Annotated in this window: 51 protein-coding genes and 1 pseudogene (1 of these 52 running past the window's edge); 10 read left to right on the top strand and 42 right to left on the bottom strand. The window is 64.1% G+C overall.

The window, feature by feature from the left end; genetic code table 11:
• The 16 genes from VGO12_RS12530 to VGO12_RS12455 form a co-directional block, all read right to left on the bottom strand.
• Nucleotides 1–1557 carry the 5' portion of a hydantoinase B/oxoprolinase family protein gene (locus VGO12_RS12530; RefSeq protein ID WP_327513083.1) on the bottom strand. It extends 399 nt beyond the left edge of the window, so only the first 1557 of its 1956 coding nucleotides appear in the window; its start codon is at nucleotides 1555–1557; its stop codon lies beyond the left edge, outside the window.
• A complete protein-coding gene (locus tag VGO12_RS12525; RefSeq protein WP_327513082.1) occupies nucleotides 1550–3589 on the bottom strand; it encodes a hydantoinase/oxoprolinase family protein in 2040 nt (679 codons plus the stop codon). The genes VGO12_RS12530 and VGO12_RS12525 overlap by 8 nt, the downstream gene beginning before the upstream one ends.
• A 98-nt stretch (nucleotides 3590–3687) precedes the next feature.
• Complete coding sequence (locus VGO12_RS12520; RefSeq protein WP_327513081.1) at nucleotides 3688–3867, bottom strand: helix-turn-helix domain-containing protein; 180 nt, start codon at nucleotides 3865–3867, stop codon at nucleotides 3688–3690.
• A 6-nt stretch (nucleotides 3868–3873) separates the two neighbouring features.
• On the bottom strand, nucleotides 3874–4659 hold the full coding sequence (locus VGO12_RS12515) for an AraC family transcriptional regulator (protein ID WP_327513080.1): 786 nt from the start codon (nucleotides 4657–4659) through the stop codon (nucleotides 3874–3876).
• Between the two features lie 216 nt (nucleotides 4660–4875).
• The gene (locus VGO12_RS12510; protein ID WP_327513079.1) at nucleotides 4876–6255 is read right to left on the bottom strand and encodes an amidase; all 1380 of its coding nucleotides are present in this window, start codon (nucleotides 6253–6255) and stop codon (nucleotides 4876–4878) included.
• 74 nt (nucleotides 6256–6329) lie between these two features.
• A complete protein-coding gene (locus tag VGO12_RS12505; RefSeq protein ID WP_327513078.1) occupies nucleotides 6330–7550 on the bottom strand; it encodes an ABC transporter substrate-binding protein in 1221 nt (406 codons plus the stop codon).
• Complete coding sequence (locus VGO12_RS12500; RefSeq protein ID WP_327513077.1) at nucleotides 7547–8626, bottom strand: GTP-binding protein; 1080 nt, start codon at nucleotides 8624–8626, stop codon at nucleotides 7547–7549. The genes VGO12_RS12505 and VGO12_RS12500 overlap by 4 nt, the downstream gene beginning before the upstream one ends.
• The gene (locus VGO12_RS12495; RefSeq protein WP_327513076.1) at nucleotides 8626–8949 is read right to left on the bottom strand and encodes a hypothetical protein; all 324 of its coding nucleotides are present in this window, start codon (nucleotides 8947–8949) and stop codon (nucleotides 8626–8628) included. The genes VGO12_RS12500 and VGO12_RS12495 overlap by 1 nt, the downstream gene beginning before the upstream one ends.
• A 57-nt stretch (nucleotides 8950–9006) precedes the next feature.
• On the bottom strand, nucleotides 9007–9888 hold the full coding sequence (locus tag VGO12_RS12490; RefSeq protein WP_327513075.1) for a polysaccharide deacetylase: 882 nt from the start codon (nucleotides 9886–9888) through the stop codon (nucleotides 9007–9009).
• 49 nt (nucleotides 9889–9937) lie between these two features.
• The gene (locus VGO12_RS12485; RefSeq protein WP_327513074.1) at nucleotides 9938–11044 is read right to left on the bottom strand and encodes an ABC transporter ATP-binding protein; all 1107 of its coding nucleotides are present in this window, start codon (nucleotides 11042–11044) and stop codon (nucleotides 9938–9940) included.
• A gap of 73 nt (nucleotides 11045–11117) precedes the next feature.
• Nucleotides 11118–12350: an ABC transporter substrate-binding protein gene (locus VGO12_RS12480; protein WP_327513073.1), complete on the bottom strand. Its 1233-nt coding sequence runs from the start codon at nucleotides 12348–12350 to the stop codon at nucleotides 11118–11120.
• A 121-nt stretch (nucleotides 12351–12471) separates the two neighbouring features.
• Nucleotides 12472–13245: an SDR family NAD(P)-dependent oxidoreductase gene (locus tag VGO12_RS12475; protein WP_327513071.1), complete on the bottom strand. Its 774-nt coding sequence runs from the start codon at nucleotides 13243–13245 to the stop codon at nucleotides 12472–12474.
• Between the two features lie 13 nt (nucleotides 13246–13258).
• On the bottom strand, nucleotides 13259–14005 hold the full coding sequence (locus VGO12_RS12470) for a 3-oxoacyl-ACP reductase family protein (RefSeq protein WP_327513070.1): 747 nt from the start codon (nucleotides 14003–14005) through the stop codon (nucleotides 13259–13261).
• Nucleotides 14005–14850 carry an ABC transporter permease gene (locus VGO12_RS12465; RefSeq protein ID WP_327513069.1) on the bottom strand — a complete coding sequence of 282 codons (846 nt, stop codon included), beginning with the start codon at nucleotides 14848–14850 and terminating at the stop codon, nucleotides 14005–14007. Before VGO12_RS12465 ends, VGO12_RS12470 begins: the two co-directional genes overlap by 1 nt.
• Nucleotides 14851–14852: 2 nt before the next feature.
• Nucleotides 14853–15743, bottom strand: a complete 891-nt coding sequence (locus tag VGO12_RS12460) for an ABC transporter permease (protein WP_414650712.1) — start codon at nucleotides 15741–15743, stop codon at nucleotides 14853–14855.
• A gap of 90 nt (nucleotides 15744–15833) precedes the next feature.
• Nucleotides 15834–16910, bottom strand: coding sequence for an ABC transporter ATP-binding protein (locus tag VGO12_RS12455; RefSeq protein ID WP_327513067.1), 1077 nt, complete (start codon nucleotides 16908–16910; stop codon nucleotides 15834–15836).
• Between the two features lie 572 nt (nucleotides 16911–17482).
• Here VGO12_RS12455 and VGO12_RS12450 point away from each other — a divergent pair.
• Nucleotides 17483–18493 (top strand): GntR family transcriptional regulator, encoded by a 1011-nt coding sequence (locus tag VGO12_RS12450; protein ID WP_327513066.1) that lies wholly within the window; start codon nucleotides 17483–17485, stop codon nucleotides 18491–18493.
• Nucleotides 18494–18667: 174 nt separating this feature from the next.
• Here the strand turns inward: VGO12_RS12450 and VGO12_RS12445 are convergent, their stop codons facing one another.
• From VGO12_RS12445 to VGO12_RS12425, 5 genes are read right to left on the bottom strand one after another with little or no spacing between them, the layout of a single operon-like run.
• Nucleotides 18668–19648 (bottom strand): biotin-dependent carboxyltransferase family protein, encoded by a 981-nt coding sequence (locus VGO12_RS12445; RefSeq protein WP_327513065.1) that lies wholly within the window; start codon nucleotides 19646–19648, stop codon nucleotides 18668–18670.
• Nucleotides 19638–20513, bottom strand: coding sequence for a 5-oxoprolinase subunit B family protein (locus tag VGO12_RS12440; protein ID WP_327513064.1), 876 nt, complete (start codon nucleotides 20511–20513; stop codon nucleotides 19638–19640). Before VGO12_RS12440 ends, VGO12_RS12445 begins: the two co-directional genes overlap by 11 nt.
• Complete coding sequence (locus tag VGO12_RS12435; RefSeq protein ID WP_327513063.1) at nucleotides 20513–21898, bottom strand: acetyl-CoA carboxylase biotin carboxylase subunit; 1386 nt, start codon at nucleotides 21896–21898, stop codon at nucleotides 20513–20515. The genes VGO12_RS12440 and VGO12_RS12435 overlap by 1 nt, the downstream gene beginning before the upstream one ends.
• On the bottom strand, nucleotides 21895–22137 hold the full coding sequence (locus VGO12_RS12430; protein ID WP_327513062.1) for an acetyl-CoA carboxylase: 243 nt from the start codon (nucleotides 22135–22137) through the stop codon (nucleotides 21895–21897). Before VGO12_RS12430 ends, VGO12_RS12435 begins: the two co-directional genes overlap by 4 nt.
• A 16-nt stretch (nucleotides 22138–22153) precedes the next feature.
• Nucleotides 22154–22930, bottom strand: coding sequence for a 5-oxoprolinase subunit PxpA (locus VGO12_RS12425; protein WP_327513061.1), 777 nt, complete (start codon nucleotides 22928–22930; stop codon nucleotides 22154–22156).
• A 272-nt stretch (nucleotides 22931–23202) separates the two neighbouring features.
• Between VGO12_RS12425 and VGO12_RS12420 the strand changes: the two genes are divergently transcribed.
• The 4 genes from VGO12_RS12420 to VGO12_RS12405 all read left to right on the top strand — a co-directional run bounded on the left by VGO12_RS12420 (nucleotide 23203) and on the right by VGO12_RS12405 (nucleotide 28168).
• Nucleotides 23203–24129 (top strand): LysR family transcriptional regulator, encoded by a 927-nt coding sequence (locus VGO12_RS12420; protein ID WP_327513060.1) that lies wholly within the window; start codon nucleotides 23203–23205, stop codon nucleotides 24127–24129.
• Between the two features lie 410 nt (nucleotides 24130–24539).
• Nucleotides 24540–25541 (top strand): iron ABC transporter substrate-binding protein, encoded by a 1002-nt coding sequence (locus VGO12_RS12415; RefSeq protein ID WP_414650710.1) that lies wholly within the window; start codon nucleotides 24540–24542, stop codon nucleotides 25539–25541.
• A 12-nt stretch (nucleotides 25542–25553) separates the two neighbouring features.
• Entirely contained in the window at nucleotides 25554–27137 is a 1584-nt protein-coding gene (locus tag VGO12_RS12410; RefSeq protein WP_327513058.1) for an iron ABC transporter permease, read from the top strand.
• Entirely contained in the window at nucleotides 27134–28168 is a 1035-nt protein-coding gene (locus VGO12_RS12405; RefSeq protein WP_327513057.1) for an ABC transporter ATP-binding protein, read from the top strand. The genes VGO12_RS12410 and VGO12_RS12405 overlap by 4 nt, the downstream gene beginning before the upstream one ends.
• A 127-nt stretch (nucleotides 28169–28295) precedes the next feature.
• On the opposite strand, the gene VGO12_RS12400 is transcribed toward VGO12_RS12405, so the two are convergent.
• From VGO12_RS12400 to paaN, 10 genes are all read right to left on the bottom strand, one after another.
• Nucleotides 28296–30275: a tyramine oxidase gene (locus tag VGO12_RS12400; protein ID WP_327513056.1), complete on the bottom strand. Its 1980-nt coding sequence runs from the start codon at nucleotides 30273–30275 to the stop codon at nucleotides 28296–28298.
• 26 nt (nucleotides 30276–30301) lie between these two features.
• Entirely contained in the window at nucleotides 30302–31708 is a 1407-nt protein-coding gene (locus tag VGO12_RS12395) for an aldehyde dehydrogenase family protein (RefSeq protein ID WP_327513055.1), read from the bottom strand.
• Between the two features lie 116 nt (nucleotides 31709–31824).
• The gene (locus VGO12_RS12390; RefSeq protein WP_327513054.1) at nucleotides 31825–32745 is read right to left on the bottom strand and encodes a helix-turn-helix domain-containing protein; all 921 of its coding nucleotides are present in this window, start codon (nucleotides 32743–32745) and stop codon (nucleotides 31825–31827) included.
• A 78-nt stretch (nucleotides 32746–32823) separates the two neighbouring features.
• A complete protein-coding gene (locus VGO12_RS12385; RefSeq protein ID WP_327513053.1) occupies nucleotides 32824–34884 on the bottom strand; it encodes a 3-hydroxyacyl-CoA dehydrogenase NAD-binding domain-containing protein in 2061 nt (686 codons plus the stop codon).
• Nucleotides 34885–34887: 3 nt separating this feature from the next.
• The gene (locus VGO12_RS12380; RefSeq protein WP_327513052.1) at nucleotides 34888–35589 is read right to left on the bottom strand and encodes an ABC transporter ATP-binding protein; all 702 of its coding nucleotides are present in this window, start codon (nucleotides 35587–35589) and stop codon (nucleotides 34888–34890) included.
• Nucleotides 35576–36361, bottom strand: a complete 786-nt coding sequence (locus tag VGO12_RS12375; RefSeq protein WP_327513051.1) for an ABC transporter ATP-binding protein — start codon at nucleotides 36359–36361, stop codon at nucleotides 35576–35578. Before VGO12_RS12375 ends, VGO12_RS12380 begins: the two co-directional genes overlap by 14 nt.
• Nucleotides 36358–37314: a branched-chain amino acid ABC transporter permease gene (locus VGO12_RS12370; protein WP_327513114.1), complete on the bottom strand. Its 957-nt coding sequence runs from the start codon at nucleotides 37312–37314 to the stop codon at nucleotides 36358–36360. Before VGO12_RS12370 ends, VGO12_RS12375 begins: the two co-directional genes overlap by 4 nt.
• A gap of 2 nt (nucleotides 37315–37316) precedes the next feature.
• Complete coding sequence (locus VGO12_RS12365; RefSeq protein ID WP_327513050.1) at nucleotides 37317–38189, bottom strand: branched-chain amino acid ABC transporter permease; 873 nt, start codon at nucleotides 38187–38189, stop codon at nucleotides 37317–37319.
• A gap of 71 nt (nucleotides 38190–38260) precedes the next feature.
• On the bottom strand, nucleotides 38261–39400 hold the full coding sequence (locus VGO12_RS12360; protein WP_327513049.1) for an ABC transporter substrate-binding protein: 1140 nt from the start codon (nucleotides 39398–39400) through the stop codon (nucleotides 38261–38263).
• 48 nt (nucleotides 39401–39448) lie between these two features.
• Nucleotides 39449–41110: a phenylacetic acid degradation protein PaaN gene (gene paaN, locus VGO12_RS12355; protein ID WP_327513048.1), complete on the bottom strand. Its 1662-nt coding sequence runs from the start codon at nucleotides 41108–41110 to the stop codon at nucleotides 39449–39451.
• A gap of 104 nt (nucleotides 41111–41214) precedes the next feature.
• On the opposite strand from paaN, the gene paaG reads away from it, so the two are divergent.
• From paaG to VGO12_RS12335, 4 genes are all read left to right on the top strand, one after another.
• A complete protein-coding gene (gene paaG, locus VGO12_RS12350) occupies nucleotides 41215–42003 on the top strand; it encodes a 2-(1,2-epoxy-1,2-dihydrophenyl)acetyl-CoA isomerase PaaG (protein WP_327513047.1) in 789 nt (262 codons plus the stop codon).
• Nucleotides 42000–42440, top strand: coding sequence for a hydroxyphenylacetyl-CoA thioesterase PaaI (gene paaI / locus VGO12_RS12345; RefSeq protein WP_327513046.1), 441 nt, complete (start codon nucleotides 42000–42002; stop codon nucleotides 42438–42440). Before paaG ends, paaI begins: the two co-directional genes overlap by 4 nt.
• 35 nt (nucleotides 42441–42475) lie before the next feature.
• On the top strand, nucleotides 42476–43786 hold the full coding sequence (gene paaK, locus VGO12_RS12340) for a phenylacetate--CoA ligase PaaK (RefSeq protein ID WP_327513045.1): 1311 nt from the start codon (nucleotides 42476–42478) through the stop codon (nucleotides 43784–43786).
• A gap of 131 nt (nucleotides 43787–43917) precedes the next feature.
• Nucleotides 43918–44514 carry a TetR/AcrR family transcriptional regulator gene (locus tag VGO12_RS12335; RefSeq protein ID WP_327513044.1) on the top strand — a complete coding sequence of 199 codons (597 nt, stop codon included), beginning with the start codon at nucleotides 43918–43920 and terminating at the stop codon, nucleotides 44512–44514.
• Nucleotides 44515–44523: 9 nt separating this feature from the next.
• On the opposite strand, the gene VGO12_RS12330 is transcribed toward VGO12_RS12335, so the two are convergent.
• The 11 genes from VGO12_RS12330 to VGO12_RS12280 form a co-directional block, all read right to left on the bottom strand.
• Nucleotides 44524–45138, bottom strand: coding sequence for a phenylacetic acid degradation protein PaaY (locus VGO12_RS12330; RefSeq protein ID WP_327513043.1), 615 nt, complete (start codon nucleotides 45136–45138; stop codon nucleotides 44524–44526).
• Between the two features lie 13 nt (nucleotides 45139–45151).
• The gene (gene paaZ / locus VGO12_RS12325) at nucleotides 45152–47209 is read right to left on the bottom strand and encodes a phenylacetic acid degradation bifunctional protein PaaZ (protein ID WP_327513042.1); all 2058 of its coding nucleotides are present in this window, start codon (nucleotides 47207–47209) and stop codon (nucleotides 45152–45154) included.
• Between the two features lie 12 nt (nucleotides 47210–47221).
• Nucleotides 47222–47983: a Phenylacetic acid catabolic protein gene (locus tag VGO12_RS12320; protein WP_327513041.1), complete on the bottom strand. Its 762-nt coding sequence runs from the start codon at nucleotides 47981–47983 to the stop codon at nucleotides 47222–47224.
• Between the two features lie 121 nt (nucleotides 47984–48104).
• Nucleotides 48105–49181, bottom strand: a complete 1077-nt coding sequence (gene paaE, locus VGO12_RS12315) for a 1,2-phenylacetyl-CoA epoxidase subunit PaaE (RefSeq protein ID WP_327513039.1) — start codon at nucleotides 49179–49181, stop codon at nucleotides 48105–48107.
• Between the two features lie 40 nt (nucleotides 49182–49221).
• Nucleotides 49222–49746 carry a 1,2-phenylacetyl-CoA epoxidase subunit PaaD gene (gene paaD / locus VGO12_RS12310; RefSeq protein ID WP_327513038.1) on the bottom strand — a complete coding sequence of 175 codons (525 nt, stop codon included), beginning with the start codon at nucleotides 49744–49746 and terminating at the stop codon, nucleotides 49222–49224.
• 9 nt (nucleotides 49747–49755) lie between these two features.
• On the bottom strand, nucleotides 49756–50538 hold the full coding sequence (paaC, locus tag VGO12_RS12305; RefSeq protein ID WP_327513037.1) for a 1,2-phenylacetyl-CoA epoxidase subunit PaaC: 783 nt from the start codon (nucleotides 50536–50538) through the stop codon (nucleotides 49756–49758).
• On the bottom strand, nucleotides 50538–50822 hold the full coding sequence (gene paaB, locus VGO12_RS12300) for a 1,2-phenylacetyl-CoA epoxidase subunit PaaB (protein ID WP_327513036.1): 285 nt from the start codon (nucleotides 50820–50822) through the stop codon (nucleotides 50538–50540). The genes paaC and paaB overlap by 1 nt, the downstream gene beginning before the upstream one ends.
• Before the next feature lie 58 nt (nucleotides 50823–50880).
• The gene (gene paaA, locus VGO12_RS12295) at nucleotides 50881–51882 is read right to left on the bottom strand and encodes a 1,2-phenylacetyl-CoA epoxidase subunit PaaA (protein ID WP_327513035.1); all 1002 of its coding nucleotides are present in this window, start codon (nucleotides 51880–51882) and stop codon (nucleotides 50881–50883) included.
• A 23-nt stretch (nucleotides 51883–51905) separates the two neighbouring features.
• Nucleotides 51906–53111 (bottom strand): 3-oxoadipyl-CoA thiolase, encoded by a 1206-nt coding sequence (pcaF, locus tag VGO12_RS12290; protein ID WP_327513034.1) that lies wholly within the window; start codon nucleotides 53109–53111, stop codon nucleotides 51906–51908.
• 184 nt (nucleotides 53112–53295) lie between these two features.
• Nucleotides 53296–54186, bottom strand: coding sequence for a phenylacetic acid degradation operon negative regulatory protein PaaX (gene paaX / locus VGO12_RS12285; protein ID WP_327513033.1), 891 nt, complete (start codon nucleotides 54184–54186; stop codon nucleotides 53296–53298).
• Between the two features lie 186 nt (nucleotides 54187–54372).
• Nucleotides 54373–56748 (bottom strand): penicillin acylase family protein, encoded by a 2376-nt coding sequence (locus tag VGO12_RS12280; RefSeq protein ID WP_327513032.1) that lies wholly within the window; start codon nucleotides 56746–56748, stop codon nucleotides 54373–54375.
• Nucleotides 56749–57056: 308 nt separating this feature from the next.
• Between VGO12_RS12280 and VGO12_RS12275 the strand changes: the two are divergent.
• Nucleotides 57057–57239, top strand: a pseudogene (locus tag VGO12_RS12275) (GlxA family transcriptional regulator); the annotation flags it as partial.

Raw genomic sequence — 57239 nt, 5'->3', positions numbered from 1 at the left:
AAAGACGTCGCCTCGTTCGATCGCCACATCCGAGAAGGTCGCACCCAGCCATTCCTTTTCGCCAGTCGCCGCCCGCGTCAGCGTCAGACCGTGCGGGATCGACGGCAGCCCGCCTTCGATGCCCCAGACGATCGCCCGTTCGCGGTCGCAGATATAGGAAATCACGGTGCTTTCCGCCTCGAGCATGCGCGACGTCTTCAGCACACCGGCGCCGCCGCGCCATTTGCCCGGGCCGGCAGAGTCCTTGAGCACCTCGAATTCGGTGGTCAGGATCGGGTTCGCCCGCTCCTGGCCCTCGACGGGCTGGGCCATCAGGCCCGTGCCGAAGCAGGCGGTCGTGACGTTGCAGCCATCCTTGCCGTTGCGCCCGCCCCAGCCGCCCGGCAGCCAGTCGTAGAACATGAAGATCGGCTTTTCCTTCGCCCGGGCATCGCGCCCGCCGGTCAGGAGATATTCGAGGTTAAAGGCACAGGCGATCGCCCGCTCCGGGATGACCTTCGACCAGATCTCGTAGATCGCATTCATGATCTTCTCGAAGGGCATCAGGAAGCCGGTGACCGCCACCGGCCACTTCGCGTCGACGATCGAGCCTTCCGGCGCGATGATGTCGAAGACACGGTAGAAGCCGCTGTTGAGCGGCAGGTCCGGGAAGAAGGTCTTCATGCCGGCGGCAACGGCCGAGAAGGTGGCGTCGAAGGCCGAGTTGTAGATCGACCCGATCGTCGGGTGGCTGCCGGTGAAATCATAGGTCACACGGTCGCCCTTGATCGTCAGCCTGACCTTGATCGGGATCAGCCCCTCGTTGCCGGCGGGGTCGCGATCGATGAAGTCCTGCGTCTCCCATGTGCCGTCGGGCAAAGCGGCAATGCGCTGGCGCATGGCGCGCTCGACATAATCCTGAACCGCGCAGAGGCCCTGGCGAACCGTGCCTTCGCCGTATTTGCCGACGAGCCGGAGGATTTCGCGTTCGCAGACTTGGGTTGCCTGCGCCTGGGCGTGGATGTCACCGATGATCGAGGCCGGGTCGCGCGTGTTCGAGGCGATCAGATTGGCGACGTCCTTGCAGAAGCGACCGCGATCAAAGAGCCGGATCGGCGTGATGCGCATCCCCTCCTTGAACATCTCCTTCGCCGCCACATCGAATGAGCCCGGCACGCTGCCGCCAAGGTCAGACCAGTGGCCGTTGGACTGGCTGAAGGCGATGATGCGGCCATCGACGAAGATCGGACGGATCAGCCGGACGTCGTTGAAATGGGTGCCGCCGGCATAGGGGTCGTTGATCGCATAGACGTCGCCTGGATGCATGTCTCCCTCGAAGGCGCGGATGACGTCCTTGCAGGTGAAATGCAGCGTGCCGACATGGACGGCGATATCCTGGTTTCCCTGCGCCGCCGAGTTGCCCTCGGCATCGTGCAGGGCGCTCGAGAAATCGCGGTTGTAGATGACGAAGGAATAGCAGGTCCGCAAGATCTGCTCGGCCATCTGATCGACGCTGGTGATGAAGGAGTTCTTCAGCACCTCGAAGGTTACGGGGTCAAGGCTCTGCTGTTCAGACATTCTTTTCACCTTCGATGCGGATGATGATGTTGAGGTACTGGTCGACTTCGGCGCGTGTCTCCGGCGGAATGACGACCGTGGAATCGAGCTGCTCGACGATCGCGGGTCCGGCGAGAACAAACCCGGCCGGCAGGGTCTCGCGTTCGTAGATCGGCGTATCCAGCCCGCGTTCGCCATCGAACCAGACCGTGCGCCGGGTCTTCGGCTCGGGGGTGATGCCTGTCGGCTCATGGCGTGCGAGCGTCGCCTTCGGCACCACGCCGATCGCCTTCAGATTGATGCGGAAGAGGCTCACCGGCGTTTCGTCGCGGCGAAAGTTGTATTCGCGCTCATGCTCGCGGTGGAACGCTTCGACGAGCGATGCGATCTCCGTCATGCCCGAAGGGGCCGAAACGGCGAGCGAGCGCCATTGACCGAGATACATCATGTCGATGCTGCGCTGGAGCACGACGTCCTTTTCGGCGACCCCCTCATGGGCAAGGCGATCAAGCGCTTCCTTTTCGAGGCGGAGAAAGGCCGCCTCGATCGCTGCCGGATCGGCATCGGCTGCCGTCTTCAGGTAGCTTTCGGAGAAGTCGTGCTGCATGTCGACGAGCAGGCAGCCGAGCGCCGAGGTCACGCCCGGATTGGGCGGCACGATGACGGCTGGGATCGAAAGCTCGCGCGCAATCGCCGCACCGTGAAGCGCGCCGGCACCGCCGAAGGCGACGAGCGCAAAGTCACGCGGGTCATAGCCGCGGCTGATGGAGATCAGCCGGACGGCATCGGACATGTTGGCATTGGCGACACGGATGATTGCGTCCGCAGCCTCGTGCAGGCCGAGATCGAAGGGCCCCGCCACGCCGTCCCTGACCGCTGTCTCGGCGAGGCCCGCATCGAGCGTGATCTTACCGCCGGCGAGACTGATGCCGAGGCGACCGAGGACCACATTGGCGTCGGTATTGGTCGGCTGCCGGTTGCCCTTGCCGTAACAGGCCGGACCCGGATTGGCGCCGGCCGACTGCGGGCCGTTGCGCAACGAGCCCGCCTCGTCGGTCCAGGCGAGCGATCCGCCACCGGCGCCGATCGTCAGCACCTCGATCGAAGAGAAGCGGATCGGGTAGCCGAATTCGATGAACCAGTCCTTCGTCACCCGCGACTGGCCGTCATAGGCGAGCGAGACGTCGGTCGACGTGCCGCCCATGTCGAGGCCGATGGAGTTCTTGAAGCCGCAGAGTTCGGCGATGTATTTGCTGGCGATCGCGCCGGCGGCGATGCCCGAGCCGGCGAGCCGGGCGGCAAAATCCTCGACGCTCTTCGGTGTCATCACCCCGCCGCCGGTATGAAGCAGCAAGAGGTCGCGCTGGTAACCGTCCGCGGCAAGGTGCTTGCCGAGCCTCGACGTATAGTCGACGACAACAGGGCTCAGCGCGGCATTGGCAACCGTTGTCGAGAAGCGCTCGTGCTCGAAGATCTCCGGCAGCACCTCCGAGGAGGTCGAGACCGGCACGCCGGGCATCACCTCCATCAGGATCTCCTTCATCCGTCGCTCGTTCTCGCCATTCATGAAGGCGTTCATGAAGCAGACGGCGACCGCCGCGACCTTGCGACGCTTGAGGATACGGGCGACCTCTCGGGCTTCGTCCTCGTCGAGAGGCGTCACGATCTCGCCCTTCGCATCGACACGCTCGGCAACGACGAGCCGGTCGCGCCTCGGCACATAGGGCGGAACGACGTCCTTATAGGTGTCCCAGAGGTCCTCTTTGTTGGCGCGCCGGATCTCGATGACGTCGCGGAAGCCCTTCGTCGAAACCATCGCCGTGCGCGGCAGGCGCCGCGTGATCAGGGCGTTGGTGGCAACGGTGGTGCCGTGCGAGAACAGCGCCACTTTCTCAAGGTCGATGCCCGCCTTTTCGACGCCCGACATAATCCCGTCGATCGGATCGACCGAGGACGAGGTCTTCTCGACGCGGATGAGGCCTGTCGTCTCGTCCATGATGCAGATGTCGGTGAAAGTACCGCCGACATCGACCGCTACGCGAAGGTTCTGCAAGTTCCGTCTCCTGTGTCGATAAGTTGAAATCGGGCAAGGCTTCGCCGTCGGCCGAAGCGGCCGCTGGCAAGCGTCAAGTGTTGATGGTTACGGAGGGATCAGCCGGCCGCGGCTGTCCGCTCTATCAGGTATCGCTCCCGCGCCTCGGTCGGGCTGAGACCGAAATGCGCCTTGTAGTGTCGGCTGAGCTGGGCGTGATCACCAAAACCCAAGGCGTAGGCGATCTCGGAGACCAGCTTGCGACAGGCCGGGTCCCGAAGCATCTCGTCGCAGCGCAACAGTCGCTACAGGCGGATCCAGTGGCAGACGGACGTCCCTTGCTGTTTCATCAACTGGTGCAGGTAGCGTACCGAGATGCCGCAGGCATCGGCGATCGTCTGCGGCCCGAGATCGCATCTTGCGAGATTGGCGCGCACGAAGCTCTCGACGCGATGCAGGTGACCGGTCTGCACGGATGTGGCGTCCGACATCAGCATGCGCTCGTCGGAGGTCAGCGACATGGCGAGAATGTCGACGAGATGTTTGCCGGTCATGTCGCGCGCCGACGCGTCCATCTCCACGAGCCGCGAGGCGACGAGGCGGATCATGTCGACGAACAGGGCGCCGGTGCCGCGCGTCGAATCAAAGCTCAGCGAGGCGATCCGCTCGGGCAGGCCGACACGGGCGCGCAGGGCGACGATCGGCACCTTGAGCACCCAGAGCGTGTTCTTCTCGCTATAGCTGAATTCATAGGGCAGATGGCTGCGCTCGACGAGAAAGGCACCCGGCTTGCAGGTCACCGTCTTGCCGCTCTGTTCGAAGCTGATTTCGGCCTTCTCCGGCACGGTGATCAGGTAGCTCTCCTCGCGCTCGTGCAGGAGATGGCGTTTTTGGCGGCGATAGAGAAGCCCGTCCGATTCAAGCCGCGACAGCGAGACGGCGCCAAGATCCCAGACGTTGAGTTCGCCGGAAAACGCCTGCGCATTCTGGAAGCGCAGATCGAGCGGGAAGTAGGTGCTCGACACGGCCTCATCCCAATAGCGCTTGCGCTCGAACGCAGCGGTGCCTTCCGTGGAATAACTCACGTCCATGCGAAGCTCCCATCAAGTCCGACGGCCCGTCGCCCGGCGGTTCCCTTTGTGCCGAGCGCGGCCGATCTCGGCCATTTTCCGATCCCCCGGCCTTGGTTCGCGACATCTTTCGTGTCTTGCGCGCAAGGCTTTCGCGGAGGATCGAGGGTCAGTTAACTACGGCTTTGACGCCCCGGCTAGTCTGAGAGCGCGCTCACTCTTGTCGTTGGGCGTAGTTCAAACCTCTCCATGCCCCGCACGCACCACGGCTTCGGCGGCCAGCGCCACGGACAGCAGATGCGTGTCATGATGCGGCAGCGCCGAAAGCAGAAGGCCGACCGGCATGTCCGCATCTCCCGTTCCGCATGGCAACGACACCCCGCACCAGTCGAGGAAGTTGCCGATCAGCGTGTTGCGCAGCGTCCTGGCATTGGTTTCCACGAACAGGGCATCGTCCGCCTCGAGTGGCGCTGTCGCCGGCGCCACATGGGCGACCGTCGGGTAGGCGACAACCTCGCTCGCGCCAATCGACGCCGAAACCTCGGCCATCAGTCGGTCACGCGCTTCCAGGGTCGCGATGTAGTCGGAAAGCGTGATCTTCTCGCCAAGCCGCGCCCGCGCAACAACGCTCCTGTCCATCGACGCGGCGTCCACGCCTTGAAGCCTTGAGCGATGCAGGGCGAATGCCTCGGCCGTCACCAGCGGGCCGTGCGCGGCCATGAGTTCGAAGATGCGCGTGAGGGCCGGGAAGGCCTGGCGCCGGATCCGGGCACCCGCCCGTTCGAGCCGCGACAGCGCCTGTTCGAAAGCCGCGACCACCCCGTCTTCTGCACGGTCGAAGACGACATTGGTGGGCACGACGATCGAGATACCCTCGAGGCTCCCCCGGCGCACCTCCGATGCCGAAAGACCGCGCATGGCGGCGTCGATCCACACGGCATCCTGCACCGTGCGGCAAAGCGGACCGAGGGAATCGAGGCTCTTGGCGAGAGGGAAGACGCCCTGCATCGCATAGCGGCCGCGCGTCGCTTTATAGCCCACGATGCCGTTCAGCGCGGCGGGAATGCGGATCGAGCCGCCCGTGTCGGTGCCGATCGAGACCGGAACGAGCTCGGCGGCCACCGCAACGCCCGACCCCGAGGACGAGCCGCCAGGTATGCGGGCGACGTCCTGCGAGCGCGGATTGCGTGGCGTTCCATAGTGCGGATTGAGGCCAAGGCCGGAGAAGGCGAATTCGCTCATGTTGACGCGCCCGACACTGACCATGCCGGCCCTGGCGAGAGCGGCAACGACGGCAGCGTCGTCGGCGGCCGGCGGATCGTCCTTAAGGACGATCGAGCCGGCTGTGGTCGGCAGCCCCTTGAGAGCGAAGAGGTCCTTCCAGGCGACAGGAATGCCGTCGAGGAGCCCGAGCGAACGGCCAGACGAAATCCGTTCGCGTGACGCCTCTGCTTCGCGCAGCGCCCGCTCCGGCGTGACCGTGGTAAAGATCGCCTGATCCGCATGATCGCCGATACGGGCGAGCGTCCACTCGGCAAGATCGCGCGGATCGAGCGTGCCCGATTGCAGCAAAACGGACAGCTGCGCGATCGAGCGCCCGCCAAGATCCTGCATCATAGAGACTCCCTCCAGAGCAACTCCAGGAAAAGCGTGGAACGACTTTCCACCCGGAATTGCGTGATATCAATGACCTAGCGTTCCACGAGCTGCATCCACCGGCGGACCAGATAGTTGTGCTCGTCCATCGTGGTGTTCCAGACGGCAATGCAATTGGCGCGCTGCCAGTAGGAGCCGCCGCTGCGAACCGAGCCTGCCTTGACGCGGATCTTGCCATCGGGCCCAGGCAGGTCCTCCACCGCCGGCAGCCCGCCATACCAATAATCCCACTCCGCAGCGGACATGAATGCGCGTGAGCGATCGGGAGTGGAGATGTAATAGCCCTGCCGGGCAACGACCGCACCCGGCCACCCGGAGATCCACCAGTTGAGGTATTCGTAGGCGACGTCGAGCATGCGGCCGGAGAGATGGCGCGCGAGGCAAAGCCCCCCGTGCCAGGCGCGATAGCCTTCGGCCGGCACCGCCTGCTCGACGGGCACGCCCTGGCCATTGAGGATGCTGATGCCGGTCGACCACATGCTCTGGATGTCAGTCTCGCCCCTCAGCATCAGCCGGGCAGCATCCTCGGCGGTGCGCCAGAAGGCGCGGAAATAGCCATCCTTCTTGCGCTCCTCGAGCAGGCCGATCAGACGATCGATCTCATCGACGCTCATGCTGCCGATGTTGTTGAAGTTCATCAGGCCCGCCGCTTGCGCGGCGAGTGCTGCATCGAAGATGCCGATCGCCGGCTCGTCGACCAGTGCCGCACGTCCGGCCCAGCGCTCGTCCAGCAGGGCCGCCCAGCTGTTCATCGCAACAGAGTTCGGCGCCACGTCGGTGCGATAGGCGAAACTGTCGAAGTTGTGCGTGGTCGGCAACATGGAGATCGACGTGGACGGGGTATCGCCGAGTTCGAGATTGGGCTGCACGAACAGCTTCTTGACCGGTGCGTCGCCCTGCCCCAACCGGGCATTCGGGCCGATATGCCCTGTCTTCGTCAGATCGTTGATCTCGTCCCAGAGCGCGATGCGGCCGATGCTGATCGGCTGGATTGCGCGCCAGTACCAGACGATGTCCAGGTTGTGGAAGCACTGGTCGTAGATGTCGTAGCTATCGGGCTCCTGCGCCGCCTTGTGCTGGGTGGTCAGGAAGTCGTTGTTGTCGAAAACGACGTCGATGCCGAGATCCTCTTGCGCACGCAGCCGCAGTTCCTCGAGCAGGGAAATCGCCGTGCCGAGCACCCGAAGCTTTGGCCGGCCGACCAGATGCAGGGCGGGCGTGGCAACGGTCGATTGATCCGATTTGTGCTTGCTCATGGGGACGAAAGGCGTTCCTGTAAGACGGGTTCCTCGGCAAGACCCGCGGCGTTCGCGGCTGTCCGATCGAGAGCGAAGGCCTCGAATGACCGTTTGAGCAGTCCGACATCAAGACCGTCAACGATAAAGACGATGCGTGAGCGGCGATCGTCGTCCGGCCAGCGCTCCATGTGGACTGGCGTGTGCACCAGATGCTGTACGCCGTGGATCGCGACGGGGCGGTCCTCCCCGGCAATGTTGAGGATGCCCTTGACCCTTAAGACCCGCTCGCCATGGCGATTGAGCAGCATGGTGAGCCAGAGGCCGAAGGCGGTCCAGTCCACCGGCCTTTCGACGGTCATCACGAACGAGGTGACGGCGGCAGCATGTGCCGTTCCGTCCACTGTCGCCAGCACTGTCGGCGCATCGCAGTAAAAGCCGCTCGCTGACTGCAGGCCGCTCGCCCGCAACGCCGGCCGCTCGTCGATCAGAGCGGCAGGGTCGATGTCCGGATCTGTCGCCGATAGCAGTGGGGCATCGGGATTGAGGATCCGCAGCTTGTCCGACAGCGCCGCCACGGCACCGGCATCGGCGATATCCGACTTGGTGACCACCAGGCGGTCGGCGACGGCTGCCTGACGGTTGGATTCGACATAGGTTTCAAGCTGCGCCAGCCCGTTCACCGCATCGACCGTGGTGATGACGTTTCCCGGTCGGAAATGATGGCGCAGCACCGGGTCCGCCTTGATCGTCGAGAGCACCGGGAACGGATCGGCAAGGCCCGTGCTTTCGACGACAATGCGCCGAAAGGGCGGAACCAGTCCGCGCTCGCGCTTGGAATGCAGCTCCTTGATGGCGTCGGCGAGCTCACCGCGCACGGTGCAACAGAGACAGCCGGACTGCAGCAGCACCATGGTGTCGTCGATGCGCTCGACGAGATGGTGGTCGAGCCCGACCTCGCCGAATTCGTTGATCAGCACCGCAGCGTCGCTCAGCGCCGGGTCGGCGAGCAACCGCGACAAAAGCGTCGTCTTGCCCGACCCCAAGAAGCCGGTCAGAAGATTGATGGGTGTCAAAAGCGGTATCTCGTCCGCCATCACTGGTCCTCCGCCACGGCAATGAAATCCGGGTCGAGCGGATCGCAAGTCCGGCCGGAAAGCCGTTCGGCCGCCGGCCACAAATGGCCGAGATCCTCGATGATCTCGCTCTTACCCGTGCGGGTCGACAGCACGAAGGAAGCCCCCTGCCAATCGGAAAGGGTCAGGCCGAAGCGGGAAAGCATCGTGTTGGCGATGCGCACGCGATTGGCACGCTCGCGCCGGCGGTCGATCCGCTCGACATTGCGGGTGTAGACGCCGGGTCTCGCCACTGCGTCAGCCCAGTGTTCGTTGCCGCCAAGGATGCCACAAAGGGAGCACATGATACCGTCCGTCCGAAGGTGTCGGACGGGGTGGCCTTGGTGCCACCCCGTCGCTCGTCATTTCTTGCGCGGAAACCGCTTGGCGAAATCGTCGGCGATTTCGTTCATGGTCACGAACTTCACACCCGGATGCTTGATCATATGGGCATAAAGCCGCTCCAGCATCATCAGCACCTGCGGGCGGCCGGCAACGTCGGGATGGATGGTGATCGGGAACACCGCATAATCCATCTCGCGATAGACCCAGTCGAACTGGTCGCGCCACATCTGCTCGATATCGTGCGGATTGACGAAGCCGTGGCTGTTCGGCGCCTTCTTGATGAACATCATCGGCGGCAGATCGTCGAGATACCAGGAGGCCGGGATTTCAATGAGGGCGGTTTCCTTGCCGCGCGTGAGCGGCACCATCCAGTCAGATGGCTTCTTCGAATAGTCGATCTTCGTCCACTTGTCGCCGACGCGCACATAGTAGGGCGTGAAGTCGTTGTGCATCAGCGAGTGGTCGTACTTGATGCCGCGTTCGAGCAGCAGCTCGTTGGTGACGTTGGAGAATTCCCACCAGGGCGCAACATAGCCGGTCGGCCGCTTGCCCGAGAGCTTGGTGACGAGCTCGATGCACTTGTCGAGCACTTCGGTTTCCTGCTCGCGGGTCATGGCGATCGGGTTTTCGTGGGTGTAGCCGTGAATACCGATCTCATGGCCGGCATCGGCAACCGCCTGCATCTGATCCGGGAACGTCTCGATCGAGTGGCCGGGGATGAACCAGGTGGTCTTGATTCCGAAACGCTCGAACAGCTTCAGAAGGCGCGGACTGCCGACCTCGCCGGCGAAAAGGCCGCGCGAGATATCGTCAGGCGAATCCTCGCCCCCATAGGATCCGAGCCAGCCGGCGACCGCATCGACATCGATGCCGAAGCTGCAGAGGATTTCCTTGGCCATGGTATGTCTCCTTCGTGTTTATCGTCCAAAAGGTGAGGCTGGCGAGAGCTCAGGCCGGGATGACGGTGGCTTCGCCCGGCCGCCAGCTCAAAAGAACGTCCGCGCCAACGGGGAAGGCGTCGGGCTGGTACTTGTCGACATGGGCCTCGAGCGAGACGGTGCGCCCGTCCCCAAGCGTTGCCGTCAGATGGGATACGTGGCCGACGACATCGAACCGGCTGACGCTGGCGCCGACGACATTGCCGCCGGCCGCGTGGGCAATCTGCTCGCGAGAAACCCGGGCTGCCGGGTGTACCTCGATCGCTTCGGCCGGAATGACGACATTGACCCGCGAGCGCCTGGAAAGCGTGCCGTTCGCCAGGCCGGTGAGCTGCCCGAGCGGCGTCGAAACGAGCGTCCGGTCGTCGGAGACGCCGTCGACTTCACCCTGGAAGATCGTGTTGTTGCCGATGAACTGGGCAACGAAGGCCGTGTTCGGCCGCGTGTAAAGTTGATGTGGCGGGCTGATCTGCTCGACCCGTCCCTGGTTCATGACGACGATGCGATCCGAGAGCGCCAGCGCTTCCGACTGGGCGTGGGTGACGAAGATGAAGGTGACGCCCAGCGTCTTCTGTAACAGCTTCAGTTCGTTCTGGATCGCCTTGCGCAGGTTCGCGTCGAGCGCGCCGAGCGGCTCGTCGAGCAGCAGAATGTCGGGCTCGACCACGAGACCGCGCGCCAGCGCAATGCGCTGCCGCTGGCCGCCGGAGAGCCGGTCCGGCTTCTTGTCGGCAATATCCTCCAGGCCGAGCGCCGCCAGGATGCGGTCGACCTTGGCGTCGCGTTCCGATTTTGCCATGCCCTTCACGTCGAGCCCGTAGCCGACATTGCGACGCACGGTCATGTGCGGAAAGAGCGCGTAGCTCTGGAAGATCATCGAGGTCGGCCGATGCTCGGGCCTGACGTCGTTCATCTGCTTGCCCTTGATCAGCATGTCGCCGGAGGAGATCGCCTCGAATCCGGCGATCATCCGGAGCGTCGTCGTCTTGCCGCAGCCGGAAGGGCCGAGGAACGCGATAAACTCGCCCTTGGAAACCGACAGGTTGAAATCGATCACGGCTGGCGTGCCGTTGTCGTAGACCTTGCCGACAGTGTTGAGTTCGAGGTCGAAGATCATCGTGGCGCTCCGAAACTGGCTAAGGATGCTATGGTGGGAGGCCGGGACGGGCTGACGTCCCGGCCCTTTGTCATCAGGCGTTCAGGAACTCGTCCCACTTCTGGATCAGGTGGTCGTATTCATCTGGCCACTGGTGCCAGTAGGCGACGTTCTTGGCGCGCTCTTCGAGCGAACCGCCGTCGCGCAGGTCGCCTTCCTTGATGCCGCGCTCGGCTGGCCCGACCCAGGGCTTGCCCTCGTACCAGAAGGCGTATTTTTCCGGCGCCATGACGTTCTTGATGTTGGTCGACGGCGAGTAGTAGCCCTGCTCCGACACGGTGATGCCCGGTTCGCCCGAGAGCCAGTAGTCGGCATAGGCGATGACGGCTTCCTTGTTGGTGGTGCCGGCAATCATCGCAGGGCCGATCGCCCAGCCGCGATAGCCTTCCTTCGGCACCGCGTAGCGGCAGGGCTTGCCCTGCGCCTTGACGGCCATGACGGCCGGCTGCCATGCGTCGCAAACCACCATTTCGCCCGATGCCATCAGGTTGACGAGTTCGCCGAAATCACCCCAGAGCGCGCGGAACTGGCCTTCCTTCTTCTTGGAAATCAGGAACTTTGCTGCTTCGTCGATCTCGGCCGCCGTCGCATTGCCCGGGTTCTTGACGTCGGAGAGGCCGAGCGAGTTCATCGCCATGATCGCCTGGCCAATGGCAATCAGCGGATCCGTGTTGATGCCGGACTTGCCCTTCCACTTGGGATCGAAGATCGCCGTCCAGCTGTTGGCCTCTTCGGCCGAAAGCACGTCCGGGTTATAGCCGATGGAATCGTAGTTATAGACGGCCGGCACCATGTTGAGAGACGACTGGCCGTCATCGGTCCAGATCTGGCCGACGATCTGGGCGGCGCGGTCCCATTTGTCGCTGGGCGTGGTGAAGGTGTCGCGGATGTTCGCCCAGTTCTTCAGCGCCGAGGCCGGGATCGGCTCGACATTGTTGGTCATGACGATCGACGGCAGGCGCTCGGCGATGATTTCCCAGCAGTCGTAATCCTTGGAGCCGGAGAGGATCTTCGTCTGCGCGTCCGGGAACGTGGCGGCGGTCCCGGATGTGCCGCCAACGCCGGCCGCCGCTTTGAACTGCTCGAGGATGCGCTCCTGCACGGTCACCGACAGGCCGATGGTGCGAAGCTGCTGGCTGGCGAGGTCGCTTGCCTGTGCGAAGGCGGCGCGCGAGGAGAGGAACGGCGTTCCGCCTCCAATCGCGAGTGCCATCACCCCTGCGGAGCGTTTGAGGAGCGAGCGGCGATTGAGTTCCATGTTTGGCATTGTCTCTTCTCCAGTTTTCGTTGTTCCCCAGGGACCGTTTTCCGGCCCCCATTCATCATTCGCCGCCATCGCGGCGCTCAGTCCGGCGGCCTTGAGCGCCCGCCGCACGATCTCAGAAGCGTCAGTAGCGCCCGACCAGCAGTCCGCCGTCGACGACCAGAACCTGTCCCGTCATGTAGCGAGCAGCGTCGGAGGCCAGGAACGCGATGACGTCGGCGATATCTTCGGGGGTGCCGAGGCGCTTCATCGGAATGAAATCCGCTGCCGCTTCAGCACCTTCCGGCCCCAACGAGTTCTCCTTGGAAAGCAGCTGCGCTGTGCGGATGTAGCCGGGTGCGACGCCGTTCACCCGCACGCCCTCAGCGGCAAGCTCGACCGCCAGTCCCCGGACGAGGCCGACGACGCCGGACTTGGCGGCGGAATAGTGCACGTGCTCGTCCCAGCCATAGGCAACGCCCATGATCGACGAGAGCGCGACGATGCTGCCCTCGCCGCGCCGGCGCATGCCGGGAGCAGCCGCCCGGGCCAGCCGGAAGATCCCCTTCAAATCGATGTCGAAGGTCAGGTCCCATTTGTCGTCGGTCAATTGGCCAAGCGGTGTGCGATGGGCGATCCCGGCATTGGCGACGACGACGTCGATGCGGCCGTGCCGGTTTTCGATATCGGCCACCAGCGCATCGGTCGCGGACGTCGAGCGCACGTCATAATAGGCGAATTCGGCCGAGCCGCCGGCAGCGCGGATCGCCTCGACGGTTGCTGCACCCTCGCGTTCGAGGATATCGGTCACCACCACATGGTCACCGGCCGATGCGAAGGCCCGGGCCGTCGCCTGGCCGATACCGATGCCGGCACCGGTGACGATTACAATGCGGGCAGTCTTGGGAGGGTTTGTCATCGCATCTTTCCTGTCAGAGCATCACGTCGCCGGAATTCGGTCCGAGTGTCTGGCCAACGAAGAGGCTGGCCGCCGGCGACGCCAGGAACGACACCGCTGCGGCGACCTCTTCCGGCTCGCCGAAGCGGCCGAGCGGCAGCTGTTGTTTCTTGGCGGCGCGCCAGTCGTCCGAGAGCTCCATGACCAGCGGCGTGTTGATCGGCCCCGGCGCCACCGCATTGACGCGCACGCCGCGGCTCGACACTTCGCGCGCCAGTGCCTTGGTCATGCCGATGATCGCCGCCTTGGCGCCGGAGTAATGGACGAGCTCGACACCGCCGATCTGGCCGAGCTGCGAGGCGACGTTGATGATGACGCCCTCGCCGCGCTCGAGCATCGGGCCCAGCACCGCCCGGGTCATCAGGAAGGTGCCGCGCACGTGGACGGCGAACATCCGGTCGAAGTCGGCAACATCGAGGTTCTCAAACAGCGCCTGATGGGCGATGCCGGCATTGTTGACCAGCAGTGTCGCAGCAGCGTGTGCGGCCGTGCCGACGTCGACAATTCTGCTGACATCGGCTTCGATCGACACGTCGCCGGCAACTGCTGTCGCCCTGCCTCCCGCCTGGACGATCTCACTGGCAACAGCTTGACTGCGCTCGGGCGACAGATCGTTGACGAGCACGGCGTAGCCATCGGCGGCAAGCCGCAAGGCGATCGCGCGACCAATGCCGGATCCTGCGCCGGTGACAATCGCGGCCGGTGAAGGTGCGCTCGACATCACGCTTCCTCCTGGATCGCAACGCGCTTGGCGCGGCGCACCGACAAGGTCATCAGAGCCGCATAGGTACCGAGCAGCGCAAAGGAGAAGAGTGTCGTCAGAACGCCGAAGGCGAAGACGTTCGGATGCACTTCAACCGAGAAGGTGCCGTAGATTGCGAGCGGCAAGGTCAGGTCCCGGCCCGAGGCAAAGAGCGTGCGCGAAAACTCGTCATAGGACAGCGTGAAGGCAAAAAGCATGGCCGACAGCACGCCCGGGAAGATCAGCGGGAACGTGACCTTGCGGAAGGTGCGCGCCGGGGTAACGCCGAGCGACCAGGACGCTTCCTCCATGCTGGGATCGAAGCGGTTGAAGATCGCCAGCATCACCAGGAACGCGAAGGGGAACGTGTAGACCACGTGCAGCACGAAGGCCGTGCCCCACCAGTGGCGGTCGATGCCGAGCGTGTTGGCAACAAGCGCCATGCCGAGGCCGACAAGCACGCCCGGCACCATCATGCCAAGGACGATCAGATAAAAGACGACGCCGGAACCACGGAACTTGCGGCGGAAGGCCTGGGCGGCGGTCACGCCGAGCACCGTGGAGACGATCATCGTCATGACGGCGAGCCCGAGCGAGCGGACCAGCGCCTGCTCGATCGGCAGCGGCGCGATGCGCGACGGCGGCGTCAGGCCGAAAAGGTGCTGGTACCAGTAGGTCGACCATTCGATGATCGGAAACTGCGGTCCACCTTCGGGTCCGGTCTGGAACGACAGGATCGCAAGCACGGCAAGCGGTCCGTAGAGGAAGACCAGGAACAGCGCTGTGTAGGCGCCGAGGCCGAATTTCATGCCACTGGCGTTCATGGTCAGAGCTCCTTCCTGAGATCGACGACCCTGAGCAGGGCCGCGATGACCGCGCCCATCAGGATGGTGAGGACGACGCCGGCAACCGCGGCAAAGGCCCATTTCAACGAACCGACCTGTGTGACGATGATGTTGCCGAGCAAGTTGACCTTGCGGCCGGAAAGTGCGGCCGAAGTTGCGAATTCGCCGAGCACCATGACGGAGACGAAGATCGCGCCGACCACTACGCCCGGCATCGAGAGCGGCAGGATGATCGTGCGGAAGATCCGCCAGAAGCCGGCACCCAGATCCTGCGCCGCCTCGATGACGGAGTGATCGATACGGCCGAGCATGAAGGCGATCGGCCCGACCATGAAGACGCAGTAGATCTGCGTCATGCCGATGATGACGGAGAGTTCGGAAAACAGGAGGACCTCGATCGGCGCGTCGGTAATGCCGAGGTTCATCAGGATCATGTTGATCGCGCCCTCCTTGCCGAGCATGGGCCGCCAGGCAAGCACGCGGATCAGAAACGAGGTCCAGAAGGGGATGACGCAAAGGACGAGCAGAACCGTCTGCAGCGCCTTGTTCTTGACGAACAGCCCGACATAGAGCGCGGCCGGATAGCCGACGAGAACGGTCGAGACGAGCACGATCAGCCAGATGCGTACCGTCGTCCAGAGCGCGCCGAGATAGGTGTCGCTGGTGAAGAACGTCACCCAGCTTTTCAATGTCAGCGTCGGTTCGATCTTGAAGGTGGTCTGCGTCCAGAAGGAGACATAGACCATCATCAGCATCGGCAGGACGAGGAAGAGCACCATCCACAGCACCCCGGGGGCGAGCAGCCACAGGGCCTTTCCGCCGGGTTTCCTCTCGGTGACGGTTTCAGCTTCCGTCTGTTCCGCAATGGCCATCATGCTCATCTCTCAATCTCCGGGAACCAGCGCAGCGCCAAAGCACCGGCTGTGGCAGTTTCAGTTCGAGCCGCCTCGAGTGTCGGTGCTTCAAGCGTAGACAAGGGCGTCCTCCCGCTTCCAGACGAGCGCGTAGCGGCCCTGATCCTCATAGGTTTCGGGGGCGGCGTGGCTGAGATGGGTCTCCACCTCGAAGACCCGCCCGTCATCAAGGGTGAAGAACGAGTTGACCGCGGCACCGGAGTATTCGCTGGCAACGAAATTGCCCTCGACGCGGACTTCATCGTCCCCGATCGCCGCTTCGCGCGGGCGCACGGCGACGCGGTCGTAGCGGATCGCATAGGCCGGTTGGGTCGCCCGGCTTGCAGGTCGGCTGCCCAGCGAAAAGCGCCCGGCGCTGCCGACGAAGGCGCCGACTTCGAGACGCCCCGGGAAAAGGTTGTAGCAATTGAGGAAGCGGGCGACGGCCGGAGAAGCCGGCCGGTTGTAGATCGTGTCGGAATCGGCCGATTGGGCGATGCGGCCGCGGTCGAGCACCAGCACCGTGTCACCCATTGCAAGCGCCTCGGTCTCGCTTCCGGTCACATGCAGGAAGGTGACGCCGCAGCGCTCGCGGATGGCGCGGAGTTCGGTACGCATGCGGGCGCGCAGATTGGCGTCGAGCGCGCCGAGCGGCTCGTCGAGCAACACCATGCGCGGTTCGGTGACGAGCGTGCGCGCCAGGGCGACGCGCTGCCTTTGGCCACCGGAGATCTGCGTGACGGCGCGGCCTTCAAGCCCGGAAAGGCCGACGAGCGCGATGATGTCCTTGACCCGTCGCTCGACTACCCTGCGGTCCGTCACCGCATCGACCTCGCGGTTTTCAAGGCCGAAGGCGATATTCTGAGCAACAGACAGATGCGGGAAGAGCGCGAAGTTCTGGAACACGAAGCCGATGCCGCGCTGATGCGGCGCCACGGTATCGATGCGCTTGCCGTCAAAGACGATGCTTCCGCCGTCCGGATCCTCGAAACCGGCGATCACGCGCAGCAAGGTCGTCTTGCCGGAGCCGCTCGGCCCGAGCAGCGAGATATAGGCATCGCCCGGCAATGCGAGGTCGATGCCATCGAGCGCACGCATCTCGCCAAAGGCCTTGGTGACGTTCTTGAGCTGTAAGACTGTCGACATCGTTTTCCTGCCCGTTGTCGCCGACCGGTCACCAGCCAATGCTTCGCCCTCGCCGGACGCCGACCTGGCGTCCGAACGCACATGCGATAGCGATCACGCATGGGTCACATGCGCGGTTGGGATGACGGTCCTTTGCGATCTAAAACTATGTTCCACCTGCGCGCTTCTTCTGAGCGCTTGCATGTCACGAACCATGACACGAATGATTTTTGTATGCAATAGACTTTTATTGGCTTTTTACCAAGCGCGAATAGAAGATGCAGAAATGATGTCACGCCGCCCACGCGATATGGGAACCGCCGAGGGTCACCAGACCACAACACCGCGCAATTGCGCCCCTTTACGAGGCGCAACCTCTGAAATCCCTCCATCCTGCACCGCCCGGCCGCCACGGCAGCCAGCCGTATTCACTCGGGCGCGATGCGCCCTTCAACGACAGACCGATGGACAAGCGCATATAAAAATTGCACATATGTATTCAATATGCATTTATTTTGCGCTGTCACGGTCACCGGCAAGTGGCGTAAAGAAAGGGGACGACATTGCCAGCCAAACGGAAGATGCCAGACCGCATGAGCGAGCCACGCCTCGGCCAAAACCCGCAGCGCCGATACGAGATTGCCGAGGATGTGCTGCGCACGAACATCTCCGAAGGCACGCTGCCGCCCGGTCTCGTCCTGCTCGAAGGACCAATCGCCGATATCCTGCAGATCTCGCGCGCGCCGGTACAGCGCGCGCTGCTGCAGCTTGAAAGCGATGGGCTCGTCCACCGCTTCAAGGGACGCGGCTATCTCGTCGGCCCGCCCGGCCGGGCGATCGAGCCGAACCGCACCGACATCAAGACCCTGGGCCTGATCGTGCCGCAGCACGCCGACGAGGCGCTGCAAAGCCGCTCGTCCTGGGAGCGCATCTACGACGAGATCGAGAACGACGTCGCCGGCTGCGTGATCTTCGGCCAGTACCGCATCATCGAAAACGAGCTCGCGAACCATTTCAACGTCAGCCGCACGGTCGTGCGCGACGTGCTGACCCGCTTGCGCGAACGTGGCCTCGTGCGCAAGAACCAGAGTTCGCACTGGATCGCCGGTCCGCTGACCGCCCAGACGGTCAAGGATCACTTCATGCTGCGCCGGCTGCTCGAGCCGCAGGCGCTGGCGCTCGGCGCGCCGCACATCGACCGCGACCGGCTCGGCGCGTTGTTCAACCGGCTCGTCGAGTTCGGCCAGACTGAGGACGGCGGCGGCTGGCTGGGGCTTGAAGATATTCTCGTGGAGTTCACCGAGGCGTGCGTGCTTGCCATGCCGAACGAGCGCCTGCGTGAACTGATCCGCAACAATCTGCTGCCGGTCACCGCCACCGAAAGGCTGCTCCGGCATCTCGGACTGCCAGGCGATCCCGCCGTCATCGCCGAACTGAAACTCATCGTCGAGCTGATGACGCGCGGCGCAAACGCCGCCGCCGCGTCGATGCTCGAAAGTCATATCGACGCTTCCCTGAACCGCACGATCGCACAGATGAAGATCGTTGCGATCATTCCAGGCCCGAGCGTCACCGCCGCCTATCTGACGCGTGTCGTCGAATAGGGCGTTCGCCGGCCGGAAACGGGCCCAGTGAAGCCGGGCGGACACCGTCGCCGGTTGCAAGATCAGGTCCAAACGTCCCACTGTCTGCCCTCCTGTCTTCACAACGCCGGTTCAGTTGCAACGGCCAGCACCCGAGGGAGGCCGGACGCTCTCGCGCCCTGTCGCAAACCGACGTCACGTGGCTGTCGTGATCGCCGCCCGCAGCGCTTCCAGCCGCCTGCCCTCCTCAGTGCGGGCCGCGAGCGCCTCCTCCATCGTCACCTCGACGAAGCGGGTCGGCGTGTGCGGCTGCAATTGCCCGATCAGGTCCATGTCCGACGAGATCACCGTTCCGACCATGAAGTAGCCACCGCCCGATACGGCGTCGCGATGCAGGATGATCGGCTCGGTGCCACCCGGCACCTGGATCGAGCCGTAGGGATAGCAGCTGTCGACGATGTTCGAGGGATCAGAGCCGGCGCCGAAAGGCTGGTCGCGATCGACGAAACTCAGCTTGCGGCCGCCGCGGAAGCGGTAGCCCATGCGGTCGGCTTCCGGCGCCACCTTCCACTCATCGACAAAGAAGCTCAGCTTTGCCTCGTCCGTCAGGCGATCCCAGTAGAGACCGGGCAGCACGCGCAGGGCGGCAGGCGCCGTAGGCTTCCGGCGCAGGCTTTCATCGACCGTCAGGCCTTCACGGCCTGCACGCGCCGGCCCGACCGGCAGCACGTCGCCGGCGGCAAGCGCGCGGCCCTTGTAGCCGCCAAGCGCGCCGATCGGGTAGGTCGAGCGGCTGCCGAGCGCTTCCGGCACGTCGATGCCGCCGGAGACGGCGATGTAGATGCGCGCGCCGGATTTCAGGAAATCGAAGCTCAGGGTCTGCCCGGCTCTGACCCGAAAAGCGGTCCATCCCGGCTGAAGCACATCATCGACCTTGACCGGCATGTCGGCGCCGGTGATGGCAACGAGCGCGTCTTCGGTGAATTCAAGCTTCGGCCCGAGGAAAACCGCTTCCAGCCCGGCTGCGCCCTCGTCGTTGCCGACGAGCAGGTTGGCGGCCCGCATGGCGTAGCGATCCATGGCTCCCCCCATCGGAATACCGAGGTGGAAATAGCCGGGGCGACCCAAATCCTGGATGGTGGTCGCCAGACCATGATGAACGACGTTAATGGCCATTGAGCACACCCTCCAGCCTGGTGTTGTAGCCGGCGATGTCCTTCTGGAACTCGCGCAGGTCGAAGCTCACGTCTCGGATCGGCGGAGCAAAACGCCCCTTGTCGACGTCCTCGACCGCCTGGTCGTAGGCATCGCGGTCGATCGGCTTGAACTTGACGATGTCGCCGGGTCGGAAGAACACCATGAAATCGCGGAGATAGCTGGTGGTCTGGGTCGGGTCGAAGATCGGCATCGGCGTGATGCCGAACATCTGGTAGCCGCCGGCGCCGCGGACCGAATAGATGCAGCCGAAACACCCGCCGTGGCCGACGGTCAGCCTGGGGGTGTCCGTGCGCGGGCGCAGGTATTTCGGCACCTGGATCTGCCGCTGGCGCTCGACCATCTGGTACATGAAAGGCAGGCCGGCGACGAAGCCGACCATCGACACGAACCACGGCGATCCCGAATGGGCCGCCACGAAATCGGTAACCGCATCGTAGCCGTTGATGCGCGCCGCGTAATCGAGATCGGTCCCTTCAGGGTCCTGGTGTCGCTCGCGAAAACGCATCAGCGTCTCGTGCGTCCAGGGGTCGTTGTAGAACACCGGGATCTCGACGATGCGCGTGCGAATCACCGGCTCGGCCCGCTCTGCCGCCCCTTCGATCGCCCGCACTTCCTTCAACACGTCGTCCGGCTTGATCACGTCAGGATCGAACTTGATCTGGAACGAGGCGTTCGCCGGGCAGATCTCGGTGACGCCGCGGATGCGACTTTCCCGCACGCCCTTTGCCATCGACAGGCTCTTGAAGAAGGCTTCGAGTGACATCTCGTCGCTGCACTCGACGAACAGATGTTCGTCGCCTCCGAATGTGTATCGTGTCGGCATCACGCAACCTCCGCGGTGCGTCCGCCCGCAGCGGCGAACTCGGTTTCCAGCCATGTCTCGAGAAAGCGGGTGTGGAAGGCGCCGGCTGCCACATCGGCATCGGCGGCGAGCGCCTGATGCAGCGCAATCGTTGTCGGCACGCCCTCGATCTTCAGATCCGCAAGCGCCCGGGAGAGCCTGGCCAGGCATGCCGGCCTGTCTGCACCCCAGACGATCAGCTTGCCGAGCAGGGAGTCGTAGAAGGGCGGTATCGTGTAGCCTTCATAGAGCATCGTGTCGAAGCGAACGCCCTCGCCTTCCGGCACGGCCAGGCGCGTGATCTGGCCCGGCGCCGGCATGAAACCACGCGCCGGGTCTTCGGCATTGATCCGGCACTCGATGGCGTGGCCGGACACAGAGATGTCCGATTGGCGCACCGACAGCGCCGCGCCGCCGGCCACACGGAACATCTCCTTGACGAGATCGAGACCAGTGATCATTTCGGTTACGGGATGCTCGACCTGAATGCGGGTGTTGACCTCGATGAAGTAGAAACCTTTCGTCTCATCGTCATAGAGATACTCGACCGTGCCAGCGCCGCGATATCCGACAGCCCGGGCAAGCGCCACCGCGCTGTCGCAGAGCTTCTGGCGCACGTCGGCTGGTAGCAGGAAGGAGGGCGCCTCCTCCCAGACCTTCTGGCGCCGGCGCTGCAGCGAGCACTCCCGCTCGAAGCAATGGACGAAATTCTCGCCGTCACCGAGGATCTGCACTTCCACGTGGCGGGCCCGGGTGATGACCTTTTCGAGATAAAGACCCCCGTCACCGAAGGAGGCGAGCGCCTCGGCCGAGGCTTGCGGGAATTGCTTGTCGAGTTCGGCCAAGTCGTTGACGATGCGGATGCCACGCCCACCGCCGCCGGCCGCCGCCTTGATCATGATCGGGAAGCCGGTCTCGGCCGTGACGGCATGGGCCTCTTCGAGGCTTGAAATCCGCCCATTGCTGCCAGGCACCGTCGGCACACCTGCCCTTTGGGCAACGACACGCGCCTGCACCTTGTCGCCGAGCAACCGGATCGCGTCACCGGAAGGGCCGATGAAGATCATGCCGGCGGCAACCACCGCATCGGCGAAATCGCCATTTTCTGACAGGAAGCCGTAGCCCGGATGCACGGCATCGACGCCGGCACGTTTGGCAGCGGCGATGACCGCCTCGATATTCAGATAGGACTTCTTCGGCGCCGGCGGGCCGATTTCGATGGCCTCGTCCGCGAGCTTCACCGCGAGCATATCCGCATCCGCGGCGCTATAGACCTGGACCGTGCGGATGCCGAGCGCCTTTGCCGCCCGGATGATGCGCACGGCGATTTCACCGCGATTGGCGATCAGGACCGAGCGGATCGTCATTGCTCCACCTCGGCGATCACCTGGCCGGCCATCACAGGCTCTTCGTTGTCGACGAGGAAGCGGATGCTGCCGCCGGAAACCCCTGCCTGGATCTCCTGGAAGGTCTTCATGACTTCGATGACGCCGATGGCCTCGTTCGAGACCACCGCATCGCCGTCGGTCTTGAACGGCGGCACATCCGGAGCAGACGACCGATAGAAGGTTCCTGGAAGGGGCGATCGGATTTCGTGCTTGCTCATGGTTGCCTCCGCTTGGTCAATTGTTCTTGAGCTGTGAAACAGGAGCGATGCGAATACCCTCCGCCGCAAGCGCTTCCCGCATGAGGCGCACGATATCGAGTGCGCCGAGCGTATCGGAATGGAAACAGATGGATTCGAAGGCGATCGCGATGTCTGCGCCGGTCACGGTGCGCACGCGCCCCTCCTTGCAGGCGCGCACGACCTTGCGCGCGATCGCCGCCGCGTCCGGCCGCCCCGCGTCGCGGGTGAAAACGATCGAGCCGCTGTCGTCATAGTCGCGGTCGGCATAGAACTCGCGGATCACCGGCTGCCCGACCTCGCGCGCGGCGATCTCCGTCTCCGATCCCGCCATGCAGAAGACGAAGGCCGTCGGGGCGACGGTGCGCATGTACTGAAGGAAGATCTGCGAGAGCTCGCGATTGGAGGCCATCTCCATGTAGAGCGCACCGTGCGGTTTGACGTGCTGAAGCGAGGCGCCGTGGCGCCTGGCGAATTCTCTGACAGCACCGACCTGGTAGACGATGTCATTGACCAACTCGCGCGCCGTGCCGGCGATCTTGCGCCGGCCGAAACCCTGGAGATCGCGGTAACCGGGATGCGCCCCGATGCCGACGCCGTGCTCAGCGGCCAGCCGCACGGTTTCATCCATCAGATTGGGATCGCCGGCGTGAAAACCGGCCGCGATGTTGGCCGAACTGATCAGCGCCATCAGGGTGGCGTCATCCGTGTCGCCGATGCGCCAGCGACCGAAGGCTTCACCCATGTCACAGTTGATGTCGACAACGTCGAGCAAGATATTCCCCTTCGACCCGGACCGCCCAAGTGACGGCCTGCGTTCAGAACCAACGGAACGCTAGGATCATTTAGATCATTTGAAAAATTCTATTTTTGTATGTCTGATATCTGTTTTTCGGAATTCGCACTTGCAAACACGCTTGCGCAAAAATAGCTTGAAATCCGTCATTTACACCGCAATGCCTGAATTTCGATCAGCTATCTGCCTCATGTTCAGGCAAGCTTTCTGAATATCTGGATTGCATTATCTAAAAATCAGAAGGAAGGGCGATGTCCATCAGCCTTCGCCAGCTTCGCTATTTCGTCGCGACCGCCGAGCTCGGCCAGATCTCCCAGGCCGCGGTCGATCTATCGATCTCCCAGTCGGCCATCACCACGGCGATCAAGGAGCTGGAGCGCATCGTCGGCGCCAGTCTGTTCCTGCGAACGCCGAGTGGCATGGATCTGACCATGGCCGGTCGCCAGTTTCTTTCCCATGCCTACGAGATCCTGAAAAAGGTCGATGAGGCGACGCATCTCAATGTCGTCAGCAGCGCGGTCGAAGGCACGCTCGCGATTGCCGCCACCTACACGGTGCTCGGTTACTTCCTCCCACAGCACATCGAGCGGCTGAGACGGCTTTTTCCCAAGCTCGATGTTCAATTGTTCGAACTCAATCGCGAGTCCATCGAGGAAGGGCTGCTCACCAACCGGTACGATATGGCGGTGCTGTTGACCTCCAACATTCTCAATCCGGCGCTGACCACAGAGAAGCTCATGAGTTCGACCCGGCGGCTTTGGGTTCCAGCGCAGCATCCGCTGCTTGCCCGTGACAATGTCGGCTTTCGCGAGATTGCCCAGGAGCCCTATATCATGCTGACGGTCGACGAGGCTGCTCACACGTCGTTAAAGTACTGGAGCGCCTCGACGTTCCAGCCGCGTGTCATCCTCAGAACATCGTCGGTCGAAGCCGTCCGCTCGCTGGTTGCCAATGGCCAGGGCGTCGCGATCCTGTCCGACATGGTTCATCGGCCCTGGTCACTCGAGGGCCGTCGCATCGAGACGATCGACGTGCGCGATCCCGTGCCGGCCATGGACGTCGGTCTGGCCTGGCGACGGGGCGCCGAGTTTTCGCCGGCGATGATGGCGCTGCGCTCCTACTTCCAGCAGACCTTCCGCTTGTCCGGTGGCAGGGCCGGTCCCTACGCCGCCGATTGAGCACGCGACGACGCCTGGGCGAGACCTCTCCCGTGGTCGTAATGCGTCCGGGGCGGCTTCCAGCGCGATTTCATCCGCCAATCCTGGGAACGTCCGGTTGGCCGCGACACCAGACCGCGACGAGGTCTGGTTCATGACTTGCCGAAACATTATCAATGGATAAAATACTGAGAAATCGAGTCAACATTTGTTGGCGACTCAAGATCGCGTGGAGATTCGTGCATGTTTCTGGAGAGGGCTGCGCCGCGTCATTTCGATCCGCCGCGTCCTGCGCGACAGGCCCCGACATGCAGTTCGCAACTTAAATGAACAACGCGGGCATTGGCCCGGATCAAAAACGAAGGGTCGACCCCGTCGACAAGCCGACTGCCCACCTGCGGCGCATGTGGGTGGATTCGTGAGGAAGAATGATGATCAGACTGAGACTTGCGACACTTGCACTCCTTTCGACGATGACCTCGTGGGCGCCGGCCGCCGCGCAGGATCTCGGCATCACGGTCTACTCGGCCCAGCACGCCGGCCTCACGCAAAAATGGGCCGACGCCTTCCTGGAAGACAGCGGGATACCGGTCACCATTCGCAAAGGCAGCGACATCCTGATGGCCAACCAGATCCTGCAGGAGGGTGAACATTCGCCGGCGGACGTGTTCCTGACGGAGAACTCGCCTGCCATGACCATGGTCGATCGAGCCGGTCTGTTTGCTCCGGTCAATCCGGAGACCCTGGCCGCCGTGCCCCAGGAGTTCAGGCCCGCCAGCGGCAACTGGACCGGGATTGCGGCGCGCACGACGATCTTCGTCTACAACACCGACATGGTCGGGGAAAAGGATCTGCCGAAATCCATGCTCGACCTTGCCGCGCCCGAGTGGAAGGGTCGCTGGGGTGCCGCACCGGCGGGCGCCGATTTTCAGGCCATCGTTTCCGCGCTGCTGCAGTTGCGCGGCAGCGACGAAACGGCGACCTGGCTCGCCGGCCTGAAGCAAAATGCCATCGCCTACCGCGGCAACTTCGAGGCCATGCGCGGCGCCAATGTCGGCGAAGTCGCCGGTTCGCTCATCTACAACTATTATTACTTTGGCGATCAGGCTGGCACGGGAGAAAGCTCGGACAAACTCAAGGTCCACTATTTCCGCAATGGCGATCCCGGCGCGTTCGTCTCGATCTCCGGCGGCGGCGTGCTGAAATCGTCGCACAATCCGGAAGCCGCCCAGGCGTTTCTCGCCTTCATCACGGGACCGGAAGGGCAAGCCATCCTTCGCGACGGAAAAACGTTCGAATATGCGATCGGCAGCGGCATCAAGCCCAATGCGGCTCTGCCTCCGCTCGATACGCTCGGTTATCCCAAGGTCGATCCCTCGCTTCTGAACGCCCAGGACGTCGTTCGGCTGATGACCGAAGCCGGCGTCATGTAAGCTGCCAAAACCGTGAACCGCCCCCTCCCCCCTCTGCCGACGGCAATTGCGCTGCCGGGCGTCAAGCGACATCGCCGCCGCGGCTCCAGTCCCGCGTTGGTGGCCGCCGCTCTCGTCGTCGCCGGCCTCGCCTTGATCCCCGTCGGTTTCGTCCTTTGGGTCCTTTCGCAGTCCAGCTGGGAAACCGCCGCCTCTCTCGTTTTCAGGCCGCGGGTCGGCGAACTGGTCGTTGCGACGCTGCTGTTGCAGGCTTTGGCCGTGCCTGCGTGCATCGTCCTTTCGCTGGCGTTTGCCTGGCTGACCGAGCGCACCGACCTGCCGCTCCGATGGCTCTGGCGAGCCTTGGGCGTGGCGCCGCTTGCGGTTCCGGCATTCGTGCAGGCCTACGCCTGGGACGGCACGTTCCCTCTTTTGCGCGGCCTTTGGCCGGCGGTTCTCGTCTCCGTGCTCGCCTATTTCCCGCTCGTCTATCTGCCGATCGTGACCCAGCTTCGCCGCCTGGACCCGGCACTCGAAGATGTCGCGGCAACGCTTGGCGAGCGCCCGGCACAGGTGTTCTTCACCGTCGTGCTGCCGCAACTGCGACTGGCGATCTGCGGGGGAGGACTGCTGATCGCGCTTCATCTGCTTTCCGAGTACGGGCTCTACGTTCTCGTTCGCTACGACACGCTGACGGTGGCGATCGTCAATCAGTTCCAGGCGGTCTACGACGGTCCGGCCGCCAACCTGATGGGTGTCGTGCTGTTCGCCCTCACTCTGCTCTTGCTTCTCCTCGACAAGTGGTCGCGCGGCAATCGTCGCTATGCGCGGGTCGGGGCCGGGGTCGCGCGGCCCGCGCCACGCTTCAGGCTCGGCCGAACCTGGCCTTTCTGGCTTCTGGTCCCGCTTGTGACGACGGCACTCGCCGTCGGCCTTCCCCTGGTTACCGTCGTTCGCTGGTTCTGGATCGGCGGCTCTGAGGCGTGGCACGGGGCTGCGCTCACCAGCGCCACCCTACAGACGGCCTTCTACGCCTTGCTCGGCGCGGCATCGGTCACCCTGGCGGCCTTGCCGATCGCCTGGATGTCGGCCCGTGCGCCGGGCAGATTACAGTCTTTTATCGAGAGCATTCACTATTACACGGGCGCGCTTCCCGGCAGCATCGTCGCCCTGGCGCTGGTGGCGATCACCGTGCGTTTCGCCTTGCCGCTGTACCAGACGGTCGCGGCCGTCATCGCCGCTTATGCTCTGCTTTTCCTGCCGCGGGCGATCATTGCGATCCGCTCCCGGCTCGGGCAGGTGCCGGTGGAGCTTCAGCAGGCGGCGATCGCACTTGGTAAGCCGCCGCTTACGGCAGCGTTCATCATCACCCTTCGGCTCGCCGCACCCGGCATCGCCGCAGGCGCTGCGCTGGTGGCGATGGGCATCACCACCGAACTCACGGCAACCTTGATGCTGAGCCCGATCGGGACTGATACGCTTGCCACCGAATTCTGGGCGCGCACGGCCGAGTTTGACCATGTCGGCGCTGCACCTTTCGCGCTTGCCATGATCATCCTTTCCGTTCCGCTTTGCGTCATCCTGCACCGGCAGGCGATGGGAGTTTCTGGACAATGACGGCGCTGAGCCTGGAAGACATCAGCAAGAGCTACGGTCCCACCAGGGCCGTGAGCAAGATCAACCTTCAGATCGCTGAAGGGTCGCGCACGGCGATCGTCGGTCCGTCCGGATCGGGCAAGACGACGCTTCTGCGGCTCGTTGCCGGTTTCGAAGCACCCGACGCCGGCAAGATCCATATCGATGGCCTGCGAATTGCCGATGCTTCGGTCGGCGTTCCGGCCCACCGCCGCAATGTCGGCATCGTGATGCAGGAAGGCGCGCTCTTTCCGCATCTGTCGCTCATCGACAATATCCGCTTCGGCATCCGCAAGAGCAAGGATAGCAAGGCGCACGCGCTCGCCCTGATGGACCTCGTCGAGCTTGACCGCTCCATGGCGGACCGGCAACCGCATCAGCTTTCCGGCGGCCAGCAGCAAAGGGTCGCGCTCGCCCGCGCCCTTGCCCGCCAGCCTCGCCTGATGCTGCTCGACGAGCCTTTTTCAGCGCTCGATGCCGGCCTGCGCGAGCAGTTGCGCAGCGCCACCATGCGGATCCTGGCAAAGGCCGGCGTCGCCACCCTGCTCGTCACCCATGATCAGGAAGAGGCGATCAGCTTCGCAGATCAGCTCGTGGTCCTGAGGGACGGCAGGTTGGTCCAGGCCGGGCCGCCGCAGGAACTCTACCGCGCCCCGGCGGATCCGGTGACGGCGGCGTTTCTTGGTCAGGCTATCGTTCTCGACGCAGAAATCCGGGGCGGCCGTGCCCGATGCATCCTCGGAGAGGTCGCCGTCGACGGGCAGCAGACGTCGTCGTCTGCGGCGAAAATCCTGCTTAGGCCCGAGCAGCTCCGCGTGGTTCCGGCAGCCGAAGGAGGAACCTGGCGCATTCTGACGATCGAGCAGCTCGGTCCGCAGGCGCACGTCAAGGTCGCCCTGGAAAATGGCGGGGCAGAGACCTGCCTGACGTTCAGGGCGCCGAACGTCGACCTGCCACCGGCAGGCAGCTTGGTTGGGCTCGAAATCTCCGGTCGCGCCTACCAATTCCCCTGACCGCATCTCAAGAACGGTTGAGGCAAGTCGTCTCTCAGCTTCCATCATTGGCGAGATTTGCAGACGCCCGTAACCGGCCGCGGAGATATCTAGGGAGCGCCCCCACTTCTGAGGGCGCTCGTCGGCATCACTTCGGATTGCGGATCGTCAACGCCGGGTTATGGGCGAAGAAGTTGTGCGGCATGATGTGCACGGTCTTCCACTCCGTCGACATGACCGGCCAGTCCTCCATGCGCGGAATATGATGGAAGCCGGCGGAGAACCAGGTGACGATGTCCTTGCCCATCAGGCTCTGGTCCTTCTTCACCCATTCGGCGAGCGTATCGGAACCATCACTCTGCATTGCGAACTTGCCGCCGGCATAACGCTGTTCCGGATCGTAGACCGTGTTCCAGACCGAATACTCGATATAGGCGTTGCGCTTCATCGGCGGGTCGTTCGCAAAGTCGAACGGACCGTAGGACACGTCCCCGTGGTGGATCATGTAGCCCGGTTCGTGGCCGAGATAGCCCTCACGCGACGGGTCCGAGATGTGGAAGTAGCGCGGCTGCGAGGAGGAGAGCTTGTAGCGCGCCTCCAGTTCCGTCATCGGCATCTTGTGCTCGACCGTCCACATCGACTTTCGCGGGCTCGATGGGTCGAGCTTGGCTGGCACGATGTCCATCGTCGAGAAGTGGTTGATCGGCTGGTCGACGTCGAAGTCGATGCGGAAGTTGAAGTAGTGGTCGTGGTTGGCGGCAACGAGGTTTGGTGCAATCAACGTTCCATGGGCCGTGTCCGCCTTCGCCGTCGGATCCTTCATCGACGTCGACGCCACGCCCTTCACCGCATCGAGACCGGTCGCGCCGACATAGATGTTGATCTGGCCGTTCTGCTGCAGGCGATAGTCGATGAGATAATCATAGTTGCCGACTTCGGATGCCGTGCGCACCACCAGTTCCGTTGCCGGACGACCTTCCGCCGGCACCGGTTTGTCGGGCGTCTGCGCGAAGACCTCGAAGTGGCGCCAGGCCGGATCGCCGATGCTGCGTTCGAAGACGCAGATCGCATCCGGAATGACCAGCGGCGAACCCTTGTCGTCGGCAATGGTGGCTGGCAGGAAGGTGGCGTGCGAGGGGCAGTCGATGCCGGCGCGAAGCGGCGTCAGGAACAGGCCGAAACCGTATTCTCCACTGTCCATGTAGGTGCGCCAGTACCAGCCTTCCGACGGGTCCATATAGGGCACGAAGACTTCGGAGAGATGCGCCTGATAGATGACCGAGCGCCAGGTGCCCGCGTCACTGACGTCGAGATTGGAGACGACGAGGCCCGGGCGCTTGTCGACGCGGAAATTGAAGCGCCAGATGTCCCACTCGATGTGGCTGCCGTCGATCTTGTAGTTCGGCGCCCCTTCCTGCACGAGCTTGACCGGGTTCGTCTCCGCGCGCAGCGGCGCGCGCTTGGCGACTTCCTCCTCCGTGTAGCCCCAGGCGTCCTTCGGCAGGTCGATCACGCCGAGATCGACGACGCGCACCACTTCCTTCTTGCCGATATCGTAAACGGCGAAAAGGTTCTCGATCGGCTTTGCATAGAAGTTTGAACCTTCTGGCACCTGGTAGCAGGGCACCTTCATCAGACGGGAGTTCTGATATTCCTCGGTGAAGAAGTTGCCGCCAGTCAGCGGCAGGCAGAAGGCCTGTTCAGGCTTCAGTCCGCGCTTGGCGAGGCCCGCCACCATGTCCGGGTGACCGAGCGCGCCTTCCAGCGCACCCATGAATTCGGTGAACAGCACCATCGGCTGGCCGGCTGCCTTGGCGTTGCTTTCGACGGTGCCCTTGGTGATGTTGACGACCGCCTCGCCGAAGCCATCCGGGCTGGTGAAATGCACGGTCGCCTTGCGGTCGAGGCTATCGCCTTCCTTCCACGAGAGCACCTCGGCCTTCGCCGGTTCCTTCAGCTCGATCAGCGGATAGAGCGTCTTGTCGTCGGCAACCTTCTTGTCGCGCAGGATCTGATTGATCTTCTGGTATTCCTCGGCCGTCAGACCGTCGAGCGGGTGGGCGAGCGCCGCGCTACCGGCAAGGCCGAAGCCGAGCGCGGTCGCGGCCAGATATGTCGTCAGTCTCATGATCGTTCCCTCTTTTCGTTGATTTTTCAGGCGAAAACCACCTGGATGTCGGTGTATTCGGCGAGCCCCTCCTCGGCGAACTCGACGCCCACACCGGAAGCCTTCACCCCACCGAAAGGCGCGTTCGGCTGGATCGCACCATGTTTGTTGATCCAGACGGAACCACAGGCCAGGCGGCTTGCGACCTTCTTCGCGGCCTCGATGTCGGACGACCAGACCGAGCCGCCGAGCCCGTTCGGGCTGTCATTGGCAAACCGGATCGCCTCCTCGACGTCGGAGTAGCGGATGATCGGCAGCGCCGGGCCGAACTGTTCCTCGTCAACGAGCGCATCGCCATTGCGAAGACCGGAAACGATGGTCGGCGGGAAGAACAGGCCCTCGCCCGGCGCACCGCCGATGAGCACCTTACCGCGCTCTTTCGCATCCGACACGAGGCGCAACACCTTGTCGAACTGCATGCGGTTCTGGATCGGGCCCAGAACGCTCGCCTCGTCCATGCCGTTGCCGACCGGGATTTTCTTCGCGTAGGCAACGAGCGCCTCGCACACGGCATCGTGGATCGTGTCGTGCACGTAGAGCCGCTTCATCGCCGCGCAGGTCTGGCCGTTGTTGATGAAGGCGCCCCAGAACAGGCCCTCGGCGATCGCCACCGGATCCGCGTCCGGCAGCACGATGCCGGCATCGTTGCCGCCCAGTTCCAAGGTCAGCCGCTTCATCGTCGCTGCGGCGGACTGCATGACCTTCTGGCCGGTGGCGCAAGAACCGGTGAAGACGATCTTTGCGATATCCGGATGGGCCGACATCGCGCCACCGAGATTGAACGCCTTGTCGTCACCGGTCACGACATTGACTACGCCCGGCGGCAGCACCTCGTTCATGATCTCGACGAGCCGCAGCGTCGACAGCGGCGTATGGGGCGAGGGTTTCACGACCACAGTGTTGCCGGTGCGCAGCGCCGGCAGGATATGCCAGACGGCGATCATGACCGGGAAATTCCAAGGCGTGATCGACCCGACGACGCCAAGCGGCTTGCGGTGCAGTTCCACGCGTCCCTGCTCGTTGTCCTGCAACACCTTGACCGGCAGCGAAAGGGCGGTCGTATATCCCGCCCAGGCGACGGCGCCGCCGACTTCCCAGCGCGAGCCGAGACCGTTCAGCGGCTTGCCCTGCTCCAGCGTGATGATTTCGGCAAGTTCGTCTGCGTGTTCCTCGATCTTCGCGGTCACCGCGGCGCAGGCCGCCTGCAACGCCTCGTCGCTCTTTGCCGACCAGGAGACAAACGCAGCCTTCGCCACGGCCACCGCGGCATCCAGTTCCGCCCCGCCCATGTTCGGCGCACGGCCGACCTCCATACCCGTTGCCGGATTGAGCACGGCGAAGTCCGAGCTGGCTGCTGCCGGCTTGCCGCCGATGGTTGCCTTGAATTCCATCATTTCCACCTCCTCCAGGAAGGCCTCACCACCTCCAGTGGGGCCGTTTGGCGGCAGAGGATAAAGACGGACGCGGCGTCAGACTTGGACGACACCGTCTCACCGTTTGGACAAATGCGTCAGTGGCAGCGTGCGACCGAACCCGGCGTCGTGCCGTATTTCTTGCGGAACTCGCGGTAGAAATAGGAAAGGTCGTTGAAGCCGCAATCGAAGGCGACGACGGTGACGCCTGCCGCCACTTGCTCGCCCCTGGCGGCGGTAAGCCGCGCATGGGCCAGCTCCAGCCGGCGGTTTAGGAGCCGATGGCCGGGGGTTTCCCCAAGCGGGCGGAAATGCCGCTGCAGCATGCGCTCGGAGACATTGAGCCTGACGGCAAGCTCGCGCGGCCCGAATGTCGGGTCTGCCCGATGCCGGTCGATCATAGAAAGGGCCCGGGACAGCAAAGTTTCTGCCGCCGAACCGGTGACGCGGGCCGAATGCAGGTAGGCGCCCATCAGGCAGAGAAAGGCCTCGCCAAGCTGCGCCTGGGCACCCTCCTCCATGAGCATTTTGGCGATGACGGCGCGCATCGCGAGCCAGAGCGGATCGTCGCGCGAAATCGCAAGGCCGCCATTGCAGCGATTGCCGAAACGATGCATCACCTCGTCGCGCGGAATATGGAGCGAAACCTGGTTCGAGCGTTCGCCGCGATAAACGAACGTGGAGGGTTTGACGGAATCGACGAGGAACATGTCGCCCGGCGAAAGCTCCGCCACCTGATCGCCCTGCTCGACGCGACACTGTCCGGCGTCCTGCACCAGGAGGAAGAAGTACTCGCCCGGATCCTGACGGATGGCGCGCGGGCTGCGCGCCACCTCTGAAGCATCGAGGGCGACGATCGCCGTGTCAAATGAGCCGATCCGCCGCGTGCTGACGTCGCCGTTGACGACGCCCGTCCGCCGCATCGGTTCCAGGTTGAACGAACCGCAGACCCTGCGGATCTCGGCCTCGAGAATTTCCACCGGCACCGGCTTGTGCCCTGGCGTCATCAGCGACTGCATCGCGCCCTCCCCGGCTAAAGCAGATACCCTGTGCTCCCAAACCTATCCCATCACAGTCCGCAGCGCTTAGCCATGCCCTCAATCGGACAGAACGGAAAAACGTCCCGCCTCCGCCGCCCGGCGCAGGCCGCCGCACGCCGGATCGGCAACACCCTCTGCCGCAAGGCCGTCAAGAACCGCAACGACTTCCGCAAGGCCCCGCGCCTGAGCATAGTGCATCGGTCCACCGCGCCAGCGCGGAAAGCCGTAGCCGTGGATCTTGACGAGATCGATATCGGCAGCGCGCACCGCCACCCGCTCCTGCAAAATCCGCGTCGCCTCATTGACCATCGGCAGCAGGATGGCATCGGCGATTTCGGTCTCGCTCCACGTCCGCTGTGGCTTGCCGTCCACCATCTCGGCGAGGATCCCTGCCACCGTTTCCGACGGTTTTGGTGCACGGTCGCCCGGCTGGTAGTCGTACCAGCCACCACCGGTCTTCTGGCCCAGACGTCCGAGGGCGCAGAGACGCTCGGCGACCGGCGCGAAGGGTATCTCGCCGCGCTCCCGTGCCGCCTTACGCTGGAAGGCGGCGATGTCGAGGCCGCCGAGATCCTGCGCCTCGAACGGGCCCATCGGCAGACCGAAGGCGCGCATGGCCGCGTCGACGGCCGAAGGCGTCGCGCCGGACAGCAGCAGCCTCTCGGCCTGGGCGCGCGTAACCTTCAGGAGGCGGTTGCCGATGAAACCATCGCAGATACCGGCGCGCACCGGGATCTTGGCGAGCAGGCGGGCAAGCGCAAAACCGGTCGCAAGCACCTCCGGCGCTGTCGCCCCCGTCGGCACGATCTCCAGGAGCTTCATCACATGCGCGGGACTGAAGAAATGCAGCCCGAGGAAGCGCTCCGGATGGCTCACCCCCTCGCTGATTGCCGCCGGATCGAGATAGGAGGTGTTGGTGGCGAGCACCGCGTCCGGCCGGCAGGCGGACGAGAGCTTTTCAAAGACGGCACGCTTGACCGCGAGGTCCTCGAACACCGCCTCGATCACCAGGTCGGTATCGGCGAGCAGGTCATAATCGTCGCCGCCGGTGATGCCCGCCATGCGCTCCTCGGCAAGTGCCTCAGTCATGCGCCCGCGCTTCACAGACCCGTCGTAGATAGCCCGTACATTGGCAAGCCCGCGCTCGACCGCCGCCTGATCGCGCTCAATCAGAACCACCGGCAGGCCGGCGTCGCGCAGCGCCGCAGCGATGCCGGCACCCATCGTGCCGCCACCGATGACGGCGGCCGAGCGGATCTCGCGGGGTGTGATCCCGGCAAGCTCCGGTGGTCGCGGCGCAGCGCGTTCGGCGAAGAAGACATGGCGCAGCGCAGCTGCTTGCTCAGAGCCGCGCAGTTCCAGAAACGTCTCGCGCTCGAAGGCCATGGCGGTCGAAAAATCCGCCTCGCTCGCCTTGCGCACCGATGCCAGCGCCTTGAGTGGCGCGATTTCGCGCCGCGCCTTGGCTGCCACCGCCGTTTCGGCGTCTTCCCAGAAGCCTGGCTCGACCGCGGTCACCGCCCGGCGGGAAATTGGTTGCGGCCGGGGTTTTGTGGCCACGTCGCTTGCAAAGGCGATCGCGCCGGCGCGCAGGTCACCTGCAATGAGCGTGTCGACAAGCCCGAGCGCCTCGGCCTTCTTCGCGCCGACCGGATTGCCGCCCGTCGCCAGGTCGACGGCGGCTGCCGGGCCGACAAGGCGCGGCAGCCGGACGGTGCCGCCCGCACCGGGAATGAGGCCGAGTTTCACCTCGGGCAGGCCGAGGTTGGCGGAGGCGACGGCCACCCGATAGGCACAGCCGAGCGCGACTTCCAGCCCGCCGCCGAGCGCGCTGCCGTGCATCGCCGCGACCCACGGCTTTTTTGCACCCTCGATCGTCGCCACGACATCCGGCAGATGCGGCGGCAGCGGCGGCTTGCCGAATTCACTGACGTCGGCTCCGGCGATGAACGTGCGGCCGGCACAGATGAGAACGACGGCCGTCACCGCGCTGTCGGCGTCAAGCTCCAATACGGCGTCGACGAGCCCCTGACGCACGGCCTGCGACAGGGCGTTGACGGGCGGATTGTCGATGGTGACGACGGCGACGGCATTCTCGCGGGTGATGGCGACGATCATGGCTCAAATTCCCAGGTAGGCGGCGCGGATGCGCTCATCTGCAATCAACTCGGCGGCGGGGCCCGACATGGTGACGCGCCCGGTCTCCATCACATAACCCCGGTCGGCGACAGAAAGTGCGCCGAAGGCGTTTTGCTCGACAAGAAGCACGGTGACACCAAGCGCCTTCATGCTCTTCACGACGTCGAAGATCTGCGCGACGAGGATCGGGGCAAGACCCATGCTCGGCTCGTCCAGCAGCAGGCAGGAGGGCCTGGCCATCAGCGCGCGGGCGATCGCAAGCATCTGCTGTTGCCCGCCGGAAAGCCCGCCTGCCGCAAGGTTGCGCTTCTCTTTCAGGACCGGGAACAGCGTAAAGGCATCCTCCCTGTCGCGCTCCACCTTGTCGTCGGCAAAGAGATAGGCCCCGAGCCGAAGGTTTTCTTCCACCGTCAGGTTGGTGAAAATCTGCCGGCCCTCGGGCGATTGGGCAAGGCCGCGCTGGACGCGTCGGTGCGCCGGCACTGTGGTCAGCGCCTCGCCACGAAAGACGATGGAGCCGGCCGAAACCGGCTGGATGCCGGAAAGGCACTTCAACAGCGTCGTCTTGCCGGCGCCGTTGGCGCCGACCACGGTGACGATTTCGCCCGAGGCGACCTCGAGGTCGATGCCGTGCAGCACCTCGATGCGGCCGTAACGTGAACGCAGTCCCTCAACGTTGAGCATTTTGCGCCTCCGCCACTTGGGCTCCCAGATAGGCTTCGATGACGCGCGGATTGCGCGCGATCGCCGCCGGCTCGCCCTCGGCGATCTTCTCGCCGTGATCGAGCACCACGATATGGTTGGATATGCGCATGACCATCTTCATGTCGTGCTCCACCAGAAGGATCGAAACACCCTCGGCGGCCACGGCAGCGATCAGGTGATCGATCTCCTCCGTCTCCACCGCGTTGCAGCCGGCGGCAGGCTCGTCGAGCAGCAGCACACGGGGCTTCAGCGCCAGGGCGCGCGCGATCTCAAGTCGCTTCAGCGCGCCGTAGGAGAGCGAACCCGCCTCCTGTTCGGCGGCACGGCCGAGGCCGACACGGTCGAGCAGCGCCCGGGCGCTGGTCTCCGAGGCCTTGCTGCGGCGGCGCGCGGCGGGCAGCGAGAAGAGATCGGAAAAGACCGAACCGCGTTCATGCAGATGATGGCCGGCGATCGCGTTTTCGAGCACGCTCATCGATTGAAAGATCTGCAGATTCTGGAAGGTGCGCGACAGGCCGCGCCGGGCCAGAAGATGCGGCGGCATGCGCGTGACATCCTCGCCATCCAGCGTCACGCGGCCGCGCGCCGGGGCGTAGACGCCTGAGATCATGTTGAAAAGCGTCGTCTTGCCGGCGCCGTTCGGGCCGATCACCGAGACGATCTCGCCCGGTTTCAAGGAGAAGCCGACATCGTTGACGGCGCGCACGCCGCCGAAATCGATCCCCAAGCCTTCGATCTGAAGCAGGCTCATTCTGCTCTCCCCCGGATGCGCCGCGCGATGGACGGCAAAAGGCCTTCGCGCATGAAGATCATGACCAGCATCATCACGAGGCCGAGCATCAGCTGTTCGTACTCCTGGAAGACCGTCAGCACCTGCGGCAACGTGGTGAGGATCGCGGCACCGAGGATCGCGCCGAGCACCGATCCGGCGCCCCCGAGCACCGTCATGGTGACCATCTCGATGGAATGCATGAAGCCCGCGACATCGGGCGTGATGAACTTGTTCTGGAGCGCCAGCAGCGAGCCTGACACCGACGCGTAAACCGCAGAGATGACGAAGGCGACGAGCTTGTAGCGGGCGACGTCGACGCCGACCGTGCGGGCGGCGACCTCCGAACCATGCAGCGCGCGAAGGGCGCGGCCCGTCGGGCTATGGTAGAGGTTGAGCGCCAGCCATGCGCCGATGACGAGCACGAGACCGGAGAAGGCGTACCAGAACTCGGTATTGGAAAGGTCGATCCCGATCGACTTCAGGACGCCGCGCAGTCCCAGCTCCGGGACCGCCATGCCATCAGGCCCGCCGGTCAGTTGCGCCTCGTTGGACAAGACCATCGAGACGAGGATGCCGAAACCGAGGCTGGCGACGGCGAGATAGTAGCCCTTGAGCCTGAGGATCGGCCGGCCGACAAGGTAGGCGACGCCGGCGGAAAGTGCCGCACCCAGCACCGCCGCAAGCGCCGGATGGAGGCCAAGATGCACCGGCGCGAGCGCGCAGGCATAGGCGCCGATGCCGGCAAAACCGGCGTGTCCGAGGCTGATCTGGCCGGCATAGCCGATGAGGATGACGAGCCCCGTCACCGCCAGGCCGTTGACGAAGATCAGCGAGCCGACACGGAAGTAATAGGACGACGGGAAAAAGACCGGCGCGATGGCGATGACCGCGGCGAGGATGAGGAGACTGGTTGTCTTACCGGAGAGCCGCATCATTACACCCGATCCGTCGACTTGCGGCCGAACAGGCCCTGCGGCATGGCAAAGAGCACCGCGAGAATGACGATAAAGGCGGCCGCATCCTTGTATTGCGAGCTGAGATAACCGGCCGTCATCGCTTCGAGGATGCCGAGCAGCAGGCCGCCGACGAGCGCTCCCTTGGGGTTGCCCATGCCGCCGAGCATGGCGGCGGCAAAGCCTTTGAGCGCGAGCGCGAGCCCCACGTCGTAGCCCGTCAGCGTGATCGGCGTCACGAGCACGCCGGCCAATGCACCGATGGCCGCGGACATGGCGAAGGAGAGCGTCATCACATATTTGGTGTTGATGCCGACGAGCTGGGCGGCGATGCGGTTGTTGGCCGTCGCCAGCACCGCGCGGCCGATCAGGGTGCGCGTGAAAAACAGCCCGAGACAGAAGAAGACGGCGAGCGCCCCTGCAATCACCCAGAGGCTCTGCGGCAGGATGGTCGCGCCACCGATCAGGATCGGCTGGTCGCCGGAAAAGGCCGGGAAGCGGTGAAGCTGCTTGTCGAAGACGAGCTGTGTCGCGCCGCGGATGAAGATGGACGCGCCGATGGTGATGATGATCAGCGAGACGACAGGTGCACCGCGGGCGGGCTCGATGGCGAGCTTGTTCAGCGCGACGCCGATCGCCGCCGTCACGATGATGGCGATGAGTGCTGCGAGCGGCAACGGTAGGCCGGCCGCATTTGCGAAGAAGGTGATCATGCCGCCGAGCATGACGAATTCGCCCTGGGCGAAGTTCACCACGTCGGAGGCGTTGTAGATGATCGTGAAGCCGAGGGCGACCAGCGCATAGACCGCGCCGACCGTGATCCCGGACAGGAAAAATTGCAGCAGTTCGGGCATGGATGCCTCCGCTTGGCACGCGACGGTTTCCGCCGGCCCTTGCCGAGAAGGGCTCGGGCCGGCGGGCTCGATTACTCGACGATCTTCCAGCCGCCGTCTTCGATCTTCAGCATGCGGAAGGCCGAGAGGTCGAGACCGAGGTGGTCCTCGGCCGTCATGGTGACGGTGCCCGTGGTGCCGACGAGACCCTTCGTCTCCTCGATGGCGTCGCGGATAGCCGACGGCTCGGCGCTGCCGGCCCGGCCGAGCGCATCGACGAGGATGCGCAGCGCATCATGGGCGTAACCGCCGAAGGTGGAGACCGGCTTGCCGGTCGCCTTCTCGTAGGCGTCCTTGTAGGCAGTGACGACGGCACGCTGCGGGTCGTTCTCCGGCAGCAGTTTCGCAACGAGCAGCGCCGTGCCCGGCAGGCGCACGCCTTCTGCGGCCTGCGCACCGGCAAGCTCGATGAAGCCGTCCGAGGCGACACCGTGCGACTGATAGAGCGGCAGGCCGACGGCGAGCTGCGCATAGTTGCGGGTGACGATTGCCGGACCCTGGCCGAAGCCGGGGTTCAGCACGGCCTGCAGGCCTTCCTTGCCCTTGATGTTGGTAAGCTGCGGCGTCATGTCGGCGTCAGCAGGGCCGTAGGTCTCGTCGGCCAGCACCTCGATGCCGTAGTCGCCGACGATCGCAAGGCACTGCTTGTGCATAGAGGCGCCGAAACCGTCGGAGCCGGAGATCATGCCGATCTTGGTGATGCCGCTCTTCTTCATGTCCTCGAAGATCTTGGCGCAGGCCATGCGGTCCGTGTGCGGCGTCTTGAAGGTGTAGGGGCGGACCGGATCGATGATCTCGATCGCGCCGGCAAGCGAGATGAAGGGCACTTCCGCATCCTCGAAGACCGGGATGATGGCCATGGAGGTGCCGGTCGTCGTGCCGCCGATCACGGCGACGACTTCGTCGTCCTCGACGAGGCGGGTGGCAAAGGTGCGCGCCTTGTTCGGATCGCCGCCATCGTCATAGATGACGAGTTCCAGCTTCTCGCCGTTGACGCCGCCGGCCGCGTTGATCTCCTCGACCAGCATCTTCAGCGTCTTGGCTTCCGGATCTCCGAGGAAAGAGGCGGGACCCGTTTCGGAAATGGTCGCGCCGATCTTGATATCGGCCAGGGCAGGCCCGGCAACGCCGAGAACGAGGACAAGGGCAGTCGCGGTCTGTGCAAATTTCATGTCGGTTTCTCCTCCCAACAAAGACAAAGATAAAAACGAAAACTCCTCTCACGCCGCCAAGGGGCGGCGCCACATCACCACGCGGAACCGGTTGGCGACGAAAGCCGCATCCGTCAGGCTGGCATTGCCCGCGGGGTTTGCGCCGGTGACGTGGAAATCGCTGAAGGCGGCACTCTGGTTGACGTAGATGCCACCGGTCAGATTGACCGAAAGATTGACGCCCGCCGCAGCGAAGCGGTCGGCGGCAGCATGGATCTGCGCCTCGTCCGTCGTGTAGAGCGCAGCGGTGATCGCGCCCTTGTCTTCCGCCAGGCTCGCTGCACGGTTCACGCCGTCCTCGATATCGGCGACGGCGACGACAAAGGCGATCGGGCCGAAGCGTTCCTGCCCATAGCTTTCCGTATCCATCGCATCGACGGCGAGGATCAGCGGGGTCGCTGTGCGCGCATCGTCCTGCCCTTCGATGGCTGTTGAATTGCGCACCACCCGGCCGAGCGCGCGGGCCGTCTCGATACGGGCGAGCGTCGCAGGGTCGGCGATTGCGCCGCAGACGCCGGCAGCTCGGGCGGGATCGGCAAGCAGGCCGTCGACGGCCGCGGCGATGCCGGCTGCCACCGCGTCGAAACTCTTGTCGCCCTCGTCAGTCTTAATGCCGCCGCGCGGCACGAAAATGTCCTGCGGGGCCGTGCACATCTGCCCGGAATAGAGCGACAGCGAGAATGCGATATTGGCGCACATGCCGGCGAAATTGTCGGTCGAGCCGATGACGATGGAATTGACGCCGGCCTCTTCCGTATAGACATCGGCGTCCCCGGCATTCTCCCGCACCCAGGTGCCGAACGCGTTGGAACCGGTGTAGTCGACGATGGCGACGGCCGGGTGCTGCACGAGGTCCTTGGTGACCTCCGAGCCGGGCTCGTCCGCAGCCAGCAGCACCACATCGGCAGCAAAACCCTCCTCCACCAGAACCTGGCGGATGATCTCGACTGTGATGGCCAGCGGCAGGATCGCCGCCGGATGCGGCTTGACGATAACTGTGTTGCCGGTGGCAAGGCTGGCGAAGAGACCCGGATAGCTGTTCCAGGTCGGGAAGGTGTTGCAGCCGATGGTGAGCGAAACGCCACGCGGGACGACGCGCCAGTGCTTTTCCATGACGATCGGCTCGCCCCTGCCCTGCGGCTTCGTCCAGGTCGCCTTCGCCGGCGTTCGGGTCATTTCGGCATGGGCGTAGGCGACCGCTTCAAGACCGCGATCCTGCGCGTGCGGACCGCCGGCCTGGAAGGCCATGGCGAAAGCCTGGCCGGTCGTGTGCATGACGGCATTCGCCATCTCGAAGCTGCGGGCGTTGAGGCGTGCCAGGATTTCGAGGCAGACGCCGGTGCGCACCTCCGGCGCGGCGGCGGCCCATTGCGCAGCAGCAGCGCGCGAGGCAGCCACCAAAGTGTCGGCAGAGGCGGTCGGGTAGGTGATCCCGAGGGCCGGTCCGTAAGGCGAGACTTCCTGACCGACAGCGCCCTCTGCCGGGTGACCGGCAAGCGCGAACGGCTTTCCGAGCCGTTCCTGATAGACGGCAAGTCCGTCGTCCTTGGCGGTTTCGCCATAGATCTTGCCCGACGGCACCTCCGGATAGGCGGACCAGAAGTCGCGCTTGGCCGCCGCCTGCAAAGCTGCATCGAGCGTGGAGCGATGGCGCTCAAAAAGTCCCGTCATGGCTTACTCCTCCCAGTCAGTGCTTTTATAATTGACCGGCCGGCCGGTTTATGCAACTATTTTTTCACGGTCGCTCTGGAAAGAAGGGCGACAGGGAGGAAAACATGCCGCAATCCAGCACGATCCTGTCGGCGCTTGCCGACGGCGTCCTGAGCCTGACGCTCAATCGCCCCGACAAGCTCAATGCGTTCAACGAGGAAATGCATCTTGCGCTGCGCGCCGGGTTCGAGCGCGCCCATGCGGATGCCGACGTGCGCGCCGTGCTTTTGACGGGCGCGGGCCGTGGGTTTTGCGCCGGCCAGGATCTTGGCGACCGCGACCCGAGCAAGGGCGTGCCGGACCTCGGCCACACGATCGAGACCTACTACAATCCCCTGCTCCGCCTGATCCGCAGCCTGGAAAAGCCGGTGATCTGCGCGGTCAACGGCGTTGCCGCCGGCGCCGGCGCCAACATCGCCTTTGCCTGCGACATCACGCTCGGCGCACGCTCCGCCCGTTTCATCCAGGCCTTCGCCAAGATCGGCCTCGTGCCGGATTCCGGCGGAACCTGGAGCCTGCCGCGGCTGATCGGCGAGGCCCGCGCCAAGGCGCTGGCACTCACGGCCGAACCGCTCGGTGCGGAGACCGCCGCCGATTGGGGGCTCATCTGGCGCGCTGTCGATGACGACAAACTGATGGACGAGGCAAGCGCGCTCGCCGCCCGTCTCGCCGCCGGTCCGACCAGGGGCCTCGGCATGACCAAGCGCGCCATCCAGGCCGCCGCCACCAATTCGCTCGACCAGCAGCTCGATCTCGAACGCGATCTTCAGCGTGAGGCCGGCCGCAGCGCCGACTATGCCGAAGGCGTTTCCGCCTTCCTCGAGAAGCGCAAGCCGGAGTTCAAGGGCCAATGAGTGACGCCAGCCTTTCGCCCCAGGCGCTTGCCGAAGCCTGCGCCCGGGCCATGTGGGACGACGACAACGCCACCCGCCATCTCGGCATGGAGCTTGTATCGGTCGCACCCGGCGAAGCGTCCATCGCCATGACCGTTGCCGAAACGATGACCAACGGCCATGGCACCTGCCATGGCGGCTACATCTTCACGCTCGCCGATTCGGCCTTCGCGTTTGCCTGCAACACCTACAACCAGCGCACCGTCGCCCAGCACTGCTCGGTGACCTATATCGCACCGGCGTTCAAGGGCGACTTGCTGACGGCGACGGCACGGGAGGTGTCGCGCCGCGGACGGGGCGGCATCTACGATATCCGCATCACCAATCAGGAGGGCGAGCATGTCGCGGAATTCCGTGGCCACTCGCGAACCGTCAAGGGTACCCATCTGCCGGAGTGAGGCAGACGATCCCAGCATTCTTGGAGGAGAATTTCATGGAAGACCTGTCCCCCCGCCCCGGTGACCTCGAAGCGATCGAGACGGCCTCTCGCGACGAGCTTTCCGCGCTCCAGCTTCAGCGTATGAAATGGTCGCTGACCCACGCCTATGAGAACTCCCCCTTCTACCGCCAGCGTTTCGACGAGGCGGGCGTGCACCCATCCGACCTCAAGACACTCGCCGACCTCGCGAAATTTCCCTTCACCACCAAGAAGGACCTGCGCGACACCTATCCCTTCGGCATGTTCGCGGTGCCGCGTGAAAAGCTCGCCCGCATCCATGCCTCGTCGGGCACGACCGGCAAGCCAACCGTCGTCGGCTACACCAAGAACGACATCGACACCTGGGCGACGGTGGTTGCCCGCTCCATCCGCGCCTCGGGCGGCCGGGCCGGCGATATCGTGCACGTCGCCTATGGCTACGGCCTCTTCACCGGTGGCCTGGGCGCGCATTATGGCGCTGAAAAGCTCGGCTGTACGGTCGTGCCGATCTCGGGCGGCATGACCGAGCGTCAGGTCACGCTGATGCAGGATTTCAAGCCGCGCATCATCATGGTCACGCCCTCCTACATGCTCTCCATCCTCGATGAGTTCCGCAAGCACGGCATCGACCCGCGCGAAAGCTCGCTCGCGGTCGGGATTTTTGGCGCGGAGCCGTGGACGAACGCCATGCGCCAGGAAATCGAACAGGCTTTCGACATGCATGCGGTCGACATCTATGGCCTGTCGGAAGTCATGGGCCCGGGCGTCGCCAACGAGTGCGTCGAGACCAAGGACGGCCTGCACATCTGGGAAGACCATTTCTACCCCGAGATCATCGACCCGGTGACGGGCGCGGTGCTGCCGGATGGCGAGATCGGCGAACTGGTCTTCACCACGCTCACCAAGGAGGGCCTGCCGATCATCCGTTACCGCACGCGCGACCTGACGCGGCTCCTGCCCGGCACCGCGCGCTCGATGCGCCGCATGGAAAAAGTCACCGGTCGCTCCGACGACATGATGATCCTGCGCGGCGTCAACGTCTTCCCGACGCAGATCGAGGAGCAGATCCTGAAATGCCGTGGACTGGCGCCGCATTTCCAGATCGAGCTGTCGCGCGCCGGCCGTATGGACAATATGACGGTTCATGTCGAATGTACGCTCGAAGCGACCGACGAGGGCGCGCGCGCCGGATCGGCGAAGGAGCTCGCCCACCACATCAAGAGCGTGGTCGGCGTCTCGACGAAGATTACGGTGCACGAGCCCGGCGGCATAACCCGCTCGGAAGGCAAGGCAAAGCGAGTGGTCGACAACCGCCCGAAAGAGTGAATGCCCGAAGGCGTGAACGACTGAAAGATTGAATGATGGGGCGCCAGGATAGCCCGGCACCGGGTTGACCGTATATACGAACCAAGGTCGCCGCTTATGCGGCGGCAAACAGGAAGTGAGCAAGGTAGAAAATGGCACGCACGCGCGCAGTCGATTTTGAAGAGAAACAGCGCGGCATTCTGACGAACGCGGCGGCGGTGTTCGCCGAAGTGGGCATGGAAAAGGCTTCCATGTCCATGATCGCCTCGTACAGCAATGTCTCGAAGGCCCTGCTCTACCACTACTATCCCGGCAAGGATGCTCTGATATTCGATATCGTGCGCACCCACCTGACGGAGCTCGACGGCGCGATCGAGGCGGCGGACCGCAGTGACGTTACCCCGCAGGATCGGTTGCGCCTTCTCGTCAAGGCCGTCATGAACAATTACGAAGGCCGCGACAACGAGCACAAGGTGCAGCTGAACGGCACCAGCGCCCTTTCGCAAGAACAGCTTTCCGAGCTGCAGGCGATCGAACGGCGCATCGTCAAGCGCTTCTCCAGCGTCATCCAGGAGATCAATCCTGAGCTCAATCAGGGCAGACCCCTGCTGATGCCCGTCACCATGTCGCTCTTCGGCATGATGAACTGGGTCTATATGTGGTTCCGACCGAACGGGCCGATCAGCCGCGACGAATATGCCGATATCGCAACGACGCTTATCCTCGAAGGCGTGAAAGCCGTTCGCTGAACAAGCCCCTCACCTTTCGAACTTCAGCTGTTCGAGAATGAGCGGATCGTATTCCGGAGCCCGGATGCGCCGCCGGTCGGGCTCGGGCTGAGACAGCGGTTCGGTCGCAACCAGCTTGTCTTTCGCCTCAAGCGCGAGGCGCTGATAGATGGCCGTTCCCTGGCGCTTCCACGCGATCTCATCGGCGGAAAGCGCCCGGGTGACGCGCGCCGGCGAACCCATCGCAAGGCTGTTTGCCGGGATCTCGCTGCCAGCCTTGACGAAGGCCATGGCGGCAACGATGGCATTTTCGCCGATGACGGCTTCATCCATGATCACGGCGTTCATCCCGACCATGGCGTTGCGGCCGATCCGGCAACCGTGCAGCACCGCCCCATGGCCGATATGGCCTTCCTCGCCGACGACCACGTCGAGATTGGGGAAACTGTGCACGACACAGGTCTCCTGCACGTTCGATCCCCGCTCGAGCACGATGCGGCCGAAGTCGCCGCGCAACACGGCGCCCGGCCCGACATAGCAGGCGGGGCCGATGATCACGTCGCCGATGACGATGGCGGCCGGGTGCACGAAGGCGGCGGGATCGATAACCGGGACCACGCCGTCATAGGCATAGATCTGTGTCATGGCCGCCCTCTCCTCAGCTTCTCGTCTTTGCCACCATGGTCAGAACGTCGTACTGGGCAACGGCAACGCCATTCTGGTTGGTCACCCGGCAATCCCAACGCACTTCTCCATGTTCGGCATCCGCACGCGGGTTGATCTCCTTGCAGGTCAGTTGCACCTGAAGCGTATCGCCCGGGTTGACCGGCGTGAGGAAGCGCAGGTTGTCGACGCCATAATTCGCCAGAACCGGGCCTGGCGCCGGATCGACGAAGAGGCCGGCAGCGAAGGAGACGATGAGGTAGCCGTGGGCGACGCGCCCGTCGAAGAACGGGTTGGCCTTGGCCGCCTCCTCATCCATGTGCGCATAGAAAGTATCGCCGGTGAAGTTGGCGAAGTGCTCGATATCCTCGAGCGTCACGGTACGGGATGCGGTGACGAGCTGGTCGCCGATGCGAAGCTCCGCCAGCGACTTGCGGAACGGATGCTCGCCGTCATTTTTGGCCTCGGCGTCGGCAACCCAGCGACCGGTGACAGCCGAAAGCATGGTCGGCGAGCCCTGGACGGCGGTACGCTGCATATAGTGCTTGACGCCGCGCATGCCGCCGAGTTCCTCGCCACCGCCTGCACGGCCGGGACCGCCATGGACGAGGCCTGGAAGCGGCGAGCCGTGACCGGTCGAGGTCTTGGCGCTGGCGCGGTTGCCGATCAGGACGCGGCCATGGAACGGCGCCATGCCGAGCACCACCTCTTCGGCAAAGGCCGGGTCGTTGGTGAAGACCGAGGCGACAAGACTGCCCTTGCCACGGCGGGTAAGATCGACCGCCTCTTCGGCTGTGTCATAGGGCATGACGGTGCTGACCGGGCCGAAGGCCTCGACATCGTGCACGGCCTTGGCCTCCCAGGGACGATCGCAATAGAGCAGCACCGGATTGAGAAACGCGCCGGCCTCGGCATCGCCGGAGACGACGTGAGGCGTATCGGGATTGCCCGCAACTATCTCGGCATCTGCCAGCAGGTCACGGATACGCTCCCGCACTTCTGTGCGCTGGTCGAGGCTCGCGAGCGGGCCCATGCGGACATTTTCATCCGCCGGGTTTCCAAGGACGGTTTTTCCAAGGCGTTCACCGAGTGCAGCCACCAGCACATCGCAATGGGCGCGCGGCGCGATCACGCGGCGGATGGCGGTGCATTTCTGCCCGGCCTTGGAGGTCATCTCGCGGGCGACTTCCTTGACGAAGAGGTCGAATTCCTCCGTGCCCGGCCCGGCATCGAGGCCAAGCACCGACGCGTTGAGGCTGTCGGCTTCCATGGTGAAGCGCACGGAATTGCCGATGACCGCCGGATGGCTCTTCAGCTTGCGGCCGGTCGTCGCCGACCCCGTGAAGGTCACCACATCCTGGCCGTCGACGTGATCGAGCAGATCGCCGACCGAGCCGGAGATCAACTGCACGGCACCTTCCGGCAGGATACCGGTCTCGATCATGCGGCGCACGACGAGTTCGGTGAGATAGGCCGTCTGGCTCGCCGGCTTGACGATCGCCGGCATGCCGGCAAGCAGCGTCGGAGCGAGTTTTTCCAGCATGCCCCAGCAGGGGAAGTTGAAGGCGTTGATGTGGACGGCGACACCCTGCAGCGGCGACAGGATGTGACGGGCGGCAAACGTGCCGTCGCGCGCCAGCGTCTCGACGTCGCCGTCAACCAGAACGCGGGTGTTGGGAAGCTCGCGGCGGCCCTTGGAGGCATAGGAGAGCAAGGTGCCGATGCCACCGTCGATATCGACCCAGCTGTCGGCGCGGGTGGCCCCGGTCGCGGTCGACAGCGCGTAGAACTCTTCCTTGCGCTCCATCAGCGCGAGGCCGAGCGCCTTCAGCATGGCGGCGCGTTCATGGAAGGACATGCGGCGCAGCGCCGGGCCGGCCTTTTCGCGGCCATAGGCAAGGGTGCTGGCGAAATCGATGCCGCTGGAATCGATGAAGGCGACGGGCGTTCCGGTCGAGGCGTCGAGAAGCGGCACACCCTCCCTTGCGCCGGCGGTCCAGCTGCCGCAGACATAGCTTTCGAGCCGGCGGGGCCGGGACGCCTGAACGTTCATGGTCGTTTCCTTTCAGAGCAGTTTCAGCGCGGCAAGCTGCGCATCGACATCCGCCTGCCATTCGGCAAGGAGCGTTTCATTGGGGGTGTGGCGCAGGCCGAAGCGCGCAAGTGTCGCGTAGCGCGCCGAGCCGGAATGGCCGAAGCTCGCAGCCACCCGCGGGGTCCAGTAGATGATGGAGGCGAGCGCCGCTGCGCGCGTCTCCGGCGTTGCAGCGATGCGCTCCAGTCCGGCAAGACCGAGTTCCAGGTGACGGGTCTCGCGCGGCAGGATGCGGTGAAAAACCTCCGCCAGCGGCTGGTAGGAAACACGCGACAGCTCCCGCAGCTGGACAACGCCCGCCTTGCCCATCAGCACGTTCATGACGACGGCATCGACCCAGCCCTGCAACGGGTAATGGAAGACCGAAAGGCGCATGTCGCCTTCTCGCCGGGCAGCGCCGATATCGGCGTCCCGCGGCAGGCGATCCGCCCAGGGGTGGTGCACGGCGTAGCGGCCGCCATCAGCGCCGAAGCTCTCCATGATCGCCAGCACCTGGCCGGCATGGTCGGTCTTTTCGAGCACGATGCGGGCAGCGGATATGCGCTCCTGGATACCCGGCGCATCGTTGATCACGCCAGCAAAACCGGCCGAGCCCGCAAGCGCGCTGTCGACGAAGCTGGCCATCAGCCGCAAGAGTTCGCCGCGATAGCGTGCCGGCACATTGTCCGGCGAGGTCAGCCTGCCGCCCTCAGCGAGGTAGTCTTCGATCGGCATGGTTTCCGTATCGGTCATGGCCTTCTCCTCCCGAGCATGTCCAGCGATCGGAGACCGCCGAAAATGCTATCTGTTTGTTTTCGCGCAATTCCGGACGTAAAAACCGCTTCACACTTTGTCTGGAATTGCTCAGGCGAACTCACTGGTCGTAGCTGACGACGACCTTGTCGCTCAGCGGGTAGCACTGGCAGGTGAGCGCGTAGCCCTGGCGGACTTCGTAGTCCTCGAGCGCGTGGTTGACCTCCATCTCCGTCTCGCCCTCGATGACCTTGGCCCGACAGGTGGAGCAGACGCCGGCCTTGCAGGCGTAAGGCGCATCGATGTTGTTTTCGAGCGCGGCCTCCAGCAGGCTCTGGCCGTGCTTGGGCATGTTGAAGCTGCGGGTCGCGCCATCGAGCGTGATGGTTGCCTGGCAGCTGGCATTGGCGTCGGTTCCCGCCGCACTCTGGGCGCGGGCGCGCGCCCGGCCGGGCTGCGAGGAGGCGAACAGCTCGAACTTGATCTGGTCGTCGCGCAGGCCATGGTCGCGCAGGGCTGCAGCAATCGCCAGCATCATCGGCTCGGGGCCGCAGATGAAGGCGGTGGTGACCGAGCGCAGGTCGATCCAGCTCTTGAACAGGGCCGCGCATTTCTCCGCGTTGACGCGGCCGGTGAAGAGGTCGATGTCCTGCGCCTCGCTCTCCAGCACATGCAGGACGGAGAAGCGGCCGAGATAGGTGTTCTTCAGATCCTCCAGCTCCTCGCGGAACATGATCGAGGAGATCTGCCGGTTGGCATAAACGAGCGTGAAGCGGGAGCGCGGCTCGCGCTGAAGCGTCGTCTTGATGATCGACAGGACCGGGGTGATGCCGCTGCCGCCGGCAAAGCCGAGATAGTGCTTGGAAAGCTCCGGCTCGATGTCGGTAAAGAAGGCGCCCATCGGCGGCATGGCATCAAGCGTGTCGCCAGCCTTCAGCTCTTCGTTTGCCCAGCTGGAAAAGCAGCCGCCATCCACCCTTTTGATGCCGACACGCAGCACGCCCTCGTCCCGGCCGGCGCAGATCGAATAGGAGCGACGCAGCTCCTCGCCGTCGAACTTGCGCCGGAAGGTCAGGTACTGGCCTTGGGTGAAATCGAAGGTACCGCGGTCTTCTTCGGACGGAACCAGCGTCACGACCACGGCGTCGCGGGTTTCGCGGCGCACTTCGGTAACATTCAGGGAATGGAAACGTGCCATGGCGGCGCTCATCCTTTGTCTTGGGTCAGATGCGTCTGGGTCAGATGCACTTGAAGTAATCGAATGGTTCCAGGCAGTCGGTGCAGCGATAGCTGGCCTTGCACGGCGTCGAGCCGAACTGGCTGATCTTCTCGGTCTCGGTCGATCCGCAGCGGGGACAGGCGATCACAAGGTTCGAGCGGCCGGAGAGCCGGTCGATGCGCTTCATCAGAACGCCGTCGGCCGCCGTGCCGTCGATCGGCGGGGCGATGCCATAGGCTTTCAGCTTCTCTCGGCCTTCCGCGCTGATCCAGTCGGTGGTCCAGGCCGGCGAAAGCTGGCGCTTGAGCTTCACCTGACCGATGCCGCGTTCGGTGAGCGCGCGCTCGATATCGAGATTGATCACCGATGTCGCCGGACAGCCGGAATAGGTCGGCGTGACCGTGACCACCAGCGCCTCCTCCTCCCAGGCGACATCGCGGATGATGCCGAGGTCGACAAGCGAGATGACCGGGATTTCCGGATCCGGCACCTCGGCAAGCCACGTCCAGACGTCCTTTGTTGTCGGATGTGCGGCCGTGATCATCGCGACCTCCTACCAGGTTGCGCCGGGATAGGCGCGCTGAAGAAACTGCAGCTCCGCAAGGATGAAGCCGAGATGCTCGGTATGCGCCCCGCGCTTGCCACCCTTCTGCATGTAGCCGTCGGCGGGCATCTTCAGGGTCGCCTCCTCGAGCGTCTCGCGCACCAGCGCGTCCCACGCGTCCTTCAGAGATGCCGGCTCCGGCGCAATGCCGTCAGCGGCAACTGCTGCGTCGAAGGCATCGCCCTGGAAGAGCTCGCCGGTATAGGGCCAGAGGTCGTCCAGCGCCTCCTGCATGCGGCGGTGGCTTTCCGCCGTTCCGTCGCCGAGCCGGATCACCAGGTCGCCGCTGCGCTCCAGGTGATAGGAGACTTCCTTGAACGCCTTCTCGGCGATCTCTGCGATGCGGCGGTCGCTGGAGCCTTTCAATGCCTTCAACTGCAGATAGTGCCAGGCATCGAACAGGAACTGCCGCATCAGCGTCTTGCCGAAATCGCCGTTCGGACGCTCGACCAGCAGCACGTTGCGGAAATCGAGCGTATCGCGCAGATAGGCGAGATCGTCCGCCGACCGCCCCTTGCCTTCGACTTCGCCGGCAAGACCAAGCCAAAGCTGCGTCTGGCCGATCAGGTCAAGGGCTGTGTTGGAAAGCGCGATATCCTCTTCCAGCGCCGGCGAATGGCCGCACCATTCCGAAACGCGATGGCCGAGGATGAGCGCGTTGTCGCCCATGCGCAGCAGCAACTCGAAAAGGGCGGCGTTCTCGACGGTGCCCGTTTTTTCAGGCGCGCCCATCACATATGCCCCACTTCGTCAGGAACGTCGAAGAAGGTCGGATGACGATAGACCTTGGAGTTCGAAGGCTCGAACAACGGACCCTTGTCGGACGGAGCGCTCGCGGTGATATCGGCGGAGCGCACCACCCAGATGCTGACGCCTTCGTTGCGACGGGTATAGACGTCACGGGCATTGTTGACGGCCATTTCGGCGTCCGGCGCATGCAGGCTGCCGACGTGGCGGTGGTTGAGGCCGTGCTGGCCGCGGATGAAGACCTCCCAGAGGGGCCATTCGCTGGACATGATAACTCTCCCTTGAAACGATGACTGCTTCTGGCCCGCCGATGGCGAAAGGCCTTCGTTACTCGGCCGCGACCCGCATGGAGCGACGGGCTTCGGCCTTCTCGGCATGGGCGACGAGGCCGTCGCGGAACCACGCGCCGTCGTCCCAGGCCTTCTTTCGGGCGTTGAGGCGTTCGGCGTTGCAGGGGCCGTTGCCGGCGATGACGGCGAAGAACTCGCTCCAGTCCGGCTCGCCGAAATCATGGCCGCCCTTCGCCTCGTTCCACTTCAGGTCGGGATCGGGGATGGTGAGCCCCAGATACTCGGCCTGCGGCACCGTCTGGTCGACGAATTTCTGGCGCAGTTCGTCGTTGGAGTTCTGCTTGATCTTCCAGGCCATCGACTGGGCCGAGTGCACGGAAGCGTCGTCGGAAGGGCCGAACATCATCAGCGACGGCCACCACCAGCGGTTCAGTGCGTCCTGCACCAGGGCCTTCTGCGCCGGCGTTCCCTTCACCATCTTCATCAGGATGTCGTATCCCTGACGCTGGTGGAAACTCTCTTCCTTGCAGATGCGGACCATGGCGCGGGCATAGGGCCCGTAGGAACAGCGCTGCAACGGCACCTGGTTCATGATCGCCGCGCCATCCACCAGCCAGCCGACCGCGCCGATGTCGGCCCAGCTCAGCGTCGGATAGTTGAAGATCGAGGAATACTTGGCCTTGCCGGAATGCAGCTGCTCGTACATCTCGTCACGGCTGACCCCGAGGGTTTCGGCGGCGCAGTAGAGATAGAGGCCGTGGCCGGCTTCGTCCTGCACCTTGGCGAGCAGGATCGCCTTGCGCTCCAGGGTCGGAGCGCGGGTGATCCAGTTGCCTTCCGGCAGCTGGCCGACGATTTCGGAATGGGCGTGCTGGCTGATCTGGCGCACCAGCGTCTTGCGGTAGCCCTCCGGCATCCACTCCTTCGGTTCGATCTTCTGGCCTGCATCGATGCGCTCCTGGAAGGCGCGCTCGACCGGGTCCATCTCGTCAAGGCTGCGGACGCGGGCTGCGTCGGTCTTCACCATCTGTGCGTACATGACAGCTTCTCCTGATTACCGGTTCAGACACGTTCGAGAATGAGTGCGATACCCTGGCCGACGCCAATGCACATGGTGCACAGCGCATAACGACCGCCCTGGCGATGGAGCTGGTAGGCGGCTGTCGTCACGAGGCGCGCGCCACTCATGCCGAGCGGATGGCCGATGGCGATGGCGCCGCCGTTCGGGTTCACATGGGCGGCATCGTCAGGCAGGCCCAGATCGCGCAGCACGGCAAGCGCCTGCGAAGCGAAGGCCTCGTTGAGCTCGATGACATCCATCTGGCCGATGGAAAGACCGGCACGCTCAAGCACGCGGCGGGCGGCCGGCGCCGGGCCGATACCCATGATGCGCGGCTCGACGCCGGCGGCAGCCATGGCGACGATGCGCGCCTTCGGGGCAAGCCCCTGTTCCTTGATCGCCCTTTCGCCGGCAATCAAAAGCGCTGCTGCACCGTCGTTGACACCGGAGGCATTGCCGGCGGTAACGGTGCGGTCCGGGCCGTTGACGCCCTTGAGCTTGGCAAGCTGGTCGACGGTCGTGCCGGGACGCGGATGCTCGTCGCGATCGACGACAAGCGCCTCGCCCTTTTTCTGGGCGACATGCACGGGCGCGATCTCGTCGGCAAAGACGCCGGCTTCCTGGGCGGCCGCCCAGCGCGCCTGGCTGCGGGCGGCAAAGGCATCCTGGTCAGCGCGGCTGATGCCGAAATCGCTGGCAACGTTGTCGGCGGTTTCCGGCATGGAGTCGACGCCGAATGCGGCCTTCAGCTTCGGATTGACGAAGCGCCAGCCGATGGTCGTGTCGTAGATGGCATTGGAGCGGGAAAAGGCACTCTCTGCCTTCGGCACGACGAAGGGCGCGCGGCTCATGCTTTCGACGCCACCGGCAATCACGACATCGCAGTCGCCGGCACGAATGGCGCGCGCGGCCATGCCGACGGCGTCCATGCCGGAGCCACAGAGGCGGTTGACGGTCGTTGCGGGAATGCTGACGGGCATGCCGGAAAGCAGCACGGCCATGCGGCCGACATTGCGGTTGTCTTCGCCGGCCTGATTGGCACAGCCGTAGATGAGGTCATCGACCTTCGACCAATCCATAGCCGGATTGCGATTGATCAGCGCGCTGAGCGGCACGGCAGCCAGATCATCGGCGCGGACCGAAGACAGGGCCCCGCCGTAACGGCCGATGGGCGTGCGGACAGCGTCGCAGATAAAGGCTTCAGACACGCAAGCTTCCTCCCTTGGTACCCATGGTCGAAATCCTCTCCTCGATGGATTGACCGACCGTTCGGTTACTTATTTACCATTCGATATGTCACAAATCAACGCCAATTTTCCTATTTTTTGTGACACATTCTCGCGCGAGCCATCAACATACCACAAAACAAGGGTTTTCCGTTTGAAATGCGCGTTACGCCGCGCCCGCAAGAAGCGACAGACGGCGCCTGGTCGCCTCGCTGTCGACGGGCAGCGCGCCGTCAGCCGAAACGAAATGGCGGGCAATGTGCAGGTCTGCATCGGGCGAAAGGCGAAGATAGAGGCGCGCAAACAGCGCTCTCGCGTCGTCACCCGGCCAGCCCACCGGGAGTGCGGCCTGCGGAAGTCGCGGATCGCGCAACACGACAAGGCGGAACTGGTGAACGAGCAAGAGCCGGGTGACCAAGCTTTCCAAGGCCGTCAGCCGGGCGTCTCCCGCAAGCAGGCTCTCGATCCGGCCGAACCGTGCCAGGAAACCGCGATAGGCCTCGGCATGGTAATCGAGGTCCCAGTGGTCGGCTGCAAAGGCGCCAAGGTCGCCCTCCCCGCTGACGATCTCCGCCCGAAAGATGACGGCGGGCTGCTTGAGAGGCGGCATGGCGCGCGCGCCAACGGCGAGCCTCGGCCCCAGCCGCGAATGCCCCGCCCTTTCAAGGATCTGCATCGCCTCATCGGGCCTGTCGCCCGTCAGCTGCACGAAATGCCAGTCCGTCGGTTCTGGCGGCCCGAACAGCAGTCGAGCGGCGGCGGCGAACTCCGCGCGCGCCGGCGCGGCCAGCCGATAGAAACTCCTACGACCCTCTCGCTCGCCGGACAGCTGACCGGCGGCGACGAGACGGGAAACGGCCGTACGCACGAGCGTTTCGCTGATGCCGACCTCGGCACAGATCTCGACCAGATTGCCGGTCCAGATCACGCCGCCGCGCGGCTCTACCACGTCGCCATAAACGGTGACGATAAAGCCCGCCGCCTTCAGCGGGCTTTCATCGAGGATCGCCTGCAGCTGCGCTGCATACGATTTTCCGGTCTTGTCCTTCCCCAGCAAAAGGGACTCCACTCATGATCATGCCATGGTTCACCGGACTGCATGGCCTCGATAAGCCTGCATCCGGGAACCGGATTTCCCAGTCTCGATCATGACGCATGACGACAAGACTGCAACCTTCGCCGTTCCAATAGCACGAAGGCATCCAGATTGGGCCGCTTTGACCGGCCCAATCCGCCAATAACATCAATCGAGCGTCAGCTCGAGGCGGTCGACAGCCACCTTCTCGACCTCGCTGCGCGTCAGCGGCTGCGGGCGGCAGGTGAAGGTCTCATACAGCTTCAACTGATCATCGTAGTGCGGCGACTTCTCGCCCGAGGGGCTGATGAAGCCGCTCTGGCCGGGCGGCGTCACCATGCAGACGGATGCCACCTTGTCCTTGAAGGTGATGAGGTCGCTCTGCGTGCCGCGGTTCATCGACGTGCCGATCTCGACGCCCTCGTCTTCGCCCGCCTGGGGGATGCCGAGATAGTTCTTGGTGGCGAAGACATGACGCGGCTGTGCGGCGCGCCAGTCGGCAGCCTGGTCGCTGCCGTGGTCCTTGGCGAGCGCGGCCGCCGCCTTGCCGAGAGCCGCAAGCATGACCTCGTTTTTGTCGGCGCCGTTGAAGAAGTCGTGGCGCTGGGCGATCCCGGCCCTGTCGCCAAGAAGAGCGTTGCGCAGCACCTGCGTCGGGCGCGAGATCCGGTTCAGCGCGACGGTCGGGTCGAACCCCGGCTGATCGTCCATCAGCACGTCCGCGACCATGATCTTGACCCAGCGCTGGAAGAGCGCGACGGCCGGAGCGGTGGCGCGGCCATCCTCGCCCCGGATCATGCGCCCATCCCAGTTTTTCAACTCTTTCACAAGCGCTTGGCGCGGGTCGTCGGGGCCGAGTTTCGCCGCCGCCTCGAGGAGGAACGGCAACAGCGCGCGCGCATTGATGTCGAGAAAGGCGATGTTCTCGTTGATGTCCCAAACATCCTGAGGGGTCAGCTTGTCTTTGCCGGTGATCAACGCGACGATCTCGTCCACCCGGTCCGCACCACCCCAGGGCGTCGCCTCGAAGTTGGCGACCTCGCCATGGGCCGAGCGGTTGTTCCAGTTCGCGATCCATCCCTGTTCGGGATTGTAGGTCTTCGGCGCATCGGCAAAGGCGCGGATGCCCTGCCAATCCATCGACCCATCGCCCTTGGCCGGGACGCGCTGGTCCTGCGCCGGGTTGCGAACCGGCAGATAGCCCGGCGAAACGTAGCCGATGTTCCCGTCCTTGTCGGCATAGTACCAATTGATCGTGGTGGCGACGTTCTTCGCCTGCTTCAGCCAGTCCTCGTAGCCCTGCGCCTTGGTCGAGTTGACCCAGGCAAGCAGCGTCTGGATCTCCTTGCCCTTCCAGGTCCGGTTGAAGGCATAGGCGGTATGGCTTTGCGGGTCGATCTGGCTGACGACGCCATAGTCGCTCTCATAGACCACGGTCGCAACATCCGGCTGCCCCTTGACCTTGAAGGTCTCCGGGCGTGCGCGCATGTCCTGCCATGTCCCGTTCTTGCGGTACTGCGCCGCATTGTCGGGATTGAGCTCGAGCTGGAAATAGTCGTTGACGTCGAGCGGCCCGGCGGTGGCGCCCCATGCGATCTGTCCATTGGTGCCGAACAGGACGTTCGGCACCGCGAACGGCGTCGAGCCGGTGAGATCGAAGCCGGCGCCGTGCAGACCGATCGAATAGACATAGGACGGATTGAAGTTGCCGAATTGCGGACCGTTCATCAGCATGGTCGAGCCATCGGTCGTCTTCTTCGGCCCGAGGATCCAGAGGTTCGAAGCGCGCGGTCGGGCTTCGTCGCCGCCTGGAACAGGGCGGCCGATGAGGGAAGCGAAACGGCCGCCGTCGCGAATCGGCTTGTTTTCAGCCTTGATCTGGAACTGGCCACCCTTCGGCACGGTCGTCGGAGCAAGGGGATCTTCCAGCCAGAACATCTGGTCGAAGAGTTCCGCGGCCTTTTCCTTCCCATGCTGCTTTTCGAGCGTTGCCAGCACCTTGGCGTTGTCGAGCTCGGTCGAATAGTGGGAGAAGCGACCGGCCATCGTCACGACATAGATCATCGCCACGTCGAAATCGCTCCAGGTCGTCGGCTCGATCCCGAAATCGGTGAACTGTTTCGGCAGCAGGCGGCCACGGTCGGCCAGGACTTCGGCGACACGCTTGTTGTAGCCGGCGGCATAGCCGCGAAGAATGTCACGCTCCTCCTTCGGAAGCGCCTCGATCTGCGCCTTGATGTCGGCGTGGTCGAAATCGGCGCGCGTCGCGATATCGTAGCCGAGGTGGTCCGCGCCGAGCACCGAAGACACGGTTCCAAGAGCCGAGTGCTTCGACATTTCCATCTGGAACAGGCGATCGGTCGCCACCGCATAGCCGAATCCGGCGTAGAGCCCGTAGGTGTCATCGGCATAGACATGAGGCACGCCCCAAGTGTCGCGGATGATCTCGACCTTGGACCCGGCAACAGCCGCAGCGGGAACGAGCGGCGCAAGGGCGGCTGACAACAGCAAAGCGGCAAGCGCGGGTCGGCGGGTGTGGAACATTCTTTCCTCCTGACATGTTCTCGGCGCGCACATCCTCCATGGCGCCCGGCAACAATTACATTGACCGACCGGACGGTCAATGTTTTTTCGTCATTGCTTGCATCTCTCCAGGCAGGCGCTGCTTCTGACAAGCAAATCGCCTCTTCCGCTCACGCCGAATACCAGCCGTGACCACAGCCACCGACACGCGCGTGCGTTCTATACGAGCCATGACGCGGCGATATCAGGAATCCGCTTGAGCTCAGTCTCGGCTAGGATAAACACCCAACGGGTGCCAACCATGACGTGGGTGGCGAGGCAGGTTTGCGATGACGACGAATATCAAATCCAGCGCACCGGCGACGAACCGTCTCAAGATCGGTTTCGTGCTTGCCCGGTCCTTCACGCTCTCCGCCTTCGCGCTGTTCGTCGACACGCTGCGGCTGGCGAGCGACGAGCTCGACAGGTCGCGCCGGGTTCGCGCTGACTGGCAAGTGCTCGGCAATACACGG

This window comes from Ensifer sp. (assembly GCF_035999135.1).
Lineage (GTDB): Bacteria > Pseudomonadota > Alphaproteobacteria > Rhizobiales > Rhizobiaceae > Ensifer.
The sequence above is the reverse complement of the archived record's forward strand: the minus strand, read 5'-3'. Positions and strand labels throughout refer to the sequence as shown.

Coding starts and splice junctions, on each gene's coding strand:
- VGO12_RS12515 (WP_327513080.1), bottom strand. CDS start 4,659: ATGGACGTGAGTTATTCCACGGAAGGCACCGCTGCGTTCGAGCGCAAG.
- VGO12_RS12510 (WP_327513079.1), bottom strand. CDS start 6,255: ATGATGCAGGATCTTGGCGGGCGCTCGATCGCGCAGCTGTCCGTTTTG.
- VGO12_RS12505 (WP_327513078.1), bottom strand. CDS start 7,550: ATGAGCAAGCACAAATCGGATCAATCGACCGTTGCCACGCCCGCCCTG.
- VGO12_RS12500 (WP_327513077.1), bottom strand. CDS start 8,626: ATGGCGGACGAGATACCGCTTTTGACACCCATCAATCTTCTGACCGGC.
- VGO12_RS12495 (WP_327513076.1), bottom strand. CDS start 8,949: ATGTGCTCCCTTTGTGGCATCCTTGGCGGCAACGAACACTGGGCTGAC.
- VGO12_RS12490 (WP_327513075.1), bottom strand. CDS start 9,888: ATGGCCAAGGAAATCCTCTGCAGCTTCGGCATCGATGTCGATGCGGTC.
- VGO12_RS12485 (WP_327513074.1), bottom strand. CDS start 11,044: ATGATCTTCGACCTCGAACTCAACACTGTCGGCAAGGTCTACGACAAC.
- VGO12_RS12480 (WP_327513073.1), bottom strand. CDS start 12,350: ATGCCAAACATGGAACTCAATCGCCGCTCGCTCCTCAAACGCTCCGCA.
- VGO12_RS12475 (WP_327513071.1), bottom strand. CDS start 13,245: ATGACAAACCCTCCCAAGACTGCCCGCATTGTAATCGTCACCGGTGCC.
- VGO12_RS12470 (WP_327513070.1), bottom strand. CDS start 14,005: ATGTCGAGCGCACCTTCACCGGCCGCGATTGTCACCGGCGCAGGATCC.
- VGO12_RS12465 (WP_327513069.1), bottom strand. CDS start 14,850: ATGAACGCCAGTGGCATGAAATTCGGCCTCGGCGCCTACACAGCGCTG.
- VGO12_RS12460 (WP_414650712.1), bottom strand. CDS start 15,743: ATGGCCATTGCGGAACAGACGGAAGCTGAAACCGTCACCGAGAGGAAA.
- VGO12_RS12455 (WP_327513067.1), bottom strand. CDS start 16,910: ATGTCGACAGTCTTACAGCTCAAGAACGTCACCAAGGCCTTTGGCGAG.
- VGO12_RS12450 (WP_327513066.1), top strand. CDS start 17,483: ATGAGCGAGCCACGCCTCGGCCAAAACCCGCAGCGCCGATACGAGATT.
- VGO12_RS12445 (WP_327513065.1), bottom strand. CDS start 19,648: ATGGCCATTAACGTCGTTCATCATGGTCTGGCGACCACCATCCAGGAT.
- VGO12_RS12440 (WP_327513064.1), bottom strand. CDS start 20,513: ATGCCGACACGATACACATTCGGAGGCGACGAACATCTGTTCGTCGAG.
- VGO12_RS12435 (WP_327513063.1), bottom strand. CDS start 21,898: ATGACGATCCGCTCGGTCCTGATCGCCAATCGCGGTGAAATCGCCGTG.
- VGO12_RS12430 (WP_327513062.1), bottom strand. CDS start 22,137: ATGAGCAAGCACGAAATCCGATCGCCCCTTCCAGGAACCTTCTATCGG.
- VGO12_RS12420 (WP_327513060.1), top strand. CDS start 23,203: ATGTCCATCAGCCTTCGCCAGCTTCGCTATTTCGTCGCGACCGCCGAG.
- VGO12_RS12415 (WP_414650710.1), top strand. CDS start 24,540: ATGATCAGACTGAGACTTGCGACACTTGCACTCCTTTCGACGATGACC.
- VGO12_RS12405 (WP_327513057.1), top strand. CDS start 27,134: ATGACGGCGCTGAGCCTGGAAGACATCAGCAAGAGCTACGGTCCCACC.
- VGO12_RS12400 (WP_327513056.1), bottom strand. CDS start 30,275: ATGAGACTGACGACATATCTGGCCGCGACCGCGCTCGGCTTCGGCCTT.
- VGO12_RS12395 (WP_327513055.1), bottom strand. CDS start 31,708: ATGATGGAATTCAAGGCAACCATCGGCGGCAAGCCGGCAGCAGCCAGC.
- VGO12_RS12390 (WP_327513054.1), bottom strand. CDS start 32,745: ATGCAGTCGCTGATGACGCCAGGGCACAAGCCGGTGCCGGTGGAAATT.
- VGO12_RS12385 (WP_327513053.1), bottom strand. CDS start 34,884: ATGATCGTCGCCATCACCCGCGAGAATGCCGTCGCCGTCGTCACCATC.
- VGO12_RS12380 (WP_327513052.1), bottom strand. CDS start 35,589: ATGCTCAACGTTGAGGGACTGCGTTCACGTTACGGCCGCATCGAGGTG.
- VGO12_RS12375 (WP_327513051.1), bottom strand. CDS start 36,361: ATGAGCCTGCTTCAGATCGAAGGCTTGGGGATCGATTTCGGCGGCGTG.
- VGO12_RS12370 (WP_327513114.1), bottom strand. CDS start 37,314: ATGCGGCTCTCCGGTAAGACAACCAGTCTCCTCATCCTCGCCGCGGTC.
- VGO12_RS12365 (WP_327513050.1), bottom strand. CDS start 38,189: ATGCCCGAACTGCTGCAATTTTTCCTGTCCGGGATCACGGTCGGCGCG.
- VGO12_RS12360 (WP_327513049.1), bottom strand. CDS start 39,400: ATGAAATTTGCACAGACCGCGACTGCCCTTGTCCTCGTTCTCGGCGTT.
- paaN (WP_327513048.1), bottom strand. CDS start 41,110: ATGACGGGACTTTTTGAGCGCCATCGCTCCACGCTCGATGCAGCTTTG.
- paaG (WP_327513047.1), top strand. CDS start 41,215: ATGCCGCAATCCAGCACGATCCTGTCGGCGCTTGCCGACGGCGTCCTG.
- paaI (WP_327513046.1), top strand. CDS start 42,000: ATGAGTGACGCCAGCCTTTCGCCCCAGGCGCTTGCCGAAGCCTGCGCC.
- paaK (WP_327513045.1), top strand. CDS start 42,476: ATGGAAGACCTGTCCCCCCGCCCCGGTGACCTCGAAGCGATCGAGACG.
- VGO12_RS12335 (WP_327513044.1), top strand. CDS start 43,918: ATGGCACGCACGCGCGCAGTCGATTTTGAAGAGAAACAGCGCGGCATT.
- VGO12_RS12330 (WP_327513043.1), bottom strand. CDS start 45,138: ATGACACAGATCTATGCCTATGACGGCGTGGTCCCGGTTATCGATCCC.
- paaZ (WP_327513042.1), bottom strand. CDS start 47,209: ATGAACGTTCAGGCGTCCCGGCCCCGCCGGCTCGAAAGCTATGTCTGC.
- VGO12_RS12320 (WP_327513041.1), bottom strand. CDS start 47,983: ATGACCGATACGGAAACCATGCCGATCGAAGACTACCTCGCTGAGGGC.
- paaE (WP_327513039.1), bottom strand. CDS start 49,181: ATGGCACGTTTCCATTCCCTGAATGTTACCGAAGTGCGCCGCGAAACC.
- paaD (WP_327513038.1), bottom strand. CDS start 49,746: ATGATCACGGCCGCACATCCGACAACAAAGGACGTCTGGACGTGGCTT.
- paaC (WP_327513037.1), bottom strand. CDS start 50,538: ATGGGCGCGCCTGAAAAAACGGGCACCGTCGAGAACGCCGCCCTTTTC.
- paaB (WP_327513036.1), bottom strand. CDS start 50,822: ATGTCCAGCGAATGGCCCCTCTGGGAGGTCTTCATCCGCGGCCAGCAC.
- paaA (WP_327513035.1), bottom strand. CDS start 51,882: ATGTACGCACAGATGGTGAAGACCGACGCAGCCCGCGTCCGCAGCCTT.
- VGO12_RS12280 (WP_327513032.1), bottom strand. CDS start 56,748: ATGTTCCACACCCGCCGACCCGCGCTTGCCGCTTTGCTGTTGTCAGCC.